The organism is Actinomadura atramentaria DSM 43919 (assembly GCF_000381885.1).
Classification (GTDB): Bacteria; Actinomycetota; Actinomycetes; order Streptosporangiales; family Streptosporangiaceae; genus Spirillospora; species Spirillospora atramentaria.
This window is the reverse complement of sequence record NZ_KB907220.1, coordinates 1-55261: the sequence shown is the minus strand read 5'-3', so window position 1 is coordinate 55261 and position 55261 is coordinate 1. Positions and strand designations below refer to the sequence as shown.

Annotated in this window: 57 protein-coding genes and 1 pseudogene (1 of these 58 cut by a window edge); 37 read left to right on the top strand and 21 right to left on the bottom strand. The window is 73.7% G+C overall.

Annotated elements, in window-relative coordinates; translation table 11 throughout:
* The 3 genes in view from G339_RS0125750 to G339_RS0125740 are tightly spaced (each overlapping or abutting the next) and all read left to right on the top strand, a layout consistent with a single transcriptional unit that may run on beyond the window.
* On the top strand, window positions 1-231 hold the end of the coding sequence (locus tag G339_RS0125750) for a class II aldolase/adducin family protein (RefSeq protein WP_019633947.1). 456 nt of this gene lie to the left of the window's left edge; the window shows 231 of its 687 coding nt (coding positions 457-687); its start codon lies off the left edge, out of view; its stop codon occupies window positions 229-231.
* A complete protein-coding gene (locus tag G339_RS0125745; protein WP_019633946.1) occupies window positions 228-941 on the top strand; it encodes a dienelactone hydrolase family protein in 714 nt (237 codons plus the stop codon). The genes G339_RS0125750 and G339_RS0125745 overlap by 4 nt, the downstream gene beginning before the upstream one ends.
* Window positions 938-2554: a bifunctional 3-(3-hydroxy-phenyl)propionate/3-hydroxycinnamic acid hydroxylase gene (locus G339_RS0125740; RefSeq protein WP_019633945.1), complete on the top strand. Its 1617-nt coding sequence runs from the start codon at window positions 938-940 to the stop codon at window positions 2552-2554. The genes G339_RS0125745 and G339_RS0125740 overlap by 4 nt, the downstream gene beginning before the upstream one ends.
* A 58-nt stretch (window positions 2555-2612) precedes the next feature.
* Here the strand turns inward: G339_RS0125740 and G339_RS0125735 are convergent, their stop codons facing one another.
* Complete coding sequence (locus G339_RS0125735; protein ID WP_019633944.1) at window positions 2613-3467, bottom strand: LysR family transcriptional regulator; 855 nt, start codon at window positions 3465-3467, stop codon at window positions 2613-2615.
* Between the two features lie 70 nt (window positions 3468-3537).
* On the opposite strand from G339_RS0125735, the gene G339_RS0125730 reads away from it, so the two are divergent.
* A complete protein-coding gene (locus G339_RS0125730; RefSeq protein WP_051107965.1) occupies window positions 3538-4092 on the top strand; it encodes a hypothetical protein in 555 nt (184 codons plus the stop codon).
* On the opposite strand, the gene G339_RS0125725 is transcribed toward G339_RS0125730, so the two are convergent.
* Together G339_RS0125725 and rpsT are read right to left on the bottom strand one after the other, a co-directional pair.
* On the bottom strand, window positions 4019-4600 hold the full coding sequence (locus tag G339_RS0125725; RefSeq protein ID WP_019633942.1) for an RNA 2'-phosphotransferase: 582 nt from the start codon (window positions 4598-4600) through the stop codon (window positions 4019-4021). The two genes, G339_RS0125730 and G339_RS0125725, sit on opposite strands and share 74 nt — an antisense overlap.
* Window positions 4601-4667: 67 nt before the next feature.
* Window positions 4668-4934: a 30S ribosomal protein S20 gene (rpsT, locus tag G339_RS0125720; protein ID WP_019633941.1), complete on the bottom strand. Its 267-nt coding sequence runs from the start codon at window positions 4932-4934 to the stop codon at window positions 4668-4670.
* Between the two features lie 260 nt (window positions 4935-5194).
* Here rpsT and lepA point away from each other — a divergent pair, with 260 nt between their 5' ends.
* Window positions 5195-7033, top strand: a complete 1839-nt coding sequence (lepA, locus tag G339_RS0125715; RefSeq protein ID WP_019633940.1) for a translation elongation factor 4 — start codon at window positions 5195-5197, stop codon at window positions 7031-7033.
* 37 nt (window positions 7034-7070) lie between these two features.
* Here lepA and G339_RS0125710 read toward each other — a convergent pair whose 3' ends face one another.
* Together G339_RS0125710 and G339_RS35310 are read right to left on the bottom strand one after the other, a co-directional pair.
* Window positions 7071-7601, bottom strand: coding sequence for a magnetosome magnetite crystal formation protein family (locus tag G339_RS0125710; RefSeq protein WP_026341776.1), 531 nt, complete (start codon window positions 7599-7601; stop codon window positions 7071-7073).
* A 97-nt stretch (window positions 7602-7698) separates the two neighbouring features.
* Window positions 7699-8616 (bottom strand): hypothetical protein, encoded by a 918-nt coding sequence (locus G339_RS35310; RefSeq protein ID WP_033324350.1) that lies wholly within the window; start codon window positions 8614-8616, stop codon window positions 7699-7701.
* A 156-nt stretch (window positions 8617-8772) separates the two neighbouring features.
* On the opposite strand from G339_RS35310, the gene G339_RS0125700 reads away from it, so the two are divergent.
* Window positions 8773-9213: an antitoxin YezG family protein gene (locus tag G339_RS0125700; RefSeq protein ID WP_033324348.1), complete on the top strand. Its 441-nt coding sequence runs from the start codon at window positions 8773-8775 to the stop codon at window positions 9211-9213.
* A gap of 43 nt (window positions 9214-9256) precedes the next feature.
* Window positions 9257-10468, top strand: coding sequence for a radical SAM family heme chaperone HemW (gene hemW, locus G339_RS0125695; RefSeq protein WP_019633937.1), 1212 nt, complete (start codon window positions 9257-9259; stop codon window positions 10466-10468).
* Between the two features lie 4 nt (window positions 10469-10472).
* Here the strand turns inward: hemW and G339_RS0125690 are convergent, their stop codons facing one another.
* Complete coding sequence (locus tag G339_RS0125690; RefSeq protein WP_019633936.1) at window positions 10473-11288, bottom strand: DUF3097 domain-containing protein; 816 nt, start codon at window positions 11286-11288, stop codon at window positions 10473-10475.
* A 118-nt stretch (window positions 11289-11406) separates the two neighbouring features.
* On the opposite strand from G339_RS0125690, the gene hrcA reads away from it, so the two are divergent.
* From hrcA to G339_RS0125675, 3 genes are all read left to right on the top strand, one after another.
* Entirely contained in the window at window positions 11407-12423 is a 1017-nt protein-coding gene (gene hrcA / locus G339_RS0125685) for a heat-inducible transcriptional repressor HrcA (protein WP_019633935.1), read from the top strand.
* The gene (dnaJ, locus tag G339_RS0125680; protein WP_019633934.1) at window positions 12424-13557 is read left to right on the top strand and encodes a molecular chaperone DnaJ; all 1134 of its coding nucleotides are present in this window, start codon (window positions 12424-12426) and stop codon (window positions 13555-13557) included.
* Window positions 13558-13666: 109 nt separating this feature from the next.
* Window positions 13667-14398 (top strand): 16S rRNA (uracil(1498)-N(3))-methyltransferase, encoded by a 732-nt coding sequence (locus tag G339_RS0125675; protein WP_019633933.1) that lies wholly within the window; start codon window positions 13667-13669, stop codon window positions 14396-14398.
* Window positions 14399-14724: 326 nt separating this feature from the next.
* On the opposite strand, the gene G339_RS37120 is transcribed toward G339_RS0125675, so the two are convergent.
* Both G339_RS37120 and G339_RS0125665 read right to left on the bottom strand, forming a co-directional pair.
* Complete coding sequence (locus G339_RS37120) at window positions 14725-15405, bottom strand: type I phosphoribosyltransferase (RefSeq protein ID WP_026341775.1); 681 nt, start codon at window positions 15403-15405, stop codon at window positions 14725-14727.
* A complete protein-coding gene (locus G339_RS0125665; protein WP_019633932.1) occupies window positions 15402-15944 on the bottom strand; it encodes a SigE family RNA polymerase sigma factor in 543 nt (180 codons plus the stop codon). Before G339_RS0125665 ends, G339_RS37120 begins: the two co-directional genes overlap by 4 nt.
* 322 nt (window positions 15945-16266) lie before the next feature.
* Between G339_RS0125665 and G339_RS0125660 the strand changes: the two genes are divergently transcribed.
* The 5 genes from G339_RS0125660 (at window position 16267) to G339_RS0125640 (ending at window position 20347) form a co-directional block, all read left to right on the top strand.
* Window positions 16267-16611 (top strand): histidine triad nucleotide-binding protein, encoded by a 345-nt coding sequence (locus G339_RS0125660; protein WP_019633931.1) that lies wholly within the window; start codon window positions 16267-16269, stop codon window positions 16609-16611.
* Window positions 16612-16725: 114 nt separating this feature from the next.
* Window positions 16726-17775 carry a PhoH family protein gene (locus tag G339_RS0125655; RefSeq protein WP_019633930.1) on the top strand — a complete coding sequence of 350 codons (1050 nt, stop codon included), beginning with the start codon at window positions 16726-16728 and terminating at the stop codon, window positions 17773-17775.
* A 2-nt stretch (window positions 17776-17777) separates the two neighbouring features.
* A complete protein-coding gene (gene ybeY, locus G339_RS0125650) occupies window positions 17778-18251 on the top strand; it encodes an rRNA maturation RNase YbeY (protein ID WP_019633929.1) in 474 nt (157 codons plus the stop codon).
* The gene (locus G339_RS0125645) at window positions 18248-19564 is read left to right on the top strand and encodes a hemolysin family protein (RefSeq protein WP_019633928.1); all 1317 of its coding nucleotides are present in this window, start codon (window positions 18248-18250) and stop codon (window positions 19562-19564) included. The genes ybeY and G339_RS0125645 overlap by 4 nt, the downstream gene beginning before the upstream one ends.
* A 54-nt stretch (window positions 19565-19618) precedes the next feature.
* A complete protein-coding gene (locus G339_RS0125640; protein WP_019633927.1) occupies window positions 19619-20347 on the top strand; it encodes a hypothetical protein in 729 nt (242 codons plus the stop codon).
* A gap of 28 nt (window positions 20348-20375) precedes the next feature.
* Here G339_RS0125640 and G339_RS0125635 read toward each other — a convergent pair whose 3' ends face one another.
* Entirely contained in the window at window positions 20376-20711 is a 336-nt protein-coding gene (locus G339_RS0125635; RefSeq protein WP_019633926.1) for a cytidine/deoxycytidylate deaminase family protein, read from the bottom strand.
* Between the two features lie 197 nt (window positions 20712-20908).
* Here G339_RS0125635 and era point away from each other — a divergent pair, with 197 nt between their 5' ends.
* The gene (era, locus tag G339_RS0125630; RefSeq protein WP_019633925.1) at window positions 20909-21838 is read left to right on the top strand and encodes a GTPase Era; all 930 of its coding nucleotides are present in this window, start codon (window positions 20909-20911) and stop codon (window positions 21836-21838) included.
* A gap of 4 nt (window positions 21839-21842) precedes the next feature.
* Here era and G339_RS0125625 read toward each other — a convergent pair whose 3' ends face one another.
* Complete coding sequence (locus G339_RS0125625; protein ID WP_019633924.1) at window positions 21843-22499, bottom strand: hypothetical protein; 657 nt, start codon at window positions 22497-22499, stop codon at window positions 21843-21845.
* Between the two features lie 256 nt (window positions 22500-22755).
* On the opposite strand from G339_RS0125625, the gene urtA reads away from it, so the two are divergent.
* The 6 genes from urtA to leuA all read left to right on the top strand — a co-directional run bounded on the left by urtA (window position 22756) and on the right by leuA (window position 29470).
* Entirely contained in the window at window positions 22756-23931 is a 1176-nt protein-coding gene (gene urtA / locus G339_RS0125620) for an urea ABC transporter substrate-binding protein (protein ID WP_084693417.1), read from the top strand.
* 85 nt (window positions 23932-24016) lie between these two features.
* Window positions 24017-24895, top strand: coding sequence for an urea ABC transporter permease subunit UrtB (gene urtB, locus G339_RS0125615; protein ID WP_019633922.1), 879 nt, complete (start codon window positions 24017-24019; stop codon window positions 24893-24895).
* On the top strand, window positions 24892-25971 hold the full coding sequence (urtC, locus tag G339_RS0125610) for an urea ABC transporter permease subunit UrtC (RefSeq protein WP_019633921.1): 1080 nt from the start codon (window positions 24892-24894) through the stop codon (window positions 25969-25971). Before urtB ends, urtC begins: the two co-directional genes overlap by 4 nt.
* A complete protein-coding gene (gene urtD / locus G339_RS0125605) occupies window positions 25968-26732 on the top strand; it encodes an urea ABC transporter ATP-binding protein UrtD (protein WP_019633920.1) in 765 nt (254 codons plus the stop codon). Before urtC ends, urtD begins: the two co-directional genes overlap by 4 nt.
* Complete coding sequence (gene urtE, locus G339_RS0125600) at window positions 26729-27442, top strand: urea ABC transporter ATP-binding subunit UrtE (RefSeq protein ID WP_019633919.1); 714 nt, start codon at window positions 26729-26731, stop codon at window positions 27440-27442. The genes urtD and urtE overlap by 4 nt, the downstream gene beginning before the upstream one ends.
* Window positions 27443-27763: 321 nt before the next feature.
* Entirely contained in the window at window positions 27764-29470 is a 1707-nt protein-coding gene (gene leuA, locus G339_RS0125595; protein ID WP_019633918.1) for a 2-isopropylmalate synthase, read from the top strand.
* Window positions 29471-29520: 50 nt separating this feature from the next.
* Here leuA and G339_RS0125590 read toward each other — a convergent pair whose 3' ends face one another.
* Both G339_RS0125590 and G339_RS0125585 read right to left on the bottom strand, forming a co-directional pair.
* On the bottom strand, window positions 29521-29775 hold the full coding sequence (locus G339_RS0125590; RefSeq protein ID WP_026341772.1) for a protealysin inhibitor emfourin: 255 nt from the start codon (window positions 29773-29775) through the stop codon (window positions 29521-29523).
* A 29-nt stretch (window positions 29776-29804) separates the two neighbouring features.
* Window positions 29805-30830, bottom strand: a complete 1026-nt coding sequence (locus G339_RS0125585) for a M4 family metallopeptidase (RefSeq protein WP_019633916.1) — start codon at window positions 30828-30830, stop codon at window positions 29805-29807.
* 147 nt (window positions 30831-30977) lie between these two features.
* On the opposite strand from G339_RS0125585, the gene recO reads away from it, so the two are divergent.
* The 3 genes from recO to G339_RS0125570 all read left to right on the top strand — a co-directional run bounded on the left by recO (window position 30978) and on the right by G339_RS0125570 (window position 33447).
* The gene (recO, locus tag G339_RS0125580; protein WP_019633915.1) at window positions 30978-31778 is read left to right on the top strand and encodes a DNA repair protein RecO; all 801 of its coding nucleotides are present in this window, start codon (window positions 30978-30980) and stop codon (window positions 31776-31778) included.
* Window positions 31775-32584: an isoprenyl transferase gene (locus tag G339_RS0125575; protein WP_019633914.1), complete on the top strand. Its 810-nt coding sequence runs from the start codon at window positions 31775-31777 to the stop codon at window positions 32582-32584. Before recO ends, G339_RS0125575 begins: the two co-directional genes overlap by 4 nt.
* A gap of 74 nt (window positions 32585-32658) precedes the next feature.
* Complete coding sequence (locus G339_RS0125570; RefSeq protein WP_019633913.1) at window positions 32659-33447, top strand: TauD/TfdA dioxygenase family protein; 789 nt, start codon at window positions 32659-32661, stop codon at window positions 33445-33447.
* A gap of 71 nt (window positions 33448-33518) precedes the next feature.
* Here the strand turns inward: G339_RS0125570 and G339_RS0125565 are convergent, their stop codons facing one another.
* The 5 genes from G339_RS0125565 to G339_RS0125545 are packed head-to-tail and all read right to left on the bottom strand — an operon-like array spanning window position 33519 to window position 36838.
* Entirely contained in the window at window positions 33519-33944 is a 426-nt protein-coding gene (locus tag G339_RS0125565; RefSeq protein WP_019633912.1) for an OsmC family protein, read from the bottom strand.
* Between the two features lie 26 nt (window positions 33945-33970).
* Window positions 33971-34357 (bottom strand): Fur family transcriptional regulator, encoded by a 387-nt coding sequence (locus tag G339_RS0125560; RefSeq protein WP_019633911.1) that lies wholly within the window; start codon window positions 34355-34357, stop codon window positions 33971-33973.
* On the bottom strand, window positions 34354-35235 hold the full coding sequence (locus tag G339_RS0125555; RefSeq protein WP_019633910.1) for a metal ABC transporter permease: 882 nt from the start codon (window positions 35233-35235) through the stop codon (window positions 34354-34356). Before G339_RS0125555 ends, G339_RS0125560 begins: the two co-directional genes overlap by 4 nt.
* Window positions 35232-35918, bottom strand: coding sequence for a metal ABC transporter ATP-binding protein (locus G339_RS35300; protein ID WP_019633909.1), 687 nt, complete (start codon window positions 35916-35918; stop codon window positions 35232-35234). Before G339_RS35300 ends, G339_RS0125555 begins: the two co-directional genes overlap by 4 nt.
* Entirely contained in the window at window positions 35915-36838 is a 924-nt protein-coding gene (locus G339_RS0125545; protein ID WP_019633908.1) for a metal ABC transporter substrate-binding protein, read from the bottom strand. Before G339_RS0125545 ends, G339_RS35300 begins: the two co-directional genes overlap by 4 nt.
* An 84-nt stretch (window positions 36839-36922) precedes the next feature.
* Between G339_RS0125545 and G339_RS0125540 the strand changes: the two genes are divergently transcribed.
* The 5 genes from G339_RS0125540 (at window position 36923) to secD (ending at window position 43172) form a co-directional block, all read left to right on the top strand.
* Window positions 36923-37207 (top strand): antibiotic biosynthesis monooxygenase family protein, encoded by a 285-nt coding sequence (locus G339_RS0125540; protein WP_019633907.1) that lies wholly within the window; start codon window positions 36923-36925, stop codon window positions 37205-37207.
* A 114-nt stretch (window positions 37208-37321) separates the two neighbouring features.
* Window positions 37322-38626 carry a DUF1906 domain-containing protein gene (locus G339_RS37115; protein WP_051107962.1) on the top strand — a complete coding sequence of 435 codons (1305 nt, stop codon included), beginning with the start codon at window positions 37322-37324 and terminating at the stop codon, window positions 38624-38626.
* A 163-nt stretch (window positions 38627-38789) separates the two neighbouring features.
* Window positions 38790-40178, top strand: a complete 1389-nt coding sequence (locus tag G339_RS0125530) for a glycine--tRNA ligase (RefSeq protein WP_019633906.1) — start codon at window positions 38790-38792, stop codon at window positions 40176-40178.
* Window positions 40179-40270: 92 nt separating this feature from the next.
* Window positions 40271-40816, top strand: coding sequence for a hypothetical protein (locus G339_RS0125525; RefSeq protein WP_019633905.1), 546 nt, complete (start codon window positions 40271-40273; stop codon window positions 40814-40816).
* 73 nt (window positions 40817-40889) lie between these two features.
* Window positions 40890-43172: a protein translocase subunit SecD gene (gene secD / locus G339_RS0125520; RefSeq protein ID WP_033324343.1), complete on the top strand. Its 2283-nt coding sequence runs from the start codon at window positions 40890-40892 to the stop codon at window positions 43170-43172.
* Between the two features lie 98 nt (window positions 43173-43270).
* On the opposite strand, the gene G339_RS0125515 is transcribed toward secD, so the two are convergent.
* The gene (locus G339_RS0125515) at window positions 43271-45148 is read right to left on the bottom strand and encodes a glycoside hydrolase family 15 protein (RefSeq protein ID WP_019633903.1); all 1878 of its coding nucleotides are present in this window, start codon (window positions 45146-45148) and stop codon (window positions 43271-43273) included.
* Between the two features lie 308 nt (window positions 45149-45456).
* On the opposite strand from G339_RS0125515, the gene ppdK reads away from it, so the two are divergent.
* The 6 genes from ppdK (at window position 45457) to G339_RS0125485 (ending at window position 52995) form a co-directional block, all read left to right on the top strand.
* On the top strand, window positions 45457-48159 hold the full coding sequence (gene ppdK, locus G339_RS0125510; protein ID WP_026341767.1) for a pyruvate, phosphate dikinase: 2703 nt from the start codon (window positions 45457-45459) through the stop codon (window positions 48157-48159).
* Window positions 48160-48281: 122 nt separating this feature from the next.
* A complete protein-coding gene (locus G339_RS0125505) occupies window positions 48282-49061 on the top strand; it encodes a YdcF family protein (protein ID WP_019633901.1) in 780 nt (259 codons plus the stop codon).
* A gap of 48 nt (window positions 49062-49109) precedes the next feature.
* On the top strand, window positions 49110-50456 hold the full coding sequence (locus G339_RS0125500) for a deoxyguanosinetriphosphate triphosphohydrolase (RefSeq protein WP_019633900.1): 1347 nt from the start codon (window positions 49110-49112) through the stop codon (window positions 50454-50456).
* 46 nt (window positions 50457-50502) lie between these two features.
* Entirely contained in the window at window positions 50503-51669 is a 1167-nt protein-coding gene (locus tag G339_RS0125495) for an MFS transporter (protein ID WP_157408005.1), read from the top strand.
* Window positions 51670-51742: 73 nt separating this feature from the next.
* Window positions 51743-52204 carry a GtrA family protein gene (locus G339_RS0125490; protein ID WP_019633898.1) on the top strand — a complete coding sequence of 154 codons (462 nt, stop codon included), beginning with the start codon at window positions 51743-51745 and terminating at the stop codon, window positions 52202-52204.
* Window positions 52205-52407: 203 nt separating this feature from the next.
* Window positions 52408-52995, top strand: coding sequence for a DUF1707 SHOCT-like domain-containing protein (locus G339_RS0125485; RefSeq protein WP_019633897.1), 588 nt, complete (start codon window positions 52408-52410; stop codon window positions 52993-52995).
* A gap of 50 nt (window positions 52996-53045) precedes the next feature.
* Here G339_RS0125485 and G339_RS35290 read toward each other — a convergent pair whose 3' ends face one another.
* The gene (locus tag G339_RS35290; protein ID WP_033324340.1) at window positions 53046-53903 is read right to left on the bottom strand and encodes an LLM class F420-dependent oxidoreductase; all 858 of its coding nucleotides are present in this window, start codon (window positions 53901-53903) and stop codon (window positions 53046-53048) included.
* 114 nt (window positions 53904-54017) lie between these two features.
* On the opposite strand from G339_RS35290, the gene G339_RS0125475 reads away from it, so the two are divergent.
* A complete protein-coding gene (locus G339_RS0125475) occupies window positions 54018-54422 on the top strand; it encodes a MerR family transcriptional regulator (protein WP_019633895.1) in 405 nt (134 codons plus the stop codon).
* Between the two features lie 56 nt (window positions 54423-54478).
* On the opposite strand, the gene G339_RS35285 is transcribed toward G339_RS0125475, so the two are convergent.
* Window positions 54479-54742 (bottom strand): hypothetical protein, encoded by a 264-nt coding sequence (locus G339_RS35285; protein WP_019633894.1) that lies wholly within the window; start codon window positions 54740-54742, stop codon window positions 54479-54481.
* A gap of 69 nt (window positions 54743-54811) precedes the next feature.
* Window positions 54812-55261, bottom strand: a pseudogene (locus G339_RS39560) (hypothetical protein); the annotation flags it as partial.

The window sequence follows — 55261 nt, the reverse complement described above, 5'->3', positions numbered from 1 at the left end:
CTGCTGCCCAAGCACGGGCTCGTCGCCGCCGGGGACGGCGCGGGCTCGGCCGTCATGCACGCCGTCCTGCTCGACCGGGCCTGCCAGACCCAGCTCATGGCGATGGCCGCCGGCCCGGTCCGGGTCTACTCCGACGCGGCGGAGGCCGCCGCGAAGCGCTCGCAGTGCTGGCCGCCGCGCCAGATCGACGCGGGCTGGAACTATCTCGACCGAAAGGGCTCCTCCCGATGACCGCCACCACCCTCGCGACCCCGGACGGCCCGATGGACGTCCACGTCGCGCGCCCCGCCGAGCCGAACGGCCGCGCCGTCGTCGTGCTCCAGGAGGCGTTCGGCGTCAACGCCCACATCCGCGACATCGCGCGGCGGTTCGCCGACCGCGGCTACCTCGCCCTCGCGCCCGACCTGTTCCACCGGACGGGCACGGGCGTGATCGGCTACGACCAGCACGCCGAGGGCATGAAGCTCATCGGCGCGCTCGGCCCGGACCAGATCGTCCCGGACGTCCGGACGGTGCTGGACCACGTCGCCAAGGACGAGGGCGTCGCGCTCGCGGACACCGCGATCGTCGGGTTCTGCTTCGGCGGCCGCGCCGCGTTCACCGCCGCGACCGCCGCGCCCGGCCTCGGGGCCGCCGTCGTGTTCTACGGCCCCGGCATCGCCGCCGGACCGCACGCCGTCCTCGACCGCGCCGCGTCGATCACCGCGCCGCTGCTGCTGCACGTCGGCGCGGAGGACCCGACGATCCCCGCCGAGCACGTCAAGGCCATCGACGAGGCGCTGACCGCCGCGGGCACGGACTACGAGCAGTTCGTCTACGGCGACGCCGGCCACGCCTTCGCCTGCGACGCGCGCCCCGCGATGTACCGCGCGACCGCCGCCGACGCCGCGTGGGAGCGCACGCACGCGTTCCTCGCCGAGCGGCTGGCGGTCCGGCGATGACACCGCCGCCGGTCCTGGTCGTCGGCGCGGGCCCGGTCGGGCTGACGGCCGCGAACCTGCTCGCCGCGCGCGGCGTCCCGGTCGTCCTGGTCGAGCGCAACGCGGCGACCAGCGACGAGGCCAAGGCGATCAGCCTGGACGACGAGTCGCTGCGCACCCTCCAGGCCGCCGGGCTGGCCGACACCGTCCTGGAGATCGTCGTGCCGGGCACCGGTACGCGCTACTACGACCGCAAGAGCCGTCCGCTGTTCCACGCCCGCGGCCCGGAGCCGTACCGGCTCGGCTACCCGTTCAAGAACCAGTTCGCCCAGCCGGAGCTGGAGAAGGTGCTGCTGGACGCGCTGCGGGCGCGGACGGGTGTCGACATCCGGTTCGGCACCGAGCTGACCGACGTGGCCGACGCCGCAGACGGCGCGGTCGCCACGCTCCGCGAGACCGGCGGCGACGCAGAAACACAGCTCGCCGTGAGCTGGGTCCTCGGCTGCGACGGCGGCCGCAGCACCATTCGCGAACTGCGCGGCATCGACATGACCGGCACCAGCCACCGCGAGGTCTGGCTCGTCGCCGACACCACCGGCGACGACCACGACGAGCGCTACGGCATGCACCACGGGCGGCCCGACCGGCCCACCGTGATCGTGCCGGGCCGCGACGGCCGCTGCCGCTACGAGTTCCGCCTGCGGCCCGGCGAGGGCGACGGCGGCACGCGCCCCGACTTCGCGACGATCGAGCGGCTCGTGTCGCCCTACCGGTCCATCACCCCGGACCAGGTGGAACGTTGCACGAACTACACGTTCAACGCGGTCGTCGCGGACCGCTGGCGCGACGGCCGCTGCTTCCTGCTCGGCGACGCCGCGCACATGATGCCGCCGTTCGCCGGGCAGGGCCTCAACTCCGGCGTCCGGGACGCCGCGAACCTCGTCTGGAAGGTCGCGGAGGTCTGGCACGGCCGCGCCGACGAGGCCGTCCTCGACACCTACGAGCCGGAGCGGCGGCCGCACGCCGCCGCGATGGTCGCGTTCTCCGAACGGCTCGGCCGCGTCGTCATGACGACGAGCCCGGCGCGCGGCGCGCTGCGCGACGCGACCGTGCGGGCGCTGCTCGCCGTCCCGTGGGGCCGCCGCTACCTGCGCGAGATGCGGTTCCGGCCGCGTGCCGTCCACGAGGCGGGCCTGGTCGCGGGGCGGCACCGGCTGACCGGCACGCAGCTCCCGCAGCCGCGCGTGCTCGTCCCGCCGAGCCTGCACCCGCGCCCGCTCGACGAGGTGCTGGGGGACGGCCTGGCGCTGCTCGGCGTCAACGTGCCGGGCAGCGCGTGGGACCGCGTGCTGCGCGCGCTGTCCCTGGACGGTCCGGCCGCGGGCCGCGTCGCGCTGGTGGACGTCGCGCTGGACGAGCGGCTGCCGCGCCCGCACCCGGGCCGCGACGCGGTCGCGGACGCCGACGGGCGGCTGCAGGCCGCGCTGGCGAGCGCCCGGGGCCGCTTCGTGCTGGTCAAGCCGGACCGGTACATCGCGGCCGTGTTCTCCCCGCTCCAGACCGCGCCCGTCGCGCGCCTGCTCGCCCAGTGCGCGCGCGCCGAACACGGGTCCGCCGAGCGGCGGGCGGGCTGACGGACCCCGCTCGGCCGGGCCCGCGCCCGGCCGGGCGGCGGCCCCGGCGGGACCGGCCTCAGGGGAGGTGCGCGCGGATCGCCGCGAGGAGTTCCGCGCATGCCGGGTCGGTCCGGCCGGGGACTCGGACGGCGTAGTACGGCACCGGCGGCAGGTCGGTGATCTCCCGCCGGACGAGCCCCGGCGGCGTCCGCACGCACCCGTTCACGACGGCGGGCCCGACGCCGAGCGCCGCGAAGTGCAGCATCAGCGGCCAGCCCGCCGCCTCGACCGCGACCGTCCACGGCACGTCGGTCGCGCGCAGCGCCCGCTCCAGCGCGACCCGGTGCGGGCCGGGCGGCGGCGGGACGACCAGCGCCTCGCCCGCGAGGTCCGCCAGCTCCAGCGTCGCGCGGGCCGCCAGCGGATGGTCCGCGGGCATCACCAGGACCTGCGGATACCGGGCGAGCGGGACCGCCTCCAGATCGGCGGGGAGCACGTCCAGCACGGCGACGCCGACGTCCGCGCGGCCCGTCCGCACGGCCGCGAGCGTCCGCGCCCGGTCGCCGTTCAGCAGCCGCAGCCCCGGCACGGCCCGCACCGCCTCGCCGAGCAGGTACAGGTACGCGCCTTCGCCCGCCGCGAGCACCGGCCGCCGCGCCGGGCTCCCGGTCAGCTCGGCCAGGAACCCGCCGACCCGCGCGTCCAGTTCCCGCGCGAACCGCGCGACGCGCTCGCCCTCGGGCGTCAGGACCAGCTCCCGGCCGCGCCGCGCGTACAGCGGGCGGCCCAGCGACGCCTGGAGCCGCCGTACCTTGGCGTGCAGCGACGGCTGCGCGACCGCCAGCTCCGCCGCCGCGCGCGTGAAGTTGCGGTGCTCGGCGAAGACCGCGAACGCGGCGAGCGCGTCGGTGGAGACCCGGTCCAGATCCATAGCCGGAGCCTATAGCCGGGCGGCCGATAACTAGTTCTCCTCACGAGCCGCGCTCGGGACGCTGGACGGCATGAGAACTCAAGCACCCGTCCTCGGCGTGGACTTCGGCCGCGTCATCCAGGGCGGCCCCGGCCCGGACGGCGCCGCCGACACCGCGTTCCTCGGCGGGAGCCTCGCCGACGCCCTCGCCTCCCCGGCCGTCGCGGGCGTCTGGGAGTCGCTGCCGCGCATGGTCGCGCTGTTCGGGGGCCGCGCGTGGATCATCTCCAAGTGCGGCGACCGCGTCCGGCTCCGCACGCTCGCCTGGCTCGACCACCACGACTTCTACGAGCGGACCGGCATCGACCGGGCCAACGTCCGCTTCTGCCGGAAACGGCCCGAGAAGGCCGTCCACTGCCGTCGGCTCGGCGTCACCCACATGGTCGACGACCGCGCCGACGTCCACCGGGCGCTCGCGGGGATCGTGCCGCACCGCTACCTGTTCGGGCCGCAGGAGACGCCCGTCCCGGACCTGCCCAACCCGCTGACCTGGGCGCGGCTCGAAGCGATGGTCAGCGCTGATCTGGCAGGCGCGCCAGGAAGCGCGGCGGTACCGCGGCCACCAGCCACACGCCGTTCGCGCTGACGCCGAACGCGTGCCCGGCCGCCGCCGCGCCCGCCGCGTCCACTGCCAGCACCACCGGCGCCAGCACCACGGGCCGCCCGCGCCGCGCGCCGACCCGCTCGGCGGTCTCCCGGTCGGGGGACAGGTGGACGGCGTGCCGCCCCATCGGCAGCAGCCCGTCGCGCAGGATCGCGGGCAGGAACCGCTCCACCGTCCCGTGGAACAGGACGGGCGGCGGCGCGACGACCGGCAGGTCCAGCTCCACCGGCACCGAGTGGCCCTGGTTCGCGCGGACCCGCCGCCCGGCCGCGTCGAACGCGTACCGGCCCTTGGCGTCGGCGGCGACGACCGCGTCCAGCTCGGCGCGCGTGAACGGCGTCCCGTGCCGCGCGGCGGCCGCCAGCAGCGCGTCCACGTCCGCCCAGCCCGCCGGGTCCAGGACGAGCCCGATCGCGGCGGGGCGGTGCCGCAGGTGCCGCGCCAGGAAACGCGAGATGGCGACCGCGCGGCCGCTCGCCGGGACGCTCATCGGGGCCGGAGAACCGCGAAGCCGCGAACCCCGAGGGGCCGCGGCTTCGCCGGAAGTCGAGGGGGCCTTACTTGGCCAGCTCGGCGGCGCGCTTGGCGATGGCCGACTTGCGGTTGGCGGCCTGGTTCTTGTGGATGACGCCCTTGCTCGCGGCCTTGTCGAGCTTGCGGGCGGCGTCGCGCTGCGCCTGCACGGCGGTCTCGGCGTTGCCGGAGTCGGCGGCCTCGTGGAACTTGCGGATCGCCGTCTTCAGCTCCGACTTGACGGCCTTGTTGCGCAGCCGGGCCTTCTCGTTCTGCTTGTTGCGCTTGATCTGGGACTTGATGTTTGCCACGTCGTAGAGCCTCAGCTTGGTTGCGATCCTCGCCCGTCCCGGACGGACCCGGGAGGGCATCTGACGAACGGAGAACGGGGCGGACGGTGCCCCGAGGCACGACGCTACGCCACACGCAGACGCACAGCCTAGCAATGGGTGGACGTGTACCCAAACGGGAGCGGCTGCACGGAGCATCCCGGGCCGCATGGGACTATGGAGCCTGGGGGCGTACGCCGCCCCGACCCCATTCCCATCTGTGATTTTGCGAACGGACCCCGGTGGCAGCGCCTGAGCCGAACACGACCGATCCCGCGATCATCCGCAACTTCTGCATCATCGCGCACATCGACCACGGAAAGTCGACGCTCGCGGACCGGATGCTCCAGTTGACGGGCGTCGTCGAGGAGCGCCAGATGCGCGCGCAGTACCTCGACCGCATGGACATCGAGCGCGAGCGCGGCATCACGATCAAGAGCCAGGCCGTGCGCCTGCCGTGGACGCACGGCGGCCGCGAGCACGTCCTGAACCTCATCGACACCCCCGGCCACGTCGACTTCTCCTACGAGGTGTCGCGGTCGCTGGCGGCGTGCGAGGGCGCGGTGCTGCTGGTCGACGCGGCGCAGGGCATCGAGGCGCAGACGCTGGCGAACCTGTACCTGGCGCTGGAGGCCGACCTCCACCTCATCCCGGTCCTGAACAAGATCGACCTGCCCGCCGCGCAGCCGGAGAAGTACGCCGAGGAGCTGGCCGGGATCATCGGCGGCGACCCGGCGGACGTGCTGAAGGTCTCCGGCAAGACCGGCGAGGGCGTCGCGGAGCTGCTGGACCGGATCGTGCAGACCGTCCCCGCGCCGGTCGGCGACCCGGACGGCCCGGCCCGCGCGCTGATCTTCGACTCGGTGTACGACACCTACCGCGGCGTCGTCACCTACGTCCGCGTGGTGGACGGGCGGCTGACGCGCCGCGAGAAGAGCCTGATGATGTCCACCGGGACGGCGCACGAGACCCTGGAGGTCGGCGTCATCTCGCCCGAGCCGCGGCCGGTCGATGGCCTGGGCGTCGGGGAGGTCGGCTACCTGATCAGCGGCGTGAAGGACGTCCGGCAGGCGCGCGTCGGCGACACCGTGACCGGCGCGGGCCGCCCCGCGCCCGAGTCGCTGGGCGGCTACCAGGACCCCAAGCCGATGGTGTTCTCCGGGCTGTACCCGATGGACGGCGACCAGTACCCGGACCTGCGCGACGCCCTGGACAAGCTGCGGCTCAACGACGCCGCGCTGGTGTACGAGCCGGAGACGTCCGCCGCGCTCGGCTTCGGGTTCCGCTGCGGGTTCCTCGGCCTGCTCCACATGGAGATCGTCCGGGAGCGGCTGGAGCGCGAGTTCGGCCTGACGCTGATCTCCACCGCGCCCAACGTCGTCTACCGGGTGGTCATGGAGGACGGCTCCGAGCACGCCGTCACCAACCCCAGCGAGTTCCCCGAGGGCAAGATCAGCACGGTGTACGAGCCGGTCGTGAAGGCGACGCTGCTGTCCCCGGCCGACCACATCGGCGCGATCATGGAGCTGTGCCAGGGCCGCCGCGGCGTGCTGCTCGGCATGGACTACCTGTCGGAGGACCGCGTCGAGATCCGGTACACGCTGCCGCTCGCGGAGATCATCTTCGACTTCTTCGACCAGCTCAAGTCGCGGACCCGCGGCTACGCCTCGCTGGACTACGAGCCCAGCGGCGAGCAGGCGTCCGACCTGGTGAAGGTCGACATCCTGCTGCAGGGCGAGTCGGTGGACGCGTTCAGCCAGATCGTCCACAAGGACAAGGCGCGCGAGTACGGCCTGATGATGACGGCCAAGCTCAAGGAGCTGATCCCCCGGCAGCAGTACGAGGTGCCGATCCAGGCGGCGATCGGCGCGCGGATCATCGCGCGCGAGAACATCCGCGCGATCCGCAAGGACGTCCTCGCCAAGTGCTACGGCGGCGACATCTCGCGCAAGCGCAAGCTGCTGGAGAAGCAGAAGGAGGGCAAGAAGCGGATGAAGACGATCGGCCGGGTCGACGTCCCGCAGGAGGCGTTCGTCGCCGCGCTCTCCACCACCGAGCCCGCGGAGAAGACCAAGAAGTGACCGGCGGCCCCCGCCCGGTCCGGGCGGGGGCGCCGCTTCACTTGAGCAGGGGCCAGGCGAGCGGGACCGGGACGCGGCGGAACTCGCCGCGCACCGCCGCGCGCCCCGCGTAGACGAGGTAGAAGAACAGCGCGCCGGTGAACAGCACCGGTATCCACGCGAAGACCGCGACGAGCTGGGCGAGCAGCAGCCCGGCGAGCCACACGACCGCGCTCGCGATGCCCATGTTCATGCCCTGCGCGGCGTGTCGCCGCACGTACGGGCTGCGGATCTTGCCGAAGTAGACGATCGCGGGCGCGAGCGCCCCGATGACGAACTGGCCGATGTAGGCCATGAGCGCCCAGTTCAGTTCCTCGGCGTCCGCCGGGCCCGGGTCCTGCGGCGGCGCGGCCTGCCAGCCCTGGCCGCCGGGCTGCTGCGGACCGGGCTGCGGCTGCTGCCACGCCTGCTGCGGCGGCTGCTGGGGCTGCTGCCACGCCGGGTTCTGCGCGGGCGGCCGCCACTGCTGGCCGGGCTGCTGCCAGCCCGGCTGCGGCTGACCGGGTGACGGGGGAGGCCCGTAGGCCATGACGACGTCCTCTCTGGGGCGGACCGGGGAACGACAAGTGTGCAGTATGACGGGAGTATGACGGTTCGACGCGCCGCGCACGCGGGCGGTTCGCCCGCTAGAGGAACCGCCACGGCGCGCGTTCCGGGTCGGGCGGGACGAGCGAGAGCCGCCCGAAGCGGGGCCGCGCGTCCGGCTCGTCCGGCCGGTGGGCCGACCACCGCGAGGGGGTCTCGTGCCACAGGCTCAGCCCGAGGCCGGGCAGCACCGCGCGGCCGTTCCGCTCGCCCACCTCGTGCCCGAGGTCGCGGAACAGCGTGACCACGTCGGCGGCGGGCTCGTGCAGCAGGTCGATGCCGTCGAGCCGGAACCGCAGCTCGGGGTTGCCGCCCCAGCCGCCGGGCCGGTCGCCGAAGACCTCCCGGACGTGCTCCGCGCCGTCCGGGTCGCGCATGCAGCCCACGCCGATGCCGCCGCGCCCCACCCGCACCGACCGGTAGCCGCTGTAGCCGCAGATGAACGACTCGGCGGGCGGCGCGGAGCCGACCTTCGCCGCGACGCCCTCCAGCACCGGCCACGCGTCGCCGGGCCCGGCCGAGAACAGCAGGTCCGCCTCGGGCAGCCGCGCGCCGCGCTCGGGCTCCAGCTCCACCACGTACGGCGGAACGTTCCCCGGGTAGCGCGCCGGGTCGGGCTCGCGGAGCGTCACCAGGCCCTCCCACACGCCCGGCTCCCGCACGGCGAACCACGCGATCTCGGCCTCGACGCCCAGCTCCTCGAACGTCCGGTCGGTGACGCGGCGGTCCAGCAGCTCGCGCAGCGCCGCGCCGTGCGCGGCGACGCGGCCCGGCCACCACGCGGGCTCCCGGGCCGCCCGCGCCGCCGGGGGAGCGGCCCACCGGACGCCCGGCCCGGGCAGCTCCAGCCGCGCGCGGCCGTCGCCGTCGTCGACGATCTCGCAGGTCCAGCCGTCGTCCCCGCCGAGCAGCAGCACCCGCACGGGCACCCGGCCGGGCCGGGGGGCTTGGAGGTCCATCCGGCGACCCTATCCGGCGGGCGCGGACCGCGCGGGACGTCCGGAACGTCCCGGCGACTTCCGGCACGACACGCCGCGCGTCCCGGCCGCGACGGGGGTGTCCGGGTACGGTCGGACACTGAATTCGCAGTCCGAGCGTCGCGGAGGCGTGCCACGGTGACCCCTGCAGATCAGGTGCTGCGCTCCGCCAAGGAGCGGGAGACGGTCGGCGCCGCCGTCCGCGCGCTCCGCGCCGCCGCGCCGTTCGGCTGGGAGCGGCTCGGCTTCGAGTTCCGCGCGACCGTCGCGATCGACAGCGTCCTCTTCCAGATCGAGGACTCGCGCGGCGAGCTGCGCACCGCGACGCCCCCCGGCCAGGCCGTCGGCAAGATGGACGAGCTGCGCCGCGTCATGTACCGGCGCGGCAAGGGCGCGTGGTTCACCGCCCGGCTCGACGTGGAACGCTCCGGCCGGTTCAGCGCCGAGTTCGACTACGACGGCGAACCGGACTTCACGCCGCCGCTCACCGCCGACGCCTACCGGCTCGACCTCGACCGGTTCCCGCGCGCGGACGAGCACATCCCCGGCTGGCTGCGCGCCCGGCTGCGCGGCCGCTGACGCGGCGGCCCGAGCACGCCCGGCCGCACGGCAGACTGAGGGGATGCCCGCCACCCTTCCCGACGGCGACGCCGTGCCCGCGAGCGGCGCGCTCCCCGCGACCGCGCTGGAGGGCCTCGGTTCCCGGCCGCTGGCGTTCTACGTCCACGTCCCGTTCTGCGTGACCCGGTGCGGCTACTGCGACTTCAACACCTACACGGCGACCGAGCTGGGCGAGGGCGCGACGCGGGAGTCCTACGCCGAGACGGCGCGGGCGGAGGTCCGGCTGGCCCGCCGCGTCCTCGGCGACGCCGCGCCGCGCGTCTCGACGGTGTTCGTCGGCGGCGGCACCCCGACGCTGCTGTCGCCCGGCGACCTCGGCTCGGTCCTCGCGGAGATCGACGCCGAGTTCGGGCTGGAGCCGGGCGCGGAGATCACGACCGAGGCCAATCCCGAGTCGGTGGACGAGCGGTACCTGGCGGAGCTGCGCGCGGCCGGGTTCACCCGCGTCTCGTTCGGGATGCAGAGCGCGCGCGAGCACGTCCTGACCGTCCTGGACCGCACGCACACGCCCGGCCGCGTCCCGAAGGTCGTGGAGTGGACGCGGGCGGCCGGGTTCGAGCACGTCAACCTCGACCTGATCTACGGGACGCCCGGCGAGACCGCCGGCGACTGGCGCGCCTCGCTGGAGGCCGCGCTGGCCTGCGGCCCCGACCACGTGTCCGCGTACGCGCTGATCGTCGAGGACGGCACCCGGCTCGCGGCCCGCGTGCGGCGCGGCGAGATCGCCGCCCCCGACGACGACGCGATGGCCGACCGCTACCTGGTCGCGGACGAGCTGCTGTCCGCGCACGGCCTGCGCTGGTACGAGATCTCCAACTGGGCCGCGTCCCCGGAGGCGGCCTGCGCGCACAACCTCCTGTACTGGACGGGCGCGGACTGGTGGGGCGTCGGGCCCGGCGCGCACTCGCACGTCGGCGGCGTCCGCTGGTGGAACGTCAAGCACCCGGCCGCCTACGCGGCGCGGCTCGCGGCGCGGGAGACGCCCGCGCACGCCCGCGAGGTCCTGACCGCCGACGACCGCCGCCTGGAGCGGATCATGCTGGAGCTGCGGCTCGCGGCGGGCTGCCCGGCGGACCTGCTGGACGGCGCGGCCGTGCGCCGCGCGATCGGCGACGGGCTCGTGGAGGCCGCGCCGTGGGCGGAGCGGGGCCGCGCGGTGCTGACACTGCGCGGCCGCCTGCTGGCCGACGCGGCCGTCCGCGACCTGACCTGACCGCTCAGGGCGCGGTGACGAAGTCGATCAGCTCCTCGACCCGGCCGAGCAGCGCCGGTTCCAGGTCGGTGAACGACGACACCGAGTCCAGGATGCGCTTCCACGCCGCGCCCGTGTCGTCGCCCCAGCCGAGCGCCGCGACGACGCCGTCCTTCCACGAGATCCCGCGCGGCACGGTCGGCCACGCGCGGATGCCGACGGCGGACGGCTTCACGGCCTCCCAGATGTCGATGAACGGGTGCCCGGTGACCAGCACGTACGGGGACGAGACCCGCTCGGCGATCCGGCTCTCCTTCGACCCCGCGACCAGGTGGTCCACGAGCACGCCGAGGCGGCGGCCCTCGCCGGGCCCGAACTCGTCCACGATCGCGGGCAGGTCGTCCACGCCGTGCAGCGGCTCCACGACGACTCCCTCGACCCGCAGGTCGTGGCCCCAGATCTTCTCGACCAGCTCCGCGTCGTGCAGGCCCTCGACGTAGATCCGGCTCTCCCGCGCCACCCGCGCCCGCAGCCCCGCGACGGCCACCGACCCCGACGCCGACCGGACGGGCCGCGCCGGGCCGGGGGCGGGCCGGACGAGCGTCACCGGCCGCCCGTCGATCAGGAATCCCGACTTCGTCAGCGGGAAGACCCGGCGCCTGCCGAACCGGTCCTCCAGCGTCACGCCGAACTTGTCGCAGCCGACGACCGCGCCGCAGAATCCGCTGTCGGGGTCCTCCGCGACCAGCCCGTTCTCGGCGGGCACCTCGGGGATCATCCCCTTGCGGGGCCGCCGCCAGTCGCCCGCGAGAACGTCGTCGCCGTAGTCGTTGCTCCGCACGGATCGGCACTCTAACGAGAGAAGGGCGACCCCGGCACCTCCGGACGACCCCGCGCGGGCCGTACACTTGGCACTCGGAAGCAAGGAGTGCCAGTACGGGGGCAGGGGAGGTGAGCTGATGCTCGACGACCGGAAACTCGCCGTCCTGCGGGCCATCGTCGAGGACCACGTCTCCACCAACGAGCCGGTCGGGTCCAAGGCCCTGGTGGACCGCCACAACCTCGGCGTGTCGTCCGCGACGATCCGCAACGACATGGCGGTCCTGGAGGAGCAGGGCTACATCACCCAGCCGCACACGAGCGCGGGCCGCATCCCCACCGACAAGGGGTACCGGCTGTTCGTGGACCGGCTGTCCACGATCAAGCCGCTGTCGTCGGCGGAGCGGCGCGCCATCGAGACGTTCCTCGGCGGGGCCTACGACCTCGACGACGTCGTCGGCCGCACCGTCCGGCTGCTCGCGCAGCTCACCCGGCAGGTGGCGGTCGTGCAGTACCCGTCGCTGTCGCGCTCGTCGGTGCGGCACGTGGAGCTGGTCTCGGTCGCCGAGAACCGGCTGCTGCTCGTCCTGATCACCAACACCGGGCGGGTCGAGCAGCGGATCATCGAGGCGCGCGGCGCGGTGGTGTCGGAGGACGCGGTCGGCCGGCTGCGGACGCTGCTGAACACCTGCCTGGACGGCTGCGACCTCGGCGACGTCGCGCTCGCCGTCGCCGACCTGCCCGAGCGGCTGCCCGCCGACGAGCGGCCGCTCGCCGCGGGCGTGCTGTCGGTGCTGCTGGAGACGCTCGTCGACAAGGCCGAGGGCAAGATCGTCTTCGCCGGGGCGGCCAACCTCGCCCACATGGACTTCACCACCGGACTGCGCGAGGTCCTGGAGGCGCTGGAGGAGCAGGTCGTCCTCATGCGCCTGCTCGGGGAGTCCGGCGACTCCTCTACTGTTACGGTGCGGATCGGCACGGAGAACCCCGAGGCGGGGCTCCGCTCGACCTCGGTCGTCGCGGCCGGATACGGCGCGGGCGACATCACTCTGGCCCGGCTGGGAGTGCTCGGGCCGACACGCATGGATTACCCCAGCACGATGGGAGCGGTACGGGCAGTGGCACGCTACGTCGGACAGATCCTGGCGGGGTCGTAAGTGGCCAACGACTACTACGCGACCCTCGGCGTCCGGCGGGACGCCAGCCCGGACGAGGTGAAGAAGGCCTACCGCAGGCTCGCCCGGGAGCTCCATCCGGACGTCAACCCCGATCCGGAGACCCAGGAGAAGTTCAAAGAGGTCACCCAGGCGTACGAGGTGCTCTCCGACCCGCAGAAGCGGGAGATGTACGACATGGGGGCCGACCCGTTCGCGCGCGGCGGGGGCGGCGCGGGCGGCTTCGGCGGCGGCGCCGGGTTCCCGTTCAGCGACATCATGGACGCGTTCTTCGGCACCTCGTCCGCGCGCGGCCCGCGCAGCCGGGCGCGGCGCGGCCGCAACGCCACCCTCCGCGTCGAACTGGACCTCCAGGAGACCGCGTTCGGCACCACCCGCGAGCTGACGATCGACACCGCCGTCGCCTGCGGCACCTGCCACGGCGAGGGCGCCGCCCCCGGCACCCACCCCGAGACGTGCGCCACCTGCCAGGGCCGCGGCGAGGTCCAGCAGGTGCAGCGGTCCTTCCTCGGCCAGGTCATGACCGCGCGGCCGTGCCCGGCGTGCGGCGGCTTCGGCAGCGTCATCCGGCACCCCTGCCCGGAGTGCTCGGGCGACGGGCGGGTCCGCACCCGCCGCACCGTCAAGGTCAAGATCCCGGCGGGCGTGGAGAACGGCATCCACATCCAGCTCGCGGGGGAGGGCGAGGTCGGGCCCGGCGGCGGCCCCGCCGGGGACCTGTTCCTGGAGATCGTCGAGAAGCCGCACCCGATCTTCGACCGCGAGGGCGACGACCTGCACTGCACGGTCGAGATCCCGATGACGGCCGCCGCCCTCGGCACCAGCGTCACGCTGGAGACCCTGGACGGCCCGGAGGAGATCGACATCCGGCCCGGCACCCAGTCCGGCCAGGTCACCACGCTGCACGGGCGCGGCGTCCGGCACCTCAACGAGAGCGGCCGGGGCGACCTGAAGCTGCACGTCACCGTCGAGACCCCGCACCGGCTCGACGAGGAGCAGGAGGCGCTGCTGCGCCGCCTCGCCGAGCTGCGCGGCGAGGAGCGCCCGCCCGGCAAGTTCTCCCCGGCCCAGCGCGGGGTGTTCTCGCGCCTCAAGGACGTGTTCAACCAGCACTGAAGAGCGACGGCGGAGGCGTACCGGGAGGGCCGCGACGGCCGGTGACCGGTGCGCCCGCCGCCCGCCGCGCGGGGGCCGCCGCCGCGCCCGCCCGACCCGGAGGACGCCCATGACCGCGCCGGTGTTCATCGCCGAGCCCGGGACGCTCGCCGCCGACCGCGTCGTCCTCGACGGCGCCGAGGGGCGGCACGCCGCGACCGTGCGGCGGCTGCGCCCCGGCGAGCGCGTCGACCTGACGGACGGCGCGGGCCTGCTCGCCGAGGGCGTCGTCGCCGACGCCGACCGCGCGACCCTCACCGTGGAGGTGCGCGCCCGCCGCGCCGTCCCGGCCCCCACGCCGCGCCTGGTCGTCGTCCAGGCCCTCCCCAAGGGCGACCGCGGCGAACTCGCCGTGGAGACGATGACCGAGACCGGTGTGGACGAGGTCGTCCCGTGGTCCGCCGACCGCTGCGTCACCCGCTGGAAGGCGGACCGCCGGGACAAGGCCCTGGCCCGCTGGCGCGCGACGGCCCGCGAGGCCGCCAAACAGGCCCGCCGAGCCTGGCTCCCGGAGATCGCGGACCTGGCGACCACGAAAGACGTCGTGTCCCGCATAGCGAACGCGGACCAGGCACTGATCCTCCACGAATCGGCGAAAGAACGAATCGCGGAAACGCGACCGGCGACGACCGGCGAGATCATCCTCGTGGTCGGCCCCGAGGGCGGCATCACCGACGACGAACTGGAGGCCTTCACCCAGGCCGGAGCACAGCCGACCCTGCTGGGCCCCACGGTCCTCAGAACCTCGACGGCGGGCGTAGCGGCCCTGTCGGTCCTGTCAGCCAAAACAGGCAGATGGTGAACAAGGCGCTCTGAAGAGCACCCGCGAGGACCCTCGTAGAAAAAGCCAAACATCGACAGGAACCCCGGGGGGTGCCCGGCGGGCGCACGGCCGCGAGCGCCAGCGAGTGGCCGGGCGCCCGCAGCGCGGAGGATGCACCGCAGCGGAGCGCTAGCGGAGTGAGGATGCATGCTCCCCGCTTCGGGGGGTGTGGGGGGTCGTCCCCCCACAGGGAACACGCGCACCGCAGCGAGCGCCAGCGAGCGAGGATGCATGCTCCGCGCCGCGGGGGGCGTGGGGGGTCGTCCCCCCACAATGACACGCGTGGGGGATCGTCCCCCCCACCATCAACCAGCGGGTGTGTTCTCCGCGTTCGTCGCCGCCGGTTCGGTCGGGGGCGGCGTCGGCGTCGTCGGCGGGGTGGTCGGCGGCGGGTCCGTCGGGTGCGGCGTGGCCGGGGTCGTCGGGCTCGCGGGCGGCGTGGACCGGCGCGGGCACTCGTCGGCCTCGCGGTCCTGGTGCCGCGCCGCGGTCTTCGCCGGGGCGGACGGACTCGCGGGCGGCGTCGCGGGCGGCGCGGGCGGGCAGGTCGGCGCGCCGGTGGACGACGCGGTGGCGGGCGGCCCGGTGGAGCTGGGCGTGCCGAGGGCCGTGCCGCCGCTGGGCGCGTCGGTGGGCGCGCCGGGCAGGCCGCGGCCGCCGTCGGCGAGGGAGTGGTCCCGCTGGCCGTCGCCGCCGTGCCGCTCGGGGCCGTTCACGCTGGTCTGGATGAATCCGATGGTCTGCGGGGCGGAGACACCGAATCCGGCGACGAGCACGGCCGCGCCCACGGCGAGCGCGGGGCGCACCCACGTCGCGCGCAGCCAGGGGACGTCGAGCCAGGGGAGGGCGAACCGGCGCGGCGGCCGGTCGGCGATCCGCTCCCGGATGCGTTCGAGGCCGTCGCCGGACGGCACGACGTCCTCCGCCTCCGCCCGCAGCGCGCGGCGCAGGATCTCGCCGAGCTCGTCATCGCGGTCGGTGGTCATGAGAACTGCTCCAGTATGTTGCGCATCGCGGCCATGCCGCGCGCGGTGTGGCTCTTCACGGCCCCCCGCGAGATGCCCATCGACCGGGCGATCTCGGCTTCGGACAGGTCCCCGTAGTAGCGCAGCGCCAGCGCCTCCCGCTGCCGGGCGGGCAGCCGGTGCAGCGCCGCCACGACCGCCGCCCGCTCCAGCTCGCCGATCGCGCCGGCCTCGGCGCTCTGCGCGTCGGGCATGGCCTTGGGCGCGTACTTCTCGACGACGGCGCGGTGCCGCAGCACCGACCGGGACCGGTTGACGACGGCCTGCCGCAGGTACGACAGCGCCTTGTCGGGGTCGCGCAGGCGGCGCCAGCCGCCGTGCATCGCGACGAACGCGTCCTGGACGACCTCCTCGGCGGTGCCGACGTCCCGGACGAGCACGGCGGCGAGGCGCACGAGCGCGCGGTAGTTCGCGCTGTAGAGGGCGGTGACGGCCTGGTCGGCGTCCCAGACGACGGCCGTCGCCCCGGTCGTTCCCCTGGCCACGAGGGTCTCGGTCACGTCAGTGGGACGCGCGCCCTCGTCGTCCGGTTTACGGAAGGGCATCCTCTGCCTTGCCTCGGTCACCTGTCCGCCGCCTTAGCCGCTTCCCCGGCCGTCCATTCGGTGGTCCCGGTAACGGCGTGGATGGGGCACTCCCGACCGGTTCAGGCGGGACGCTAAGAGCCGGGGGGAACGCCTGGGTTGACAACCCTAAGGGGTCGGCGGCCGCTTTGCGGGTGATCCGGCGCAGGTTGATCATCCGGTTCCGGCCGCGCCGTTCCGCTGACCGGCGCGGACGCTAGGATTCCGCGGAGTGTCGGCGCGCGCCGGAGGGAGAGGGATGACGGACTGCCTGTTCTGCAAGATCGTCGCGGGGGAGGTGCCCGCTGAGATCGTCCGCGAGTCCGAGCGGGCCGTGGCGTTCCGGGACATCAACCCGCAGGCCCCCACGCACGTCCTGGTCGTCCCACGCGCGCACCACCCGAACGCGGCCGCGCTCGCCGCCGCCGACCCGGCCTCGCTCGCCGAGGTCGTCGCGGAGGCGCACCAGGTGGCGGTGGGCGACGGCGTCGCGGACGGCGGCTACCGCATCGTCTTCAACACGGGCCGGGAGGCGGGCCAGACCGTCTTCCACGTCCACGCCCACGTCCTCGGCGGCCGCGGCCTCAACTGGCCGCCCGGCTAGCGCGGACGCCGGGGAAAACGCGAAGGCGCGCGGCGGCCCCTGCCCGGTACGATTGGGTGTGACAGGCGTTCACCCAGTACAGAAGGCAGGTCGGAGAGGCCGCAAGGCCGGCTGATGGTCCACTCAACTCACAGGCGCGACGACCGCGCCGGCGAGCGCTCGCAGCTCAAGATCGTGGTGCCGGACGACCATTCGATGGTGAGCCTGCTGGGCTCCCGGGACGAACTCCTCCACGTCGTCGAGCGCGCCTTCCGCAGCGACATCCACGTCCGCGGCAACGAGATCACGGTGACGGGTCCGGCGGCGGAGGCCGAGCTGGTCTCCCGCCTCTTCGGCGAACTCATCGAGCTCCTGCGCAGCGGCACGCAGCTCACCCCCGACGCCGTCGAGCGGAGCGTGGCGATGCTCCGCGACGTGGGCGGCGAGCGCCCGGCCGAGGTGCTGACCCTCGACATCGTGTCGAGCCGGGGCCGCACCATCCGGCCGAAGACCCTCAACCAGAAGCGCTACGTCGAGGCGATCGACCGGCACACGATCGTGTTCGGGCTCGGCCCGGCGGGCACCGGCAAGACCTACCTGGCGATGGCGAAGGCCGTCCGCGCGCTCCAGGACAAGAAGGTCAACCGGATCATCCTGACCCGGCCGGCGGTCGAGGCGGGGGAGCGGCTCGGCTTCCTGCCCGGCACGCTGTACGAGAAGATCGACCCGTACCTGCGCCCCCTGTACGACGCGCTGCACGACATGGTCGACCCCGACTCGATCCCCCGGCTGATGTCGGCGGGCACGATCGAGGTCGCGCCGCTGGCGTACATGCGCGGCCGCACGCTGAACGACTCGTTCATCATCCTGGACGAGGCGCAGAACACCTCGCCGGAGCAGATGAAGATGTTCCTCACCCGGCTCGGCTTCGGGTCGAAGGTGGTGGTGACGGGCGACGTCACCCAGGTCGACCTGCCGTCCGGGCAGCAGAGCGGGCTGTCGGTCGTGCAGGACATCCTGCGCGGCGTCCCCGACATCGACTTCTGCCGCCTGAACAGCGGCGACGTGGTGCGGCACAAGCTGGTGACCGACATCGTCGACGCCTACAGCCGCTTCGACGAGCAGCGGCTGGCCGAGCTGGACCGCGGTCCGGCGCGGGCCGGGGCGCGCGGGCGGGGGCGCTAGCGGTGTCGATCGAGGTGCTGAACGAGTCGGGCGCGCCCGCCGACGAGAAGCGGCTGGGCGACCTGGCCCGGCACGCGCTGGACGCGCTGCGCGTGCATCCGCTGGCGGAGATGTCGATCATGCTGGTCGACGAGGACGTCATGACGGAACTGCACGTCAAGTGGATGGACGAGCCCGGCCCGACCGACGTGCTGTCGTTCCCGATGGACGAGCTGCGCCCCGGCCACCAGCCCGACGACGGCGAGGACGACGGCGACCCCGACCTGCTCGGCGACGTGGTGCTGTGCCCGGCGGTGGCCGAGCGGCAGGCCGCCGAGGCGGGCCACTCCACGGCGGACGAGCTGGAGCTGCTGACCGTCCACGGCATCCTGCACCTGCTCGGGTATGACCACGCCGAGCCGGAGGAGCACAAGGAGATGTTCGGCCTGCAGGCCGAGCTGCTCGCGTCGTGGCGGGAGAAGCAGCGCCGGTCGTGAGCACCGTTCAGGGATGGCTGGTCGTCCTGGCCGTGGTCCTGGTGGGCCTGGCGGGGCTGCTGGCCAGCGCGGAGACCGCGCTGATCCGGGTGTCCCGGGTGGCCGTCGCGGACCTGGTCCGGGAGGGCCGGCGCGGCGCGGACCGGCTCGCGACCGTCGTCGCGGACCCGGCGCCGTACCTCAACATGATCCTGCTGCTGCGGATCGGGTGCGAGGTGGTCGCGACGGTCGCCGTCGCGGACCTGTGCATCGAGTGGCTGGACGAGACGTGGCGCGCCTACGTCGTCGCTGCGGCGATCATGGTGGTGGTCAGCTACGTGGCGGTGGGCGTGGGGCCGCGGACGCTCGGCATCCAGTACGCGTCGCGGGTCGCACTGGTCGGCGCGGCGGTGATCCACCCGGTGAGCCGCGTGTTCGGGCCGGTGCCGCGGCTGCTGATCCTGCTGGGCAACGCGCTGACGCCCGGCCGGGGCTTCCGCGAGGGGCCGTTCGCGACGGAGGCGGAGCTGCGCGACCTGGTGGACCTCGCCGAGCAGCGCAGCCTGATCGAGCCGGACGAGCGGCAGATGATCCACTCGGTGTTCGAGCTGGGCGACACGCTCGTCCGCGAGGTGATGGTGCCGCGCACCGACATCGTGTTCATCGAGCGCGGCAAGACGCTCAAGCAGGTGCTGTCGCTGGCGCTGCGCAGCGGGTTCTCGCGGATTCCGGTGGTGGGGGACAACGAGGACGACGTCGTCGGGATCGCCTACCTCAAGGACGTCGTCCGCCGCACGCAGGAGAACCGCGACGGCGAGTCGGTGGAGCGCGTGGAGTCGGTGATGCGGCCCGCGACGTTCGTGCCGGACAGCAAGCCGATCGACGAGCTGCTGCGCGAGATGCAGGCCGAGCAGATCCACCTCGCCGTCGTCATCGACGAGTACGGCGGGACGGCGGGCCTGGTGACGATCGAGGACATCCTGGAGGAGATCGTCGGGGAGATCACCGACGAGTACGACGTCGAGACGCCGCGCGTGGAGGAGCTGCCGGACGGCGCGGCGCGCGTCACCGCGCGGCTCCCGGTGGAGGACCTGGCCGAGCTGTTCGACGTCGAGATCGACGCCGAGGAGGTCGAGACGGTCGGCGGGCTGCTGGCGCGCGCGCTCGGCCGGGTGCCGATCGAGGGCGCGACGGCGACGGTGGCGGGGCTGTCGCTGCGCGCGGAGAGCCTCGCGGGCCGCCGCAACCGGATCGGGACGGTGCTGGTGCGCCGCGTCGCGCCGCCGCCGGACGCGGCCGGGCCGGACGCCGAGGGCGGCGCGAGCGGGGATTAGCGCCCCGCCCCCCGGGAATGATCTTGCTCGTCCGAGGGGGTTCGGGGGGATCTCATGGCGCGCACGGTCGCGGCCGTCTCAGCGGTCGTCCTGTCAGCCGCGCTCACGGGCTGCGGCGCCGCGCCCGACCCGGACCCGGCCGCGCTCGGCGCGCGGATTCCCGAGCTGCGCGGCTCCATGCTCGGACCGGACGACGTGCCGGGCGGGCTGCTGCCCGCCGCCGACCAGGCGCCGGTGTCGGGGATGCGGTCCGCCGGACGGGACTGCGCGCGGCTGCTCCGCATCGCCGACGCCCTGGACTCGCGGCGGTTCGTCCCGCGCGTGCCGCCGGCGCCGTCCGCGGCCGTCGCGTTCTACAGCGCCGAGCCCGCGCTGACGTTCGTCGAGCACGGGTTCCGGCTGCCGCCGGGGGAGGCGGCGCGGCAGGTCGCGGCGGCCCGGTCGGCGGCGGCGGGCTGCCCGCGCGTGCCGCTGAACTTGGGCGGCGGGCGGTCGGCGCGGCTCCGGCGCGACCTGCTGTTCGTGCCGCGCCGCGTCGCGGACGCCGTCGCCGTCCGGTACTGGTATGGGACGCGCAGCCGGTGGGTGGGCGTGCAGATCCTCGTCGCGCGGTTCGGGGCGGACCTGCTGGTCCTCACCGCGCCCGGCGACTTCTCCCGGGGCGGGGACCGGCTGGTCGAGACGGTCGCGTCGCGGGCGCTCGCCAAGGCCCGCGCGGCCCACGGCGGTGAACCCGCGCAGGGCGACGCGGACGCCGCCCGCGCCACACCGAAACGGCCGTGAGTTCACCCGGACCGCGCGGCGGCGCGGGTCAGGGGCTCAGGGTGGTGCGCAGCGCGCCGTCGGGTCCGGCGACGAGGACGGGCGCGGCGGGCCCGAGGTCGCGGACGGCCGCGACGTCCTCGGCGGCCGCGTCGGCGGCGGTGACGAGCGCGGCGGCCTCCAGGTCCTCCGCGCCGCTGGAGACGGCCATCGCGACCGCGACCTGGAGCGCCGACAGCTTCAGCGACGGCAGCGCGACGCTGGTCGCGGCGTAAGTCCGCCCGGTCTCGTCGCGGACGGCCGCGCCCTCGGCGGCGCCGCTGCGCGCCCGCGCGGACCGCGCCAGCGTGATGATCTTGGTGTCCTCGGCGGAAAGCTCGCTCACGCCCCCAAGCCTAGGGTCTGTCGCAAAGTGCCTCAGCCCGAGCGCGAGTGCGTCACCTGGCCGGTGAAAGCGATGCCGAAGGCGAGCTTCGCCGGCCAGATCGCGAAGCGATGCCGCGCTCGCAGAGTCACGGTCAGGCCCGAGCCGCCAGGCGAGGGCCGTGGGCCGGGACTTGGAAACACTGCGACAATTGACGGGTGACAGCGCTGGGAGACATCGACCGTACGCCCGCCGGATTCCGGTCCGGCTTCGCCTGCTTCGTGGGACGGCCCAACGTCGGCAAGTCGACGCTGATGAACGCCCTCGTCGGCACGAAGGTCGCGATCACCAGCAACCGGCCGCAGACGACCCGGCGCGCGGTGCGCGGCATCGTCCACCGGCCCGACGCGCAGCTCGTCGTCGTCGACACCCCGGGCCTGCACAAGCCGCGCACGCTGCTGGGCGAGCGGCTGGACAGCCTGGTGCGCTCGACGCTGACCGAGGTGGACGCCATCGGCTTCTGCGTCCCGGCGGACCAGCCGGTCGGCCCCGGCGACAAGTTCATCGCGCGCGAACTGGCGGGCGTCAAGAAGACCCCGGTCATCGCGATCGTCACCAAGACCGACCTGGTCGCGCCGGAGAAGGTCGCCGCGCAGCTCCTGGCGGTCGGGGAACTGGGGACGTTCGCCGACATCGTGCCGTGCTCGGCGCGGGACGGCTTCCAGGTGGGCCTCGTCGGGGACCTGCTCATCGACCGGCTGCCCGAGGGGATGCCGCTCTACCCCGCGGGCGACCTGACCGACGAGCCCGAGCACGTCCTGGTCGCGGAGCTGATCCGCGAGGCCGCGCTGGAGGGCGTCCGCGACGAGCTGCCGCACTCCATCGCCGTCCTGGTGGACGAGATGGAGCCGCGCGAGGGCCGCGACGACCTGATGGACGTCTACGCCCACCTGTACGTCGAGCGGCCCAGCCAGAAGGGCATCGTCATCGGGCACAAGGGCGAGCGGCTGCGCGAGGTCGGCGCGGCGGCGCGCCGCCAGATCGAGGCGCTGCTCGGCACCCGCGTCTACCTGGACCTGCGCATCAAGGTCCTCAAGGACTGGCAGCGCGACCCCAAGCACCTGCGCCGCCTCGGCTTCGACGACTGACGCGTCAGGCCGGGGCGCGCCCGGCGACGCGCGCGCGGACGGGCCGCACCGCCGCGAACAGCGTGAGCAGCAGCGCCGCGCCCACCGCGAGGTACCAGCCGTAGTCCAGCGACACGTCGAACGACCCGAGCAGCGAGTCGCGCTGCGCGAGGTCCTGCCGGGCGCGGTCGAGGCGCAGCACGAACAGGCCGCAGCCGAGCGCCGACAGCGCGCCGGGGACGACGGCGAGCCCGCTGATCCGCGCGTCCCGGCTGATCAGGCCCCAGCCGGTCATGAGCATCGCGGCGAGCGCGAGCACCGGGACGACCAGGACGGTGCCGTCCGCGTCGATGCCCGCGACGCCCCCCGCGTCGTGCCGGATGCGGGTGCCGAGGAAGTCGACGGTGTACTCGGCGCGCACCCACGGCAGGAACGCGGCGACGAGCATCACGACCGCCGCGACCAGCGTGAGGACGGGCAGGATCACCTGGTGCGACCCGCGCGGCGGCGCCGGCTCGCGCGGCGGCGCGGACTCGCGCGGCGCGGCGGGCCGCGCGGGCTCCGGCGCGGCGGCGGCGCGCTCCTCCGGCCCGGCCGGCCACGGGCCGTGCGGGAGTTCCGGCGGCAGGAACCGGGGGCGCGCCGGGTCGTCGCGGTCGCCGGAGGCGAGGTCACCACTCATGGACACAGCGTAAGGGGGCGGGCCCGCCCGCGCCCGTCCCCGCCACGGCCCGCACGCCGCCCGGTGGCCGCGCGCTGACGCGCCGTGGCGGTGAGTCCTTCGTCATTCATTCGTAACATCGCGGTCGCGACGCGGAAATCTATTTCCGGAGACTTGGCACAGTAAACGGACCCGCCGGGTCAGTTCTGTGAGGAGTCGATAGTTGCGGAAACCATTCCTGCGTCCATTGGCGGCGGCGCTGCTCGTTCCCGTCGCAATGCTCTCCGGGTGTGGCGGAGATTCCGACGGCACGGGTTCGGGCGGCTCCGGCGGAGGCGGCGGGGACACCATCAAGGTGGGCGTCCTGCACTCGCTCAGCGGCACGATGTCGATCAGCGAGGTCACGGTCAAGAACTCCGAGCTGATGGCGATCGACGAGATCAACGCCAAGGGCGGGGTGCTCGGCAAGAAGATCCAGCCGGTCGTCGAGGACGGCGCGTCCGACTGGCCGACGTTCGCCCAGAAGGCGCAGAAACTCATCAAGAAGGACAAGGTCGCCACGGTGTTCGGCGGCTGGACGTCCGCGAGCCGCAAGGCGATGCTGCCCGTCTTCGAACGGAACAAGGCGCTGCTGTGGTACCCGGTGCAGTACGAGGGGCTGGAGAGCTCGCCGTACATCTTCTACACCGGCGCGACCACCAACCAGCAGATCGTCCCCGCCCTGGACTACCTCAAGGAAAAGGGGAGGAAGAAGCTCTACCTCGTCGGCAGCGACTACGTCTTCCCGCGCACCGCCAACAAAATCATCAAGGCGTACGCGAAGGCGAACGGAATGCAGATCGTCGGCGAGGAGTACACGCCGCTCGGGCACACCGAGTACAGCACGCTGGTCAACAAGATCGGTGAGGCGAAGCCGGACGCGGTCTTCAACACGCTGAACGGCGACAGCAATGTCGCGTTCTTCAAGCAGTTCCGCAGCGCGGGATACGACGCCGCGAAACTCCCGGTGATGTCGGTGAGCATCGCCGAGGAGGAGGTGAAGGGGATCGGCGTCGACAACGTCAAGGGCCAGCTCGTCGCGTGGAACTACTACGAGACGACGCCGGGCGCGACCAACGAGGCGTTCGTGAAGGCGTTCCAGAGCAAGTACAAGGGCGCGGTGACGTCCGACCCGATGGAGGCCGGGTACAACGCCGTCCACCTGTGGGCCGCCGCCGTCGAGAAGGCCGGGACCACCGACGTCGCGGCGGTGAAGAAGGCCGCCGCCGGGATCTCGCTGGACACGCCCGAGGGCAAGGTGACGATCGACGGCGAGAACCAGCACGTCTACAAGACCGCCCGCATCGGCGTCGTGCAGCCGGACGGCCTCATCAAGGAGGTCTGGTCCTCCGGCAAGCCGATCAAGCCGGACCCGTACCTGAAGACCTACCCCTGGGCGACCGGACTGTCCTGACCCTCGCGGCCCGCGGCGCGCGCAACGGCGCGCGCGCCGCTTCCCCGACGAGATCCGCAGGGCGCCGGAGGAGGCGGCACGACTCATGGAATCACTGCTCAACCAACTGCCGGTCGGCCTCAGCATCGGAGCGGTGCTGCTGCTGATCGCGCTCGGCCTGACGTTCACGTTCGGCCAGATGGGCGTCATCAACATGGCGCACGGCGAGTTCATCATGGCCGGTTCGTACACCGCGTACATGCTCCAGGACTGGGCGGGCGGCGAGGCGGTCATCGTCGCGCTGCCGGTGGCGTTCGCCGTCGCCGGGGCGCTCGGCTGGGTGCTGGAGCGCGCCGCGATCCGGCACTTCTACGGCCGCCCGCTCGACACGCTGCTGCTGACCTGGGGCGTCAGCCTGGTGCTGCAGCAGGCCGCGCGGGACCTGTTCGGCGCGCCGAACGTCCAGGTCGTCGCGCCGTCCTGGCTGACGGGCCGGATCGAGCTGCTCGGCGGGAACCTGCCGTACGCGCGGCTGTTCATCATGGCGCTCGCGGCGGCGTGCGTCGTCGGGATCTGGGCCTACATGGACCGGTCCCGGCAGGGCCGCCGGATGCGCGCGGTGATGCAGAACCGGGAGCTGGCGGCGGTCAGCGGCGTCGCGACGGGCCGCGTCGACCAGCTCACCTTCTTCATCGGCTCGGGTCTGGCGGGCGTCGCCGGGGTCGCGCTGACGCTGATCGGGCCGGTCGGCCCGTCGATCGGCACCTACTACATCGTGGACGCGTTCCTCGTCGTCGTCGCGGGCGGCCTCGGCCAGTTGCGCGGCGCGGTCATCGCGGCCGTCGCGCTCGGCATGCTCAACTCCTACGCCGAGTTCTGGACGGACGCGAGCCTGGCGAAGGTCATCGTGTTCGCCGTCATCGTCGGGTTCCTGCAGTTCCGCCCGCAGGGCCTGTTCGTCCTCCGCTCCCGGGCGCTGACGTGAGCGCGCGGCTGCGCGGCTACGCGCTCTTCGCCGGGGTCGCGGCGCTCGCCCTGGTGGTCGCGCCGCTGGTCCTGCCCGCGTTCCGGCTGGACGAGCTGGCCAAGTACCTGTGCTTCGCCATCGCGGCGCTCGGCATCGGCCTGGCCTGGGGCCAGGGCGGCATGCTGACGCTCGGCCAGGGCGTGTTCTTCGGCCTCGGCGGCTACGCGATGGCGATGTACCTGAAACTGCACGACGCGGACGGCGACCTGCCCGACTTCATGGTCTGGAGCGGCGTCGAGAAGCTGCCCGCGCTGTGGAAGCCGTTCGAGAGCCCGGTGGTGGCCGTCGTCGCCGTGGTGGCCGTCCCGGTCGCCGTCGCGACGCTGCTCGGCGTCCTGGTCTTCCGGCAGCGGGTGCGCGGCGCGTACTTCGCGATCCTCACCCAGGCGCTCGCAGCCGCGTTCGGCATCCTCATCGTCGGCCAGCAGGCGCTGACCGGCGGCACGAACGGGCTGACGAACTTCTACGACTTCTTCGGCCAGGACCCGGAGGCCGACAGCACGCAGCGGACGATGTACTACGTGACCGCCGTCGTGCTCGGCGTCCTGTACCTGGCGGCGCGGCAGCTCGTGAAGAGCCGGTTCGGGCGGCTGCTGGTCGCGGTCCGCGACGGCGAGGACCGGGTGCGGTTCCTCGGCTACAACCCCGCGACGGTCAAGACCGTCACGTTCGCGGTGTCGGCGGGGATGGCGGGCATCGCGGGCGCGCTGTTCGTCCCGGTCGTCGGGATCATCTCGCCGTCGCTGCTGGACGTCGTCCCGTCGCTGGAACTGGTCGTCGCGGTCGCGGTCGGCGGCCGGTACACGCTGGCCGGGGCGATCCTCGGCGCGGTCGCGATGAACTACGCCAAGACCTCGTTCAGCGAGCAGTGGGCGGGCGGCTGGCTGTACCTGGAGGGCGCGCTGTTCATCGTCGTGATGACGCTCGCGCCGAAGGGAGCGATCGGCCTGTACGAGCAGGCGCGGGACGCGCTGGCGCGCCGCCGCGCCCCGGCGGCCCCGGCCGTCCCGGTGGGGAAGGAGGCCGCGGCGTGAGCGGCACGGAAAAAGACGCGGCGCTGCTGGAGATCCGCGGGCTGGAGGTCGTGTTCGACGGCTTCCGCGCGCTCGGCGGCGTCGACCTGACCGTCGAGCGGGGGGAGCTTCGGTTCCTCATCGGCCCGAACGGGGCGGGGAAGACGACGCTGATCGACGTGGTCACCGGGCTGACGCGCCCGGCGGCGGGCTCGGTCCGGTTCGCCGGGACGGACGTCGCCGGGATGCGCGAGCACAGGATCGTCCGGCTCGGGATCGGGCGGACGTTCCAGACCTCGGTCGTCTTCGAGGAGCTGAGCGTCGTCGAGAACCTGGACCTGGCCGCCGGTTTCCGCCGCCCGCTCCCGACGCTGCTGCGGCAGCGCCGGGGCGTGTCGGACACGGTCGCGGCGGCGCTGGACACCATCGGCCTCGGCGCGCTCGCCGACCGCCCGGCGGGCGTCCTGTCGCACGGCCAGCGGCAGTGGCTGGAGATCGGGATGCTCGTCGCGCAGCGCCCGCGCCTGCTGCTGCTGGACGAGCCGGTCGCCGGGATGAGCCGCGACGAGCGCGACCGCACCGGCGAGCTGCTGACCGAGATCGCCCGCGACCACACCGTCGTCGTGGTGGAGCACGACATGGAGTTCCTGCGCCGGTACGCGTCGCAGGTGACGGTCCTGCACGAGGGGCGGGTGCTGGTGGAGGGCGACGTCGCGGCGGTCCAGGCCGACCCGCGCGTCCAGGAGGTCTACCTGGGCCGGACGAAGAAGGAGGCCGCGTGAGCGGGGACGGGCCGCTGCTGCGGGTCACCGGGCTGGAGGCCGCCTACGGGCGCGCCCGCGTGCTGTTCGGCGTGGACGTCGAGGTCGGCGCGGGCCGTCTGGTGTGCGTGATGGGCCGCAACGGCGTCGGCAAGACGACGCTGCTCAACGCGGTGATGGGCGTCCTGCCGCCGACGGGCGGGACGGTCGTCTTCGACGGCGAGGACGTGACCCGGCTGCCCACGCACGAGCGCGTCCGCCGCGGCATGGGCTACGTCCCGCAGGGCCACGAGACGTTCCCGCAGCTCACCGTGGCCGACAACCTGCGGGTGACGCTGGAGGCGACCCGGCACCGCGACGCCGCCGCGATCGACGAGGCGCTGGAGGTGTTCCCGCGCCTCAAGCAGTTCCTCGGCCGCCGCGCCGGGTTCCTGTCGGGCGGCCAGCAGCAGCAGCTCGCGATGGCCCGCGCGCTGGTGACCCGCCCGCGCCTGCTGATCCTGGACGAGCCGACCGAGGGCATCCAGCCGTCGATCGTCGCGGAGATCGAGGAGGCGATCGAGCGGCTGCACCGCGAGCGCGGCCTGGCGGTGCTGCTGGTCGAGCAGTACCTCGAGCTGGCCGAGCGCCTGGCCGACTCGTTCGTGATCATCGAGGCGGGTGTGGTGCGGCGCGCGGGTGGGGCGGATGATCTCCGTGATGACGAGGTGAAGCGGTTGCTCGCTGTCTGATAAGTGGCTAATATCACGTGTGGGCCTGGCGCCGGGGTGGCAGCTGGGCCCACTTTCTTCGGACGGCCGGGAAGAGGCGGAGCCCTCCCGGCCGTTCTGCTGTGACGGGAGGTTCTCGTCTCACCATCCGGGACCGCGGCCGGTTCCCCGGGCCGGATCTGTTACGTTGGCAGACGTGTTGCGTGAGCTGCTCCTCCTTAGTGGCCGCAGCGGGGGTCCATAACCACGGGCCGGCCCCCTCGCTGCGGGACAGCGTCGTGCATGGCGAACACCACGTCGTGGTCGTCGGCCGAAGGATTCCGAGCAGAGGGAAGTCACCCCATGTATCCGCAGCAGAAGACGTCCGGAATGCCCTTCCAGCGCTACCGCCCGTTCACCCCGGTCGCGCTGGCGGACCGCACCTGGCCGGACGCGGTGATCACCGAGGCCCCGCGCTGGTGCGCGGTCGACCTGCGCGACGGCAACCAGGCCCTGATCGACCCGATGGACTCCCAGCGCAAGCTGCGGATGTTCGAGCTGCTGGTCCGGATGGGCTACAAGGAGATCGAGGTCGGGTTCCCGGCGGCCAGCCAGACCGACTTCGACTTCGTCCGCACGATCATCGAGGAGGGCCGCGTCCCCGACGACGTGGTCATCCAGGTCCTGACGCAGGCCCGGCCCGAGCTGATCGAGCGCACCTTCGAGTCGCTGCGCGGCGCGAAGCAGGCGATCGTCCACCTCTACAACTCGACCAGCACGCTGCAGCGGCGCGTGGTGTTCGGGCAGGACCGCGACGGCATCACCGCCATCGCCGTCGAGGGCGCGAAGCTGGTCAAGAAGCTCGCCGAGGACATGGGCGACACCGAGATCTACTTCCAGTACTCGCCGGAGTCGTTCACCGGCACCGAGCTGGAGTACGCCGTCGAGGTCTGCGACGCCGTCAACGACGTGTGGCGGCCGACGCCGGACCGCAAGGTCATCGTCAACCTGCCCGCGACCGTCGAGATGGCCACCCCGAACGTCTACGCCGACCAGATCGAGTGGATGCACCGGAACCTGGCCTACCGGGACTCGGTCGTCCTGTCCCTGCACCCGCACAACGACCGGGGCACCGCCGTCGCCGCCGCCGAGCTGGGCTACATGGCCGGCGCGGACCGCATCGAGGGCTGCCTGTTCGGCAACGGCGAGCGCACCGGCAACGTCTGCCTGGTCACCCTGGGCCTGAACCTGTTCACCCAGGGCGTGGACCCGCAGATCGACTTCTCCGACATCGACGAGATCCGCCGGACCGTCGAGTACTGCAACCAGCTCCCCGTCCACGAGCGGCACCCCTACGGCGGCGACCTGGTCTACACCGCCTTCTCCGGCTCCCACCAGGACGCCATCAACAAGGGCTTCGACCACCTGAAGCGGGACGCGGACGCCGCGGGCGTACCCGTCGAGGAGTTCGCCTGGGAGGTCCCGTACCTGCCCATCGACCCGCACGACGTCGGCCGCACCTACGAGGCCGTCATCCGGGTCAACAGCCAGTCCGGCAAGGGCGGCGTCGCCTACGTCATGAAGACCGAGCACGCGCTGGAGCTGCCGCGCCGCCTGCAGATCGAGTTCTCCCGCGTCGTGCAGGCCCACACCGACGGCGAGGGCGGCGAGGTCACGCCCGAGCGGATGTGGGAGATCTTCGAGCGCGAGTTCCTGGCCAACGGGCCGCGCATCGGGCTGCTGGCGCACCGCGCGGCGTCGCGGGTGGACGAGAAGGACGTGCTCAACTGCGACGTCCGGGTGGACGGCGAGATCCGCGAGATCGAGGGCGTCGGGAACGGTCCGGTGTCGGCGTTCGAGGACGCGCTGACGGCGGTGGGCGTCCGCGTCCACGTCCTGGACTACGCCGAGCACGCGATGAGCGCGGGCGGCGACGCGCGCGCCGCCGCCTACGTCGAGTGCGACGTGGACGGCACGACGGTGTGGGGCGTCGGCATCGACGGCAACATCGTCACCGCGTCGCTGAAGGCGATCCTGTCGGCGGTCAACCGGGTGGCCCGGGAGGGCTGACCCGCGACCGGAACCCCGGCCCGCACCCGCGGGCCGGGGTTCCGCCGTGTTCAGCGGGGGCGGCCGAGCACGTGGTGGACCAGCTCGCGCAGCGGCCCGCTGAGCTGCGTCTCGCCGACCGTCGCGCCGACGCCGTCGATCTCGATGTCGTACTGGTACTGGTCCGGGATGCGGCCCGGCGGCGGCAGCGCGCCGAGGTCGACGCGGCCGACCAGCCCGGCCAGCACCGGGTCGCGGTCGCTGTCGGACTCGCCGTGCCGCTCCACGCCCGCGAACCCGCCGCTGCGCACCACTCTCACCTTCACGACGCCTCCCCGCGCCCGAGCCCGCCGCCTCAGATCTTCACGCCGACCTTCTTCCAGGCGCTCCGCACCGCCTTGGTCTCGTCCGCCCCGTCGCCGTACAGGCGCGCGGCGGTGGCGACGGTGGCCCCGGCGAAGGCCGCGAAATCGGCCTTGTTCGCCAGTTTCCCCCCGGTCAGCGTGTCGTACCAGATCTTTCCGGACTTCTCCCACGCGTGGCCGCCGATGGACGTCGCCACCAGGTAGAACGCGTGGTTGGGGATGCCGGAGTTGATGTGGACGCCGCCGTTGTCGCGGTACGTCTGGACGTACTTGTCCATCGTGCCCGGCTGGGGGTCCTTGCCGAGCTTGGGGTCGTCGTAGGCGGTGCCGGGGGCCTTCAGCGACCGCAGACCCTCGCCGTGGACGCCCGGCGCGAGGATTCCCTGGCCGATCAGCCAGTCCGCCTGGTCGGCGGTCTGGCCCTTGTGCCACTGCTTGACGAGCGACCCGAACACGTCGGAGACCGACTCGTTCAGCGCGCCCGCCTGGCCGTAGTAGTCGAGGTTGGCGGTGTGCTGGGTGACGCCGTGGGTCAGCTCGTGGCCCGTGACGTCGAGGGCGCCGGTGAACTCGACGAACAGCGTCCCGTCGCCGTCGCCGTAGACCATCTGGTGGCCGTTCCAGAAGGCGTTGTCGTAGTCCTTCCCGTAGTGGACGGTCGACAGCAGCTTCATCCCCGCGCCGTCGATGGAGTTGCGGCGGTACGCGGCCTCGTAGAAGTCGAAGGTCGTCCCGAGCCAGGCGTACGCCTGGTCGGCGACCTTGTCGCCGGTCTCCCGCCCGCCCTCGGTGCGGACGGTCCTGCCGGGCAGCGTCTCCTTGTGGCCCGCGTCCGCGATGGTGCGGTTCGGGACGAAGTCCTCGTTCGGCTCCGCCGGGCGGACCGTGTAGGCGTGGCGCTCGGCCCGCGCCCCCGAGCTGAGGGCGAGGCTGCGGCGGGCGATGTCGCGCAGGGCCGGGTCGTCGGCCTCCGCGACGCGTTCCAGGATGTGGGGCGGCACGATGGTGCATCTCATGCCTCCACGCTGGCACCTTCTCCTGTCTCCGGCCACGGTTCCGCGACTACTCGGACGCCCCGTCCCGGTCACCTAACGTGATCGACAGGATGGTTCGCCGGGAGTGCCCTGGATCATCCATCGGGGCGGGTGCGGAAGAATGGGCCCGTGACCCTGTACCGCGACGAGGGCGTCGTCCTGCGCACCCAGAAGCTGGGCGAGGCCGACCGCATCGTCACGGTGCTGACCCGGCGGGGCGGCCGCATCCGCGCCGCCGCCAAGGGCGTCCGCAAGACCAAGTCCCGGTTCGGGGCGCGGCTGGAGCCGTTCACCCACGTCGACCTCCAGCTCTACGAGCGGCGCTCGCTCGACCTGATCACCCAGGCCGAGACGCTGCGGCCGTACGGGGAGCGGCTCGTCACCGACTACCCGCGCTACACCGCCGGGACCGCGATGCTGGAGACCGCCGAGAAGCTGACCAGCGAGGAGGGCGAGCCCGCGCTGCGGCAGTTCCTGCTGCTGGTCGGCGGGCTGCGCACGCTGGTGGAGCGCGAGCACGACGCGCGGCTCGTCCTGGACGCGTACCTGCTGCGCTCGCTGTCGGTGGCGGGCTGGGCGCCCGCGCTGGACGAGTGCTGCCGCTGCGGCGACCGGGGCAGCCTGCGCGGCTTCGCCATCGCGGCGGGCGGCGCGGTCTGCGCGCGCTGCCGCCAGCCGGGCGCGGCGACGCCCGCGCCGCCGACGTTCGCGCTGATGCTCGCGCTGCTGCGCGGCGACTGGGCGTACGCCGACGCCAGCGAGGTCCGGCACCGCGCCGAGTGCAGCGGGCTCGTCGCCGCGTACCTGCAGTGGCACCTGGAGCACGGCATCCGCTCGCTGCGGCACGTGGAGCGCGCGGACGCCGCGGGCCGCCGGGAGCACCCGTCCGAAGACCCGTCCGACGACCAGACCGACCGGGAGCACGTGTGAGAAGGGCCGTTTCGCCGCCGTACCCGCATCCGGACGGGGCGCGCCCGCCCGCGATCCCCGCCGCCCTCGTCCCGCGCCACGTGGCGATCGTGATGGACGGGAACGGCCGGTGGGCCAAGGAGCGCGGGCTGCCCCGCACCGAGGGCCACAAGCGCGGCGAGGACTCGCTCTTCGACGTGATCATGGGCGCGATCGAGCTGGGCGTCCCGTACCTGTCGGCGTTCGCGTTCTCGACGGAGAACTGGCGGCGCTCGCCGGACGAGGTCCGGTTCCTCATGGGCTTCAACCGCGACGTGATCCGCCGCCGCCGAGACCAGCTCCACTCGATGGGCGTCCGGGTGCGCTGGGCGGGCCGCCGCCCCAAGCTGTGGCGCAGCGTCATCAAGGAGCTGGAGACCGCCGAGGAGATGACGCGCGACAACGACGTGCTGACGCTCCAGTTCTGCGTGAACTACGGCGGCCGCGCGGAGATCGTGGACGCGGCGGCGGCCATCGCGCGGGACGTCCGCGACGGGAAGCTGAACCCCGACAAGCTCAACGAGAAGGTCTTCGCCCGCTACCTGGACGAGCCGGGCATCCCGGATGTCGACCTGTTCCTGCGGTCGTCGGGGGAGCAGCGGATCTCCAACTTCCTGCTCTGGGAGTCGGCGTACGCCGAGATGGTCTTCCTCGACACCCTGTGGCCCGACTTCGACCGCCGCCACCTGTGGCACGCCTGCGAGGTCTACGCCTCGCGCGACCGGCGGTACGGCGGGGCGGCGCCGAACCCGGTGGAACCGTCCAGCGCCGGATCGCCACAGGGTTAGCCGCCACAGGGCTAGTCACTTATTCCTACTTGAATAGTTTGCTTTTGGCGGCGCGGCTGAATACGTTCGGTGTCATGACGTCACAGGCGCTGGCCCCAGCCCGCCGGGCGCGGCCCCCGCGGATCAGCCCACTCGCCGGCCGGATCGGCGCGGAGGTCTGTCACGTCCGCCTGGCGGGGGAGCTGCCGGACGCGACCGTCGACCTGCTGCGCGCCGCGCTGCTGCGGCACAAGGTGCTGTTCTTCCGCGGCCAGGACGGGCTCGACGACGCCGGGCTCACGGCCGCCGCCGCGCTGTTCGGCGAGCCGGGGGACGTCACCGACGCCGACGCGCCCGACGCGTCCGCCGGGGACGCCGATCCGTGGCACACCGACGCGTCCTGCGCCGCCCGGCCGCCGGGGGCCGTCCTGCTGCACGCCGTCGAGGTGCCCGGCCACGGCGGCGACACCGTCTGGGCCAACACCGCCGCCGCCTACGACGCGCTGCCCGTCGAGCTGCGCGACGTCGCGGACCGGCTGTGGGCGCGGCACGCCGCGCCGGGCGGCCCCGAGCACGAGCACCCGGTCGTGCGCGTCCACCCCGAGACGGGGGAGCGCTCGATCCTGCTCGGCGGGTACGCGCGCGGCATCTCCGGGCTCAGCGCGGAGGCCGACTCCGAGGCGCTGATCCGGCTGTTCCAGGAGCAGGTGGTCCGGCTGGAGAACACCGTGCGGTGGCGGTGGGCGCGGGGGGACGTCGCGCTCGCGGACAACCGCGCCACGCAGCGCCGCGTCGTCCGCGACTTCGGGGACGCGCCCCGGCTGCTGCGCCGGGTCGCGCTGGCGGGCGAGGCCCCGATCCCGGTGCGGGCTCGCCCGTGGTGAGAGCCCGTGGTGAAAGCCCGTGGTGAATGCGTCCGGCCGGGCGGCCGCCGCCGCCCGGCCGGACCCCGGGGTCAGACGAGCGCCGCGTCCAGCGTGATCGTGGTGCCCGCGAGGGCCTTGCTGACGGGGCAGCCCGCCTTGGCGTCCTGCGCGGCCTTCTCGAAGTCGGCGGCGGACAGGCCGGGCACGCTGGCCCGGACCGTCAGATGCACGCCGGTGATGCCCTCACCCGGCTGGAACGTGACATCGGCCTTGGTGTCGACGGCCTCCGGCGGCGTCCCGGCGCCCGCCAGCGCGTGCGACAGCGCCATCGAGAAGCACGTCGAGTGCGCGGCGGCGATCAGCTCCTCCGGGCTCGTCCGGCCGGCGGGGTCCTCGGCGCGCGACGCCCACGTCACGTCGTACTCGCCGATGCCCGACGAGTCGAGCGAGACCGTCCCCTGGCCGCCCAGCAGCGGCCCTTCCCAGTGCGCGTTCGCGGTGCGTGTCGTAGCCATGCGGCCCATCCTCGCGCATCCGCGGGTCACGACCGCGCCGCGACGCACCCCCCGCACGTGCCGAACACCTCGACGGTGTGGGTGATCTCCACGAAGCCGTGCTCGGCGGCGATGGCGTCCGCCCAGGTCTCCACGGCGGGCCCGGCGACCTCCACCGTCCGGCCGCAGTCGCGGCAGACCAGGTGGTGGTGGTGCTCGTCGCTGCGGCACGCCCGGTAGACGGCCTCGCCGTCGTCGGTGCGCAGGACGTCCACCTCGCCGGCGTCGCTGAGCGCCTGCAGCGCGCGGTAGACGGTGGTCAACCCGATCTTGGAGCCGTCGGCCCGCAGGTCGGCGTAGATGTCCTGGGCGCTGCGGAAGCCGTCGCGGCCCGCCAGCGCCTGCCGGACCGCATCACGGCGGGTCGTCGTCATCCCCCGATCACCTCCGGTTCGGCGTCTTTGGCCGGGTCGCGCGCGACCCGTGCGGCCGTCGCCGCGGCCGTCCGGCGGCGGCGCAGGACGGCGCCCGCCCCGACCGCGGCGACGAAGACCGCGAGCGCGAGCAGGACGATGGACGGCCCCGGCGGAAGATCGTACTCGTACGACCCCGCCAGCCCGGTCACCGCCGACAGTACACCGGCCGCCATCGCGGCCAGCATCGTGCCGCGGAAGCCCCGCGCGACCTGCTGCGCCGCCGCGACCGGCACGATCATCAGGGCGCTGACCAGCAGCAGCCCGATCGCCCGCATCGAGATGACCACGGTCACGGCGGCCGTCGCGGCGATGAGGACGCTGAGGAACCGCACCGGCAGCCCGGCGGCGCGGGCGACCTCCTCGTCCTGGCAGAGCAGGAACAGCTCGCGGCCGAACACCGCGATGATCAGCAGGACGGCGGCGGACAGGCCCGCGACGACGTACAGGTCCGTCGCGGTGACGCTGCTGATCGACCCGAACAGGTACGACTGGAGGCTGACCTGCCCGCCCTCGCGGCCGGTGAGGATGACGCCGCCCGCGAGGCCGCCGTAGAACAGCAGGGCGAGCGCGACGTCCGCGCCGCTGCGGCTGCGGCTGCGCAGGACCTCGATCGCGACCGCGCCGAGCACCGCGACGACGAGCGCGCCGAGGACGGGCGACGTGCCCGTCACCAGGCCGAGCCCGATGCCGGTCAGCGCGATGTGCCCGATGCCGTCGCCGAGCAGCGACAGCTTGCGCTGGACGACGAACGTCCCGATCGCGGGCGCGGTGAGGCCGATCAGGACCGCCATGACGAGCGCGATCCGCATGAAGTCGAGCTGGAGCATGTCCGTCATGCGGTCTCCTCGGCGGCGATCCGTCCGTGGTCGAGGCGGACGACGCGGGTGATCAGCGGTTCGAGCGGGCCGAGCTCGTGCGCGACGAGCACGACGGTGCGGCCGCCGGAGACCAGGCCGCGCAGCGTCGCGGCGAGGTCGGCCTGGCTGGCGGCGTCGACTCCGGCGGTGGGCTCGTCCAGGACGAACGCGTCGGGGTCGCCGGCGAGCGCGCGGGCGATGAGCACCCGCTGCTGCTGGCCGCCCGACAGCAGGTGCGCGGAGTCGCGGGCGCGGTCGGCGAGGCCCACGGCCGCCAGCGCGCGGTCCACGGCGGCCCGGTCGGCGGCGCGGTCCCCGACGGGGGAGGGCCGCCAGCGGGAGCGGCGGGCGATCCGCCCGGACGCGACGACCTCGCGGACCGTCGCGGGTACGCCGCCGCCCATCGGCAGCCGCTGCGGGACGTACCCGACGCGCCGCCAGTCGCGGAACCGCGCGGGCGGCGTCCCGTAGATCTCGGTGCGGCCCGCGCTGAGCGGCAGCAGGCCGAGCAGCGCCTTGACGAGCGTGGACTTGCCCGCGCCGTTGGGGCCGAGCAGCGCGACGACGTCGCCCGCGGCGACGCGCAGGTCGACGCCCGCGAGCACGTCGCGGCCGTCGCGCCGGACGCGGCCGCCGGTCATCTGGAAGGGGACGTCGCTCATGAGCACCCCAGGGCGGTGCGGAGCGTGGCGAGGTCGGCGCGCATCACGGACAGGTAATCGTCCGCGGACCCCGGCTTGATTCCCTCCAGCGGGTCCAGGACGGCCGTCCTGACGCCCGCCTCGCGGGCGAGCGTCTCGGCGACCTTCGGGCTGACCAGCGTCTCGGTGAAGACGGTCGTCGCCCCGGTGGACCTGATCTGCCGCGTCAGCTCCGCGAGCCGCCTGGGCGACGGCTCGCTGGACGGGTCCACGCCCGCGACGGGCACCTGCTGGAGCCCGTACCGGTCCGCGAGGTACCCGAACGCGGCGTGCGCGGTGACGATCGTGGTGCGCGCGCACGACTTGAGCCCGTCGCGGTAGGCGGTGTCGAGCGCGCGCAGGTCGGCGGTCAGCGCGGCGGCGCGCTCGCGGTACCCGGCGGCGTGCGGGGCGTCGGCGCGGGCGAGCCGTTCTCCGAGGGCGGCGGCGACGGTCGCGAGCCGGTCGGGGTCGAGCCACAGGTGCGGGTCGTTGCCGCCGTGCCCGGCGTCCTCCTCGCCGCCCTCGGGCGCGGGCAGCAGCCGGACGCCGGCGGCGGCGTCGAACGCGCGGCCCTTCGCCTGGTGCGTGACCGCGTCGTCCACGGCGGGCTGGAGGCCCTTGATGTAGACGACGAGGTCGGCGTCCTTGACGCGGGCGACCTGCTTCGGTGTGAGTTCGAGGTCGTGCGGCTCGGCGCCGGGCGTGGTCAGCGTGCTGACCGCGACGTCGCCGCCGCCGACCCGCCCCGCGAGGTAGGCCATCGGGTAGAAGGACGCGACCACGTCGGTCTTCCCCGACGCGCCGCCGTCGCCGGAGCCGCAGCCGGTCAGGGCGGTGAGGCCGAGGGCTCCCGCGGCGAGGAGCGCGGCGAGGCGGGGGCGTTCACGGGAGGTCAGCACACCCCAAGTATGGGCGAATATGAAAACGATTGTCAAAACCGGGCGAAGCGGGCGGGCGCGGCCGGGGTGCGGGAGGATGGCCCGATGATCGCCATCACGCGCTACCGCGTGCCCGAGGCGGCCGCCGAGCGCTTCGCCGCCGGGATGACCGCCGTGCTGGAGACCCTGGCCGCGTGCCCCGGCCACCGCTCCGGGCGGCTCGCGCGCACCGTGGACGACCCCGCGCTCTGGGCGCTGGTCACCGAGTGGGACGGGGCCGGATACTACCGGAGGGCGCTCGGCGCCCCCGGCCTGCGCGAACGATTCATCCCGTTGTCGGCGTTCGCGGTGGATGAACCCGGAGCGTACGAGGTCGTCGCGTTTTCCTGAACCGCTTCGCCCCGGACCGGTCAATGGCCGGGAAAGAACCCCGTCAGCCCGTTTGCCCCGTCCCGGCCCAGGTGATCAACGCCGCATCCTGATCATCGTCAGCGGGGGGACGTGATGCGGAATGCGAAGCGCCGCGGTGCGATCGGCGGCACGCTCGGCCTGGCGGCCGCGGTCGTCGTCCCCGGCCTCGGGCCGTCCGCCGCGGGGGCCGCGCCCCACCCGGCCGCCGCGCTGAGCGGGCCCGCCGTCGTCGCGTACCGGGGCGCGCGGATCGCCGTCCCGGCGGGCTGGGCCGTCCACCGGCTCGACGGGCGGCGCTGCGTCCGGTTCGACGCGGACGCCGTCTACCTCGGCCGGGCCGCCGCCGACGCCGACTGCCCGGCCCGCGTGATCGGCGGCGCGGCCGCGCTGCGCGTCGAACCGCTCGACGACGGGCGGCGGCGCGCCGGGCCCGTCCGCGCCGACCGGCTCGCGCGCTACCGCCTCCCGGCGGGCGGCGCGCGCGTCGAGCTGCCCGAGGCGGGCGTCGCGGTGTCCGGGTCCGGGCCGGGGGCGCAGCGGGCGATCCGGGGCATCCGCCTCAGCGCCCACTGGACGGGCGACGACCCGGACGAAAGCACGGATGACGGCACGGGCGATCTGGACGGCCTGGACGACCTCGGCGACGCCGCCGACCGCCCCGCGTCGCCCGACAAGCCCCGCCCGAAGCTCAAGAAGGCCAAGATCCACTACCGCCCCGGCTTCGCCCACGGCCGCGCGTTCGACACCTGCGCCGCGCCGAGCCTGCGCACGATGCGCGCCTGGCGGTCGGCGTACCGCATCGCGAACGTCTACATCGGCGGCGTCGCGCGGGGCTGCGCGCAGCCGAACCTGACCCGCTCCTGGGTCCGCCGCGTCCGCGCTCTCGGCTACCGGCTGATCCCGACGTACGTCGGCCACCAGGCCCCGTGCGCGCAGTTCCGGACGCGGTTCACCCCCGCGAACGCCGCGAAGGCGGGCGCGTGGAACGCCAAGAACGCCGTCGCCCGCGCGCGCAAACTCGGCATCCCGGCGCGGAGCCCGATCTACTTCGACCTGGAGGGCTACGACAGCGACGACGCGTCCTGCCGCGCCGCCGCGATGAAGTTCCTCAACGCGTGGACGCGCGGCCTGCGCGCCCGGCACTACGTGCCCGGCGTCTACAGCAGCGTCGGGTCGGGCATCCGCGACCTCGGCCGCGCGCGCGGCATCGCCAAGCCGCCCATCGTCTGGTACGCCCACTGGGACGGCCGGACCGCCGTCTACGACAACCCCTACCTGGACCGCTCCTGGTGGCCGCCGCACCGCCGGATCAAGCAGTACCGGGGCGGGCACCGCGAGACGCACGGGGGAGTGGCGCTGAACGTCGACAGCAACGCGGTGGACGGGCGCGTTTACTGAGGAGCGACGGCCGTCCGGGGTGCCCTAAGCTGGGGTGGAAGGTCACCGGGCGCTGGCACGGCCGCGTCCGGGCCGACCGCCACCGGGGTGCAACCCGCCCCGCGCCGCGCGCGGGGCCCGCCGATCGACCCCGCCGACCGCCAGCCGGATGGAGAAACCGCTCATGGCACGCCGTTCCGACGTGATGGACGCGATCGTCAACCTCGCCAAACGGCGGGGCCTGGTCTACCCGTCGAGTGAGATCTACGGCGGGCTGCGCGCCTCCTGGGACTACGGCCCCCTCGGCGTCGAGCTGAAGAACAACGTCAAGCGCCAGTGGTGGAAGTCGATGGTGCAGGCCCGCGAGGACATCGTCGGCCTCGACTCCTGCGTCATCCTCGCCCGCGAGGTGTGGGAGGCCAGCGGCCACGTCAACGCGTTCGTGGACCCGCTGACCGAGTGCCAGTCCTGCCACAAGCGGTTCCGGGCCGACCACCTCGAGGAGTCCTACGAGGAGAAGCACGGCCGCCCGCCCGCGAACGGCCTCGCCGACATCACCTGCCCGAACTGCGGCGTGAAGGGCTCGTTCACCGAGCCGCGCATGTTCAACGGCCTGCTGAAGACCTACCTCGGCCCCGTCGAGGACGAGTCCGGCCTGGCCTACCTGCGCCCGGAGACCGCGCAGGGCATCTTCATCAACTACCTCAACGTGCAGCAGTCCGCGCGCCGCAAGGTCCCGTTCGGCATCGGCCAGATCGGCAAGTCGTTCCGCAACGAGATCACGCCGGGCAACTTCATCTTCCGCACCCGCGAGTTCGAGCAGATGGAGATGGAGTTCTTCGTCCGTCCGGGCTCGGACGAGGAGTGGCACCAGTACTGGATCGACGAGCGGTTCCAGTGGTACCTCGACCTCGGCATCGCCAAGGACAACCTGCGGCTGTACGAGCACCCCGCCGAGAAGCTGTCGCACTACTCCAAGCGCACGGTCGACGTGGAGTACCGCTTCAACTTCGTCGGCAGCGAGTGGGGCGAGCTGGAGGGCGTCGCCAACCGCACCGACTTCGACCTCACCACGCACGCGAAGGCGTCCGGCGTGGACCTGTCGTTCTTCGACCAGGAGTCCGGCGAGCGGTTCACCCCGTACGTCATCGAGCCCGCGGCGGGCGTGGACCGCTGCACGCTGACGTTCATGATGGACGCCTACGCCGAGGACGAGGCGCCCAACGCCAAGGGCAAGCTGGAGAAGCGCACCGTCATGCGGCTCGACCGGCGGCTCGCGCCCGTCAAGGTCGCGGTGCTGCCGCTGTCGCGCAACGCCGACCTGTCGCCCAAGGCGCGGGACCTGGCCGCGCAGCTCCGCCGCAACTGGAACGTCGAGTTCGACGACGCCAGCGGCATCGGCCGCCGGTACCGCCGCCAGGACGAGATCGGCACGCCGTTCTGCGTCACCGTCGACTTCGACACCCTGGAGGACGACACCGTCACCATCCGCGAGCGCGACACGATGAGCCAGGAGCGCATCTCCATCGCGCAGGTCGAGTCGTTCCTCGCCGCCCAGCTCGTGGGCTGCTAGGGACGCCGCGAGTCCGCGCGGGCGGGCCGCTCCCCGGGTGACCGGGGGCGGCCCGCCTTCGCACATGCCGGAACGGTGAGGGGAGGCGGGCGATGAGCACGGACGCCCGCTTCCGCGCGCCCGCCCGCGTCCTTCTCGCGGCGCTGGCGCTGCTCGGCGTCCTCGCCGGTCCGGCGCACCCCGCGACGGCCCGCGCCGCCGCGTTCTCCGCAGCCCACCTCACCGCCGCGCCCGTCTCCACCACCCGCGCCGCCGCCCCCGCGCGGCGTCTCGCGGCTGCGGCGCCGTCTGCGGACCCGTATTCGCGGTCGTCGGCGGGTGCCGCGCGGCCCGACTCGTCGTTCGCCGCGCCCTCGTCCGTCCCGGACAGTGCGCGCGTCGCGGCGCCGGGGCGGCCTCGGGCGGCCGAGGCCGGTGAGCCGCGCGGGCGGCATCCCGCGAGCGGTGACCTGGTCGTCGCGGCCGCCGGGTCGCGCGCCGTGGCCGCGCCCGTGCCGTTGGCCGTGCTGCCGGGCGGCGGGGTCGCGCCGCCGCCCGTCGTTCGTCTCCGGCGGCGCGGCCCGCGGGCCGTCGCGCCGTTCGACGCGCCCGCGCCCGCCGCGCGCGGGCGTGCGCCGCCCGCCTCCACCGGAATCTGACGGTCTTCCGACCGGCGTCCGGGCTTTCGGCCCGCCCGCCGGCGTTCCCCGACGTCCCCGTGGAGGTATCCCCATGTCTCGCGCCGTCCTGGTGCGACCCGTGCTGGTGCGAGCGGTGCTGGCCGCCGCCGTGCTCGCCGCATCGCTGACGTTCGCCCTCACCAGACCCGCCAAACTCGGCCTCGACCTGCGCGGCGGCAGCCAGATCGTGCTGGAGGCCAAGGACGCGCCGAACGCGCGCGCCGACGCGGCCGCCGCCGACCGCGCCGCCGAGGTGCTGGGCCGCCGGGTGGACGCGCTCGGCGTCGCCGAGGCGTCCCTGACCCGCTCCGGCGCGCGCCGGATCATCGTCGAGCTGCCCGACGTGCGCGACCCGTCCGGCGCGGCCGCCGTCCTCGGGCGCACGGCGCAGCTCACCGTCCACCACGTCCGCGCCGACGTCGGAGCGGAGCCGGGCAAGGACGAGCGGCGGCTCCCCGACGAGGACGGCACCCCGCTGCTCCTCGGCCCGGCCGTCCTGACGGGCGACGGCGTCGGCTCGGCCGGCGCCGGGTTCGACCCCGAGTCCGGCGCGGCCTGGCACGTCGCCGTCAAGTTCCGCGGCGCGGGCAAGGCCGCCTGGGAGAAGGCCACCGCGCGCGCCGCCTGCGCGGCGGGCGACGAGCGCCGCCTGGCGATCGTCCTGGACGACCGGGTGATCTCGTCCCCGGCCGTCGTCCCCGACGTCCCCTGCGGGACGGGCATCACGGGCGGCAGCACGCAGATCACCGGCGACTTCTCGCCCGAGCGCGCCAAGGAGCTGGCGGCGCTCGTGCAGGGCGGGTCGCTGCCGGTGCCCGTCGAGATCGTGGAGCAGCGGATCGTCGGCCCGACGCTCGGTGCGGCCGCGATCGACGCCAGCGCCCGCGCCGCGCTGGCCGGGATCGCGCTGACGGGGTTGTTCATCATCGCCGTCTACCGCCTCGCCGGGCTGCTCGCGACGGTCGCGCTGGCCGCCTACGCGCTGATCTCCTACGGCGCGCTGGTCGCGGTCGGGGCGACGCTCACCCTGCCCGGTCTGGCCGGGTTCGTCCTGGCGGTCGGGATGGCGGTGGACGCGAACGTCCTGGCATTCGAGCGGGCCAGGGAGGAGTACGCCGGCCGGCCCCGGCGCGGCCCCGGCCGGGCGCTGGCGACCGGCTTCGACCGGGCCTGGTCGGCCGTCGCGGACTCGGCGGCGACGACGGTGCTGGCCGCCGCGCTGCTGTTCGTGCTGGCGTCCGGGCCGGTGCGGGGCTTCGGGGTGACGCTCGTTCTCGGCGTCGTGTGCTCGCTGGTCTCGGCGATGGTCGTCGGGCGGCTGCTGGCCGACCTGATCGTGCCGCGCCGGTTCGCCGCGCGCCGCCCCGCGCTCACCGGCATCGCGGGCAGCGGCCGGCTGCGCGCCCGGCTCGACCGGATGCGGCCGGACGTCGCGCGGTGGGGCCGGGCGTCGATCGCGCTGTGCGTCCTCGCGGCCGTCCTCGCCGGGACGGGCATCGCCGTCCGGGGCCTGAACCTCGGCGTCGAGTTCACCGGTGGGCGGCTCGTCGAGTACACGACCGCGCGGCCCGTCCCGGTGGACGACGCCCGCGCGGCCGTCGCGGCGGCGGGCTTCCCGCGCGCCGTCGTGCAGACGTCCGGCGGCGACGGCGTGTCCGTCCGCACCGGGAAGCTGGACGACGCGCAGGAGCGCCGCGTCCGCGACGCCCTCGCCGAACGCGGCGGCGAGACCACCAAGCGCCGGGACGAACTGATCGGCCCCAGCCTCGGCAAGGAGCTGCGCGCCAAGGCGCTGCTCGCGCTCGGCCTCGCGCTGCTCGCCCAGCTCGCCTACCTGGCGGTCCGGTTCCGGTGGACGTTCGCGACCGGCACGGTCGTCGCGCTGCTCACCGACGCGCTGCTCGTCGTCGGCGCGTTCGCGTGGCTCGGCAGGCCGGTCGACGGCGTGTTCCTCGCGGCGCTGCTGACCGTCGTCGGCTACTCGGTGAACGACTCGGTGGTCCTGTTCGACCGGCTCCGCGACCTGTGGACGGCGAAACCGAGGGAACCCGTCGGGCGCGTCGCGGGCCGGGCGATCCTGCGGACCGTCCCCCGGACGGTCAACACGGGGATGGGCGCGGTGTTCGTGCTGGCGGCCCTAGCGCTGTTCGGCGGCGACTCGCTCACCGACTTCGCGGTGGCGCTGCTCATCGGCATCGCCGCGGGCACCGCGTCCAGCGTGCTGCTGGCCGTGCCGGTGGCCGTCGAGCTGGAGCGGTTCGCGGGACCGCCGCCGGACAGGTCCCGGCCGCGTCCGGCGCGCCGCGACCCGCGCGACTCCGGCGCGGTCGTGTAGGGCGCTGAGGCTTCGGGGCTCTCGTGGAAGGAAGCCCCAGCGCTTCGTCTCGGGCCGGGCGGCGTACGGGGTGGTGGCCGCCCGGTGCGCGCCCGGCGCTACATCAGGCCGGGCCGGCGCTCCTCCTCCTCGGCGCGGATGACCTGCATCACCGCGTTGATGAGGGCCAGATGCGTGAACGCCTGCGGGAAGTTGCCGAGGTGGCGGCCCGTGTGCGGGTCGATCTCCTCGGCGTAGAGCTGGAGCGGGCTGGCGTAGGACAGCAGCTTCTCGCAGAGCGTCCGCGCCCGCTCCAGCTCGCCGATCATGACGAGCGTGCTCACCATCCAGAACGAGCAGATGGTGAAGGTGCCCTCCTCCGACTCGAACCCGTCGTCGGTCTCGGCGGGGTCGTAGCGCAGGACCAGGTCGTCCTCCGACAGCTCGTCGGCGATGGCCAGGACCGTCTCGCGGACGCGCTTGTCGTCGGCGGGCAGGAAGCCCAGCAGCGGGATCAGCAGCGCCGACGCGTCGAGGGTGTCCGCGCCGTAGTGCGCCACGAACACGCCGCGCTCGTCGACCGCGTGCTCCAGGACGTCGGCGTGGATCTCGTCGGCCGCGCGCTGCCAGCGCTCGGCGCGGGCGTGGTCGCCGCGGATGCGGGCCAGCCGCGCGCCGCGGTCGGCCGCGACCCAGCAGAACACCTTGGACGAGGTGAAGTGCTGCTTGTCGCCGCGCACCTCCCACATGCCGCAGTCGGGGCTGCGCCAGTTCGCCAGCGCGTCCTCGACCTGCTTCACAACGATCTTCCACAGCCGGTCGTCGAGCCGGTCCCGCTTGCGGACGAACATGTAGATGGAGCCGATGATGGCCCCCCACACGTCGTGCTGCGCCTGCATGTACGCCTCGTTGCCGATGCGCACGGGACGGGCGTTGTCGTAGCCGCTGAGGTGGTCGAGCGTGGACTCGGGCAGCTCCTCCCGGCCGTCCAGCCCGTACATGATCTGCAGTTTGCCCTCGGCGGCCTCGGCGACGTCGGTGATGAAGTAGAAGAAGTCGTTGGCCTCCCAGTCGTAGCCGAGCGTGTAGAACGCCCACAGCGCCATCGTGGAGTCGCGGATCCACGTGTAGCGGTAGTCCCAGTTGCGGTCCCCGCCGGGCGTCTCGGGCAGCGACGTCGTCGCCGCCGCCGCGACCGCCCCGGACGGCCCGAACGTCAGGCCCTTCAGCGTGAGCGCGCTGCGCTGCAGGTGGCTGCGCCACGGGTGGTCGGGGAAGTGCCCCCGGTCCAGCCAGTGCTGCCAGTGGTGGACGGTCCACACCAGGCGCTCGTGCGCCTCGGCGTAGTCGGCGGGCGGCGCGTGCTCGCTCCACGACAGCGCGACGAACCGCGCGTCGCCCTGCTTGAGCAGCGTCCGCGACGTCGCCAGCGACCCCTCGAACCCGACGTTCAGGTCGGTGTTGAGCCGCAGGTTGACGCCGTTGCCGCGCGCGACGGCCTCGTGATAACCCGCCCCGGTGTGCTCCCACTGGGCGGGCGTGCGCCCGTAGTCGAACACCGGCATGCAGTCGAGCCGGATCTGCGCCTGCCCGTTCACGCACCGGATCATGCGCAGCAGCACGTGATCGGCGTCATAGTCCGTGGGCGTGCGCCGATGGGTGTGGGATCTCTCCGTCTCGTGGTGCCACGGGCCCATCAGCAGGGCGTCGGTCACGACGACCCACCCGCCGTGCAGCCACCACGTGGTCTCCATCACCATCGTGCCCGGGATGTACCGCTGGGCGGCGGGCACCTCGACCCCGGCCGGACCCAGCCGGAAGTAGCCCGCGTCGCGGTCGAGGATCGACCCGAACACGCTCGGCGAGTCCATCTTCGGCAGGCACATCCATTCGATGTTCCCGCTCGGCGCGACCAGGGCCGTCGTCTCGCAGTCGGACAGGAACCCGTAATCGGCGATCGGGGCGAACGGATCACCCGCCCGGCCACCGGCGACCATCGGCCTCACAACCTCACCTCCTTGTTTCATCATTCCCTCTCGATAGCGATGCGCACGTTCCACAGCGGGGTGATCTCCGCCGTACACGCGCGGACCGCGGCTATTGGAATAGACCACTACAAGTGGTCTGACCTGGGCGTATATTGCCTGGGGCGGGGGGCGGAGGGGACGTGCCCGATTCGCGGGTACAGTCCCCGCCAACAGGACACCGGGCCGTCGGGCCGCGGCGCCCCGCGACGAGGCGGGGCGGCGGGCGCGATCGTCCGGCCCCTGTCGTTGGTCGTCATCGGAGCGAGAAGGAGCTCCCCGTGCCAAAGTTCGTGTACGACTTCACTGAGGGCAACAAAGACCTCAAGGATCTGCTGGGCGGCAAGGGCGCCAACCTGGCCGAGATGACCAACCTCGGGCTGCCGGTGCCTCCCGGTTTCACGATCACCACGGAGGCGTGCCGGCACTACCTGAGCGGCGGGACCGTTCCCGACGGGCTCGCGGCCGAGGTCGACGACCACCTGGCGGCGCTGGAGTCGGCGATGGGCAAGCGCCTCGGCGACCCCGCAGACCCGCTGCTGGTCAGCGTCCGCTCCGGCGCGAAGTTCAGCATGCCGGGGATGATGGAGACCGTCCTCAACATCGGGTTGAACGACGAGTCCGTCCAGGGCCTGGCGGCCCAGGCGGGCGACGAGCGGTTCGCGTGGGACTCCTACCGCCGCCTGATCCAGATGTTCGGCAAGACCGTCCTGGACATCGACGGCGAGCTGTTCGAGGACGCGATCGAGGCCGCCAAGCGCGACCGCGGCACCGCCGACGACGCGGACCTCACCGCCGACGACCTGCGCGGCCTGGTCGGAACGTTCAAGGACATCGTCCGCGCCAAGGCGGGCCGCGAGTTCCCCGACGACCCGCGCGAGCAGATGGACCTCGCCGTCAAGGCCGTCTTCGACTCCTGGAACGCCGAGCGCGCCATCCTGTACCGACGCCAGGAGCGCATCCCGGTGGACCTCGGCACCGCCGTGAACATCTGCTCGATGGTGTTCGGCAACCTCGGCCGGGACTCGGGCACCGGTGTGGCGTTCACCCGCGACCCGGCCTCCGGCCAGCAGGGAATCTACGGCGACTACCTGCAGAACGCGCAGGGCGAGGACGTCGTCGCGGGCATCCGCAACACGGTGCCGCTCACCGAGCTGGAGCGCATCGACAAGGCGTCCTACGACCAGCTCCTCCAGATCATGGAGACGCTGGAGAACCACTACCTCGACATGTGCGACATCGAGTTCACGATCGAGCGCGGCAAGCTGTGGATGCTCCAGACCCGCGTGGGCAAGCGGACCGCCGCCGCCGCGTTCCGCATCGCCTGCCAGCTCCTGGACCAGGGCCTGATCGACGCCGACGAGGCCGCGCACCGCGTCACGGGCGACCAGCTCGCCCAGCTCATGTTCCCCCGGTTCGACGAGGACCGCCTCGACGGCGTCACCCGCCTCACCCGCGGCATGAACGCCTCGCCGGGCGCGGCCGTCGGCAAGGCGGTGTTCACCTCGGCGCGGGCCGTCGAGCTGGCCGCCGCGGGCGAGGACGTCATCCTCGTCCGCCGCGAGACCAACCCCGACGACCTCGCCGGGATGGTCGCGGCGCGCGGCGTGCTGACGTCGCGCGGCGGCAAGACCTCGCACGCCGCCGTCGTGGCGCGCGGCATGGGCAAGACGTGCGTGTGCGGCGCGGAGGAGCTGGACGTGGACGTCCGCGCGGGGACCTTCACCGCGCCGGGCGGCGTCGTCGTCCGCGAGGGCGACGTGGTGTCGATCGACGGCAGCAGCGGCCAGGTGTACCTCGGCGAGGTACCGGTGCGGCACTCGCCCGTCGTGCAGTACTTCGAGGGCGATCTGACGCCCGCGGACGGCGGCGAGCTGGTGCAGTCCGTCCACCGGCTGATGGCGCACGCCGACGCGGCGGCGCGGCTGGCGGTCCGCGCCAACGCCGACAACCCCGAGGACGCGGCGCGCGCCCGCCGGTTCGGCGCGGGCGGCATCGGCCTGTGCCGGACCGAGCACATGTTCCTGGGCGACCGGCGGCAGCTCGTCGAGCAGCTCATCCTCGCCGAGGACGCGCAGGCGCGGCAGGACGCGCTGGACGCCCTGGAGCCGCTGCAGCGCGCGGACTTCACCGGGATCTTCGAGGCGATGGACGGGCTGCCGGTCACGATCCGGCTCATCGACCCGCCGCTGCACGAATTCCTCCCCGATCTGACGGAGCTGTCGGTCAAGGTGGCTCTGGCGGGCGACGGCGCCGACCCCAAGGACCGCCGCCTCCTCGAAGCGGTCCACCGCCTGCACGAGCAGAACCCTATGCTGGGTTTGCGAGGTGTGCGGCTGGGTTTGGTGATTCCGGGCCTCTTCGCGATGCAGGTGCGGGCCATCGCCGAGGCCGCCGCCGACCGCCGCCGCGCGGGCGGCGACCCCCGGCCGGAGATCATGATCCCGCTCGTCGGCGCGGTGCAGGAGCTGGAGGCCGTCCGCGAGGAGGCCGAGCGGGTCCTGGCGGACGTCGCGGCCGAGACCGGCGTGGACGTCCCGGCGCTGATCGGCACGATGATCGAGCTGCCGCGGGCGGCGCTGACCGCCGGGCAGATCGCGGAGGCCGCCGAGTTCTTCTCGTTCGGCACCAACGACCTCACGCAGACGACGTGGGGCTTCTCCCGCGACGACGTCGAGGCGGCGTTCTTCTCGCGCTACCTGGACCTCGGCATCTTCGGCGTCTCGCCGTTCGAGACGCTGGACCGCGACGGCGTCGGCCGCCTGGTGCGGATCGCCGCCGAGGAGGGCCGCAAGGCGCGGCCGGGCATCAAGCTCGGGATCTGCGGCGAGCACGGCGGCGACCCCGACTCCGTCCACTTCTGCCACGAGGTCGGCCTGGACTACGTGTCCTGCTCGCCGTTCCGAGTACCGGTGGCGCGGCTGGAGGCGGGCCGCGCCGCGATCGAGGCGAAGGGCGCGGCGCTCGGCAGCGACCACCGCTGAGCCGGTTCCGTCACCCGGCCGCCCGCGTGCGGCGGCCGGGTGACGGAATCCGGTCGAAACGGATGGCCTCGCGTGTGAACCGGGGACGGCTCCCGCGTCGTCTGAATATCGTGTCGAGCACGATGACGATGGAGATCGAGACGCCGGACCCGGACCCGCGGGACGACCCCGGGGAACCGGACGAGTCCGGCGCGGACGGCGGCCGCCGCCGCAAGCGCCGCAAGCCGCGCTCACGCGTGTTCGTGATCAGCATGATCCTGGTGCTGGCGGTGTTCGGGATCGTGGTGCTGACGCCGCTGGCCGTCTGCTTCCGCGTCTGGTACCAGGCGCGGCAGGACGAGCGGCCGCGCTCGGACACGATCATCGTGCTGGGCGCGGCGCAGTACAACGGCGTCCCGTCGCCGACGCTGCGGTGGCGGCTCCAGCATGCGCTGGACCTGTGGCGGGCCGGGGTCGCGCCGCGGATCGTCACGGTCGGCGGGAAGGCCCCCGGCGACAACTACACCGAGGCCGACTCGGGCCGCCGGTGGCTGATCGAGAAGGGGCGCGTCCCGGCGGGCAGCGTCGTCGCGGTTCCGGAGGGGCGGGACACGCTGCAGAGCTTCCGGGCGCTGGGACGCGTCTACAAGCAGCGGCACTGGGCGTCCGGGGTGATCGTCACCGACCCGTGGCACGGGCTGCGGTCCAAGAAGATGGCCGAGGACAGCGGGATCAAGGCCGCGTCGTCGCCGACGCGCAGCGGCCCGAGCGTCCAGACGCGCGACACCCAGTTCCACTACATCGTCCGGGAGACGGGCGCGTACCTGTCGTACGTGCTGCTGGGCAAGAGCGTCCGGGTGCCCGGGGAGACGATCGAGAACGCGCCGATCATGGACGAGCCGTCCACGGCGAAGCCCGGCTGACCTGCGCCGGGGCCGCCGTCCCACCGCCCGGTTAGGGTGGGGAGGACCATGAGCGACTATTCGGACCGCGACCGGCGGCGGTGGGCGCCCGAACCGCCCAAGCGGCGGGGCCGGGGGGCCTTCGAGCGGGACCGCGCCCGCGTCCTGCACAGCGCGGCGCTGCGGCGGCTGGCGGCCAAGACGCAGGTCGCGTCGCCGGGCGCGGAGCCCGAGCACAACGTGCAGAGCCTGCGCACCCGGCTGACGCACTCGCTGGAGTGCGCGCAGATCGGCCGGGAGCTGGGCCGGGTCTTCGGCTGCGACCCGGACGTCGTGGAGACGGCGTGCCTGTCGCACGACATCGGCCATCCGCCGTTCGGGCACAACGGCGAGGCCGCGCTGGACGACGTCGCGCGCGGCTGCGGCGGGTTCGAGGGCAACGCGCAGAGCCTGCGGGTGCTGACCCGGCTGGAGCCCAAGTCGTTCGCGCCGGACGGGCCGCCGCTGTTCGGGCGGAGCGTGGGGCTGAACCTGACGCGCGCGTCGCTGGACGCGGCGATGAAGTACCCGTGGTCCCAGGCGGACGCGGTCAACGGAAAGTTCGGCGTATACCAGGACGATCTGGACTACGCGCGCTGGGTCCGCGAGGGCGCGCCGGACGGCCGGACGTGCTTCGAGGCCCAGGTCATGGACTGGAGCGACGACGTCGCCTACTCCGTCCACGACCTGGAGGACGCCCTGGTCGCCGGGCACATCGACTTCGCCCTGCTCGCCGACCCGGCCGAGCGCCGGTCCGTCGCCGCGACCGCCGTCCGGCTGTACTGCGCCGCGACGCCCGGCGACGGCCCGCACCCGGTGCCGCGCGCCCGCCGCCCCGAACGGGCCGCGTCCCCGCTCGTCGCGGAGGCCGCCGAGGTCGAGGAGCGGTTCGCGGCGCTGCTCGCCGAGCCCTACTGGCCGGACCGCTACGACGGCACCCCGCGCACCCTCGCCGCGCTGAAGAACCTGACCAGCTCGCTGATCGGCCGGTTCTGCCTGGCCGCCGAGCGGGCGACGCGCCGCGAGCACGGCGACCGGCCGCTCACCCGGTACGGCGCGGAGCTGATCGTCCCGCGCGCGCAGCGGCTGGAGTGCGCGCTGCTCAAGGGCATCACCGCGCACTACGTGTGGATCAGCCACGAGCGGGTGCGGGCGCGGCAGCGCGAACTGATCCTCGAACTGGCCGAGCTCACGCTCGCGGGGGCGCCCGCCACGCTCGACCCGGCGTTCCGGGCGGCGTTCGCGGACGCGCCGGACGACGCCGCGCGGCTGCGCGCCGTCGTGGACCAGATCGCCTCGCTGACCGACACGTCCGCGATGGCGCGGCACGCCGCGCTCGCGGCGGGCCGGAGCGCCACGGTGATCATCGCGCCCTGAATCGGCCGGTTCCGCGATCGGCGTCCGGAATGTAGCGTCGATCATGATGACGACGCAGACGGGGGCGCCGCGCCGGGCGCGCGCGGCGGTGACGGGGGCGTTCGCCGTCCACGGCCTCACCACGGCGGCGTGGGTCGCGCGGATTCCGCAGATCAAGGAGCATCTGGGGCTCGGCGCGGGCGTGTTCGGGATCGCGCTGCTCGGCGCGCCGCTGGGCGTGGTCCTCGCCGTCCGGTTCGCGGGGCGGTGCGTGGCGCGCTGGGGGAGCCGGGCGGTGACGCTGTGGGCCGGGACGGTCGGCGCGCTCGCCCCCGCGTGTGTCGCGTTCGCCGGGAACTTGCCGTCGCTGATCGCCGCGCTGCTGCTGATGGGCGCGGCGCTCGGGCTGATGGACGTCGCGATGAACGCGCAGGGCGTCGCGGTGGAGCGGGCGTACGGGCGGCCGATCATGTCGGGGCTGCACGGGTCGTACAGCGTGGGGACGCTGGGGGCGGCGCTCGTCGGCGCGGCGGCGGCGCACGGGAGCGTTCCGGTGCGCGTCCACCTGCCCGTCGCGTCGCTGGTGCTGGTCGCGGCGCTGTGGCTGGGCTGCCGGGGCCTGCTGGGGCGTGCGGCGGACGAGCCGTTCGCCGCGTCCGCCGACGTCCCCGGGCGCGGCCCGGCGGCGCGCGGGGCGCTGCTCATGCTCGGCGTCATCGGGCTGTGCTCGTTCGTCGGCGAGGGCGCGATGGCCGACTGGAGCGCCGTCTACCTGCGCGAAGACCTCGGGACGGGACCGGGCGCGGCCGGACTCGGCTACGCCGGATGCGCGGTGGCGATGACCCTCGGGCGGCTCGCCGGGGACCGGGTCGTGGCCCGGTTCGGCGCGGTCGCGGTGCTGCGGACGGGCTCGGCCGTCGCGGCGGGCGGCCTGGGCCTCGGGCTGCTCGCCCGCGACCCCGTCGCCGCCGTCGCGGGGTTCACGCTGTTCGGGCTCGGCGTCGCCGCCGTCGCGCCGGTGACGTTCAGCGCGGCGGGGAACCTGCCGGGCGTGCCCTCGGCGGCGGGCATCGCGCGCGTGACGTCGCTCGGCTACCTCGGGCTGCTCGGCGGGCCGCCGGTGATCGGCTTCGTCGCCGAGGGCGTCGGGCTCGGCTGGGCGCTCGCCGTCCCGGTCGTCCTGGTCGCCGCGATCGTGCCCCTCGGCCGCGCCGCCGCGGCGGCCCGCGGTTGACCCGGGCGGGGGGTGATCCTTTCCCGTGGGTTGGCGCGCGGGCATATGTCCCGCTCGGGTAAGGTCTGGGCGGGTGAGCACCCTGCAGCGGTCGAGACCGGCCAAAACGGTCAAGACCGCGCGAGACTACCGGACATTCGTCCGCGAACTCGTGATTTTCAACTGTGTCGGCGCCGTGGGCACGATCATCTCCATCGGCGGCGCGAACCTCCTCCGCCACGTGCTCGGCGGCGGCCCGCTCATCAGCGTGATCATCCCCAACGTCCTGTCCACGCTCAGCTCCTACCTGCTGAACCGCCACTGGACGTTCCGCCACCGCGACAGCGACGGCACCGGCCGCGAGATGGCCCTGTTCTTCGGGCTGAACGGCATTGGACTCGCGATCCAGGTGATGTGTACGGGATTCACCTACTACGTCCTGCACCTGCACAGCGGGATCGCCTACAACGCGGGACTCGTCAGCGGACTGCTGCTGGCGGCGGCGTTCCGCTACTGGTCGTACAAGAAGTGGATCTTCATTCCGGCGACGCTGTGACCGCCTCACGCCTCGACCGCGGGCGGCCCGGCCACCGGCTCGCGGTTCCGGGGCGGCGGTAGTATCGTGCGGAGAACGCGTGACCCGGCCCGTCATCCTCGGGCGCGACGGCCCCCGACCGCCGAGGGGACGCGCCGACGGCCGCTCCCCGTGCTCGGCGGTCGGCGAACTCTGGCGGCGTCGCCCCCAGCCAAGGAGCCCAGATGCCGACCGACTCCCCGCAGCAGGCGAACGTGCCGGACCCGCCCGCGGCGCGGGCGTCCGACGCGGACCGCGACCGGATCGTCGAGCTGCTGAACGCGGCCGTCACCGACGGCCGTCTCGACCCCGCCGAGTTCGACGAGCGCGTGGGCGCCGCGCTGACCGCCCGCACGGTCGACGCGCTGGCGCCGCTCGTCGCCGACCTGAGCGCGGTGCCGGGCGGCGCGCCCGGACCGGCGCCCGGCGTGCTCAGGATCCGCGAGAAGTACGGCACGGTGCGCCGTGCCGGCCGGTGGACGCTGCCGCGCCGGCTGGTGGTGCGCACGAAGTGGTCCGGGGTGACTCTGGACCTGACCCGCGCGGTCCGCACCGGCCCCGAACTGGCCGTCGAGCTGAAGGTGCAGGGCGGCGGGGTGGATCTGATCCTCGCGCCGGGCATGACGGTGGACGCCGGCGACGTGTCGGCCCACTACGGCGCCGTGCTGGTCAGCGACGACGAGCCGGAGGCGTCGGAGGTCCTGCGCGTCCGTCTGACGGGCCGCGTGAAGTTCGCCGCTCTCAACGTCACCTGGCGGTCACCGGACCGGTGACCGCCGGCCCGCGGGCGGCCCGCGATGCCGCGCGCGGCCCCGAGGGGTCGTCAGCGCGCGCCGGGGTCCGTCGCCCCGCCGCGGGCCGCCGCCAGCACCTCGGTCAGGTCCTGGCCGGTGCCCTGGGAGAAGATCACGTGGTCGACGCCGAGTTCGCCGAGGCGGCCGATGGTGTCGACGGTCTGGCCGAGGGAGCCGTCGGTGCGGGCCAGGGCCGTCTTCTCGATGTCGGCGTAGTCGCGGCCCTCGTTGGCGCAGTGCTCGCGGAGGACCGCGAGCTTGTGCGGGATCTCGTCCGGGTTGGTGAGATTGCAGGCGTCGGCGTACTTCGCGACGAAACGCAGGGTCTTCTTCTCGCCCGCGCCGCCGATGAGGATGCGCGGGCGCGGCCGGGACACCGGGGCCGGGACGTTCAGCGGGCGTTCGAGCGCGTAGTGCCCGCCCTCGAAGGGCTTGTCGTCGCCCGCCCACATCTGGCGCGCGATCCGCAGCGTCTCCTCCAGGCGCTCGAACCGCTCCGCGACGGGCGGGAACGGGATGCCGTAGCCGCGCGACTCCTCCTCGTTCCACGCGGCCCCGATGCCGAGCCACGCCCGTCCGCCCGACAGGACGTCCAGGGTGGTGACGGTCTTCACCAGCAGGGCCGGGTTGCGGTAGGTGACACCCGTGACGAGCGTCCCGAGCGTGATGCGTTCGGTGACGGCGGCCGCGTACGCGAGCGCGGTGTAGCCCTCCAGCATCGGCTCCTCGGGCGGGCCGATCATCGAGATCTGGAAGAAGTGGTCCATGACCCACAGCGAGTCCAGGCCGCCCTGGTCGGCGTCGCGCGCGGTCCGCGCGAACTCCGGGCCGATCCGGTCCGGGCCGCCGAACGACGTGAAGCTGGGCACTTGCAGTCCGACGCGCATCGTCGCGCCCCTTTCGATCGGTGACCCGTCCACTGTGCGACCTGGAGCACACTCCAGGTCAAGCCCGACCGCCCGTCTTGACCGGACGCGTGCCCCGGGTGGAATGCTGGCGGGGTGACCTCTTACTCTCCGGGCGAGACCGCCGAGAAGAGCGGTTTCAGCATCGACACCCTGCGCTACTACGAGAAGATCGGCCTGCTGTCGGGCATCGCGCGCGACACGGCGGGCCGCCGGGTGTTCACGGACTCCGACATCGCCTGGCTGGAGATGCTGCGCTGCCTGCGCGAGACGGGGATGCCGATCGCCGAGATGCTGCGCTTCTCCGAACTGACCCGCGGCGGCACCGAGACCTACACCGCCCGTCTTGAACTCCTGCGCGCGCACGACCGCCGCGTCGAGGACGAGATCGCCCGCCTCCGCGAACAGCAGCGCCACATCCAGTTCAAGATCGACCGCTACGCCGACCTCCTGAACACCGAGAAGTCCTGCCTGTCCCCCCGAGCCGCCAACACGACCTGACCGGCACTCACCATTGCCCGGCCCCGGACACGACGGCCGCGAGGCCCACGGCCGGATCAGTCGAAGATGTCGGTGGTGGTGTGGGCGGTGATGGCGCGGCGTCGCCAGGTGCGGAGTTGGTCGAGGTCGGTGCAGGTGGTGATGCGTTCGCGTTCGGTGTCGGTGAGGGCGAGCCCGCGGGCGTCGATGGTGTCCAGCGCCGCCTCGACGGCCTGCCGCTGTTCGCCCTTCAGATGGCCTTCGCGTTCGCCGCGGCCGTAGTGTTCGCGGGCGAAGGGGCTGACGACGGGCCAGTAGTCGGGGGGTCGGCTCTCCAGCACGGTTCGGTTGCTTCCTTGGGGATTGCCGGGCCGCCGGATGTGTGTTCGGCGGCCCGGCGGGCGCGTGTGTCAGTCGAAGATGTCGGCCGTGCTCCGTGCGGTGATGGCGCGGCGTCGCCAGGTGCGGAGTTGGTCGAGGTCGGTGCAGGTGGTGATGCGTTCGCGTTCGGCGTCGGTGAGGGCGAGCCCGCGGGCGTCGATGATGTCCAGCGCCGCCTCGACGGCCTGCTCGCGTTCGCCGCGGCCGTAGTGTTCGCGGGCGAAGGGGCTGACGACGAGCCATTCGGTTGTGGACATCAGCTTCTCCAGGATCTCGCGGGTCGTGGGCCGGACGAGGTCGAAACCGTGTTCATAGTATCGCGCAGCGTCATCCTCGTTGAGGCTGAGCACGCCCGCGTACCAGGCTTCGACGACGTCCAGGTCGTCGGGGTGGGTGAGGAGGGTGAGGAGGCCGAGTTCGGGGTTGGCGGCGATGGCGGCCGGGTCGGTGAGGGCGGGGATCTGCGCGGGGCCGAGGCT

Coding starts and splice junctions, on each gene's coding strand:
- G339_RS0125745 (WP_019633946.1), top strand. CDS start 228: ATGACCGCCACCACCCTCGCGACCCCGGACGGCCCGATGGACGTCCAC.
- G339_RS0125740 (WP_019633945.1), top strand. CDS start 938: ATGACACCGCCGCCGGTCCTGGTCGTCGGCGCGGGCCCGGTCGGGCTG.
- G339_RS0125735 (WP_019633944.1), bottom strand. CDS start 3,467: ATGGATCTGGACCGGGTCTCCACCGACGCGCTCGCCGCGTTCGCGGTC.
- G339_RS0125730 (WP_051107965.1), top strand. CDS start 3,538: ATGAGAACTCAAGCACCCGTCCTCGGCGTGGACTTCGGCCGCGTCATC.
- G339_RS0125725 (WP_019633942.1), bottom strand. CDS start 4,600: ATGAGCGTCCCGGCGAGCGGCCGCGCGGTCGCCATCTCGCGTTTCCTG.
- G339_RS0125710 (WP_026341776.1), bottom strand. CDS start 7,601: ATGGCCTACGGGCCTCCCCCGTCACCCGGTCAGCCGCAGCCGGGCTGG.
- G339_RS35310 (WP_033324350.1), bottom strand. CDS start 8,616: ATGGACCTCCAAGCCCCCCGGCCCGGCCGGGTGCCCGTGCGGGTGCTG.
- hemW (WP_019633937.1), top strand. CDS start 9,257: ATGCCCGCCACCCTTCCCGACGGCGACGCCGTGCCCGCGAGCGGCGCG.
- hrcA (WP_019633935.1), top strand. CDS start 11,407: ATGCTCGACGACCGGAAACTCGCCGTCCTGCGGGCCATCGTCGAGGAC.
- G339_RS0125675 (WP_019633933.1), top strand. CDS start 13,667: ATGACCGCGCCGGTGTTCATCGCCGAGCCCGGGACGCTCGCCGCCGAC.
- G339_RS37120 (WP_026341775.1), bottom strand. CDS start 15,405: ATGACCACCGACCGCGATGACGAGCTCGGCGAGATCCTGCGCCGCGCG.
- G339_RS0125660 (WP_019633931.1), top strand. CDS start 16,267: ATGACGGACTGCCTGTTCTGCAAGATCGTCGCGGGGGAGGTGCCCGCT.
- G339_RS0125655 (WP_019633930.1), top strand. CDS start 16,726: ATGGTCCACTCAACTCACAGGCGCGACGACCGCGCCGGCGAGCGCTCG.
- G339_RS0125640 (WP_019633927.1), top strand. CDS start 19,619: ATGGCGCGCACGGTCGCGGCCGTCTCAGCGGTCGTCCTGTCAGCCGCG.
- G339_RS0125625 (WP_019633924.1), bottom strand. CDS start 22,499: ATGAGTGGTGACCTCGCCTCCGGCGACCGCGACGACCCGGCGCGCCCC.
- urtA (WP_084693417.1), top strand. CDS start 22,756: ATGCTCTCCGGGTGTGGCGGAGATTCCGACGGCACGGGTTCGGGCGGC.
- urtB (WP_019633922.1), top strand. CDS start 24,017: ATGGAATCACTGCTCAACCAACTGCCGGTCGGCCTCAGCATCGGAGCG.
- leuA (WP_019633918.1), top strand. CDS start 27,764: ATGTATCCGCAGCAGAAGACGTCCGGAATGCCCTTCCAGCGCTACCGC.
- G339_RS0125585 (WP_019633916.1), bottom strand. CDS start 30,830: ATGAGATGCACCATCGTGCCGCCCCACATCCTGGAACGCGTCGCGGAG.
- G339_RS0125570 (WP_019633913.1), top strand. CDS start 32,659: ATGACGTCACAGGCGCTGGCCCCAGCCCGCCGGGCGCGGCCCCCGCGG.
- G339_RS0125565 (WP_019633912.1), bottom strand. CDS start 33,944: ATGGCTACGACACGCACCGCGAACGCGCACTGGGAAGGGCCGCTGCTG.
- G339_RS0125560 (WP_019633911.1), bottom strand. CDS start 34,357: ATGACGACGACCCGCCGTGATGCGGTCCGGCAGGCGCTGGCGGGCCGC.
- G339_RS0125555 (WP_019633910.1), bottom strand. CDS start 35,235: ATGACGGACATGCTCCAGCTCGACTTCATGCGGATCGCGCTCGTCATG.
- G339_RS35300 (WP_019633909.1), bottom strand. CDS start 35,918: ATGAGCGACGTCCCCTTCCAGATGACCGGCGGCCGCGTCCGGCGCGAC.
- G339_RS0125540 (WP_019633907.1), top strand. CDS start 36,923: ATGATCGCCATCACGCGCTACCGCGTGCCCGAGGCGGCCGCCGAGCGC.
- G339_RS37115 (WP_051107962.1), top strand. CDS start 37,322: ATGCGGAATGCGAAGCGCCGCGGTGCGATCGGCGGCACGCTCGGCCTG.
- G339_RS0125530 (WP_019633906.1), top strand. CDS start 38,790: ATGGCACGCCGTTCCGACGTGATGGACGCGATCGTCAACCTCGCCAAA.
- G339_RS0125525 (WP_019633905.1), top strand. CDS start 40,271: ATGAGCACGGACGCCCGCTTCCGCGCGCCCGCCCGCGTCCTTCTCGCG.
- secD (WP_033324343.1), top strand. CDS start 40,890: ATGTCTCGCGCCGTCCTGGTGCGACCCGTGCTGGTGCGAGCGGTGCTG.
- G339_RS0125515 (WP_019633903.1), bottom strand. CDS start 45,148: ATGGTCGCCGGTGGCCGGGCGGGTGATCCGTTCGCCCCGATCGCCGAT.
- G339_RS0125505 (WP_019633901.1), top strand. CDS start 48,282: ATGACGATGGAGATCGAGACGCCGGACCCGGACCCGCGGGACGACCCC.
- G339_RS0125500 (WP_019633900.1), top strand. CDS start 49,110: ATGAGCGACTATTCGGACCGCGACCGGCGGCGGTGGGCGCCCGAACCG.
- G339_RS0125495 (WP_157408005.1), top strand. CDS start 50,503: ATGACGACGCAGACGGGGGCGCCGCGCCGGGCGCGCGCGGCGGTGACG.
- G339_RS0125485 (WP_019633897.1), top strand. CDS start 52,408: ATGCCGACCGACTCCCCGCAGCAGGCGAACGTGCCGGACCCGCCCGCG.
- G339_RS35290 (WP_033324340.1), bottom strand. CDS start 53,903: ATGCGCGTCGGACTGCAAGTGCCCAGCTTCACGTCGTTCGGCGGCCCG.